Source organism: Methylophilus sp., from assembly GCF_035460085.1.
GTDB lineage: Bacteria > Pseudomonadota > Gammaproteobacteria > Burkholderiales > Methylophilaceae > Methylophilus.
Genome location: NZ_DATHWZ010000029.1, coordinates 1 through 51867 on the forward strand (window position 1 = coordinate 1; position 51867 = coordinate 51867).

Annotated in this window: 41 protein-coding genes and 4 tRNA genes; 9 read left to right on the forward strand and 36 right to left on the reverse strand. The window is 49.6% G+C overall.

Annotated elements, in window-relative coordinates:
- The 10 genes from VK958_RS05035 to VK958_RS05080 all read right to left on the reverse strand — a co-directional run.
- A partial coding sequence (locus VK958_RS05035) for an O-linked N-acetylglucosamine transferase family protein (protein ID WP_325239516.1) occupies positions 1-7343 on the reverse strand: 7343 nt, incomplete at its 3' end.
- Between the two features lie 319 nt (positions 7344-7662).
- The gene (locus VK958_RS05040; RefSeq protein WP_325239518.1) at positions 7663-7911 is read right to left on the reverse strand and encodes a helix-turn-helix domain-containing protein; all 249 of its coding nucleotides are present in this window, start codon (positions 7909-7911) and stop codon (positions 7663-7665) included.
- Between the two features lie 165 nt (positions 7912-8076).
- Positions 8077-9036, reverse strand: coding sequence for a YihY/virulence factor BrkB family protein (locus VK958_RS05045; RefSeq protein WP_325239520.1), 960 nt, complete (start codon positions 9034-9036; stop codon positions 8077-8079).
- Positions 9037-9357: 321 nt separating this feature from the next.
- Positions 9358-10005, reverse strand: a complete 648-nt coding sequence (locus VK958_RS05050) for a tetratricopeptide repeat protein (RefSeq protein WP_325239522.1) — start codon at positions 10003-10005, stop codon at positions 9358-9360.
- A gap of 17 nt (positions 10006-10022) precedes the next feature.
- Positions 10023-10814 carry an SDR family oxidoreductase gene (locus tag VK958_RS05055; RefSeq protein WP_325239524.1) on the reverse strand — a complete coding sequence of 264 codons (792 nt, stop codon included), beginning with the start codon at positions 10812-10814 and terminating at the stop codon, positions 10023-10025.
- Complete coding sequence (locus VK958_RS05060; protein WP_325239526.1) at positions 10811-11482, reverse strand: iron-containing redox enzyme family protein; 672 nt, start codon at positions 11480-11482, stop codon at positions 10811-10813. Before VK958_RS05060 ends, VK958_RS05055 begins: the two co-directional genes overlap by 4 nt.
- Positions 11479-12972, reverse strand: coding sequence for an AMP-binding protein (locus tag VK958_RS05065; RefSeq protein WP_325239527.1), 1494 nt, complete (start codon positions 12970-12972; stop codon positions 11479-11481). Before VK958_RS05065 ends, VK958_RS05060 begins: the two co-directional genes overlap by 4 nt.
- Position 12973: 1 nt before the next feature.
- A complete protein-coding gene (locus tag VK958_RS05070) occupies positions 12974-13618 on the reverse strand; it encodes a thermostable hemolysin (RefSeq protein ID WP_325239529.1) in 645 nt (214 codons plus the stop codon).
- Between the two features lie 482 nt (positions 13619-14100).
- Positions 14101-14364, reverse strand: coding sequence for a hypothetical protein (locus tag VK958_RS05075; RefSeq protein ID WP_325239531.1), 264 nt, complete (start codon positions 14362-14364; stop codon positions 14101-14103).
- 190 nt (positions 14365-14554) lie between these two features.
- Positions 14555-14941: a hypothetical protein gene (locus VK958_RS05080; RefSeq protein ID WP_325239533.1), complete on the reverse strand. Its 387-nt coding sequence runs from the start codon at positions 14939-14941 to the stop codon at positions 14555-14557.
- Between the two features lie 273 nt (positions 14942-15214).
- Between VK958_RS05080 and VK958_RS05085 the strand changes: the two genes are divergently transcribed.
- Positions 15215-15394: a hypothetical protein gene (locus tag VK958_RS05085; RefSeq protein ID WP_325239535.1), complete on the forward strand. Its 180-nt coding sequence runs from the start codon at positions 15215-15217 to the stop codon at positions 15392-15394.
- A gap of 37 nt (positions 15395-15431) precedes the next feature.
- Here the strand turns inward: VK958_RS05085 and hsdR are convergent, their stop codons facing one another.
- The 12 genes from hsdR to VK958_RS05145 form a co-directional block, all read right to left on the reverse strand.
- The gene (gene hsdR, locus VK958_RS05090) at positions 15432-17777 is read right to left on the reverse strand and encodes an EcoAI/FtnUII family type I restriction enzme subunit R (protein WP_325239537.1); all 2346 of its coding nucleotides are present in this window, start codon (positions 17775-17777) and stop codon (positions 15432-15434) included.
- Positions 17778-17822: 45 nt separating this feature from the next.
- Positions 17823-19166 (reverse strand): type II toxin-antitoxin system HipA family toxin YjjJ, encoded by a 1344-nt coding sequence (gene yjjJ, locus VK958_RS05095; protein ID WP_325239539.1) that lies wholly within the window; start codon positions 19164-19166, stop codon positions 17823-17825.
- 147 nt (positions 19167-19313) lie between these two features.
- Complete coding sequence (locus VK958_RS05100) at positions 19314-20462, reverse strand: restriction endonuclease subunit S (RefSeq protein WP_325239541.1); 1149 nt, start codon at positions 20460-20462, stop codon at positions 19314-19316.
- Complete coding sequence (locus VK958_RS05105) at positions 20459-21910, reverse strand: class I SAM-dependent DNA methyltransferase (RefSeq protein WP_325239543.1); 1452 nt, start codon at positions 21908-21910, stop codon at positions 20459-20461. The genes VK958_RS05100 and VK958_RS05105 overlap by 4 nt, the downstream gene beginning before the upstream one ends.
- A gap of 245 nt (positions 21911-22155) precedes the next feature.
- Positions 22156-22242 (reverse strand) — tRNA-Leu (locus VK958_RS05110).
- A gap of 79 nt (positions 22243-22321) precedes the next feature.
- Positions 22322-22397, reverse strand: a tRNA-Gly gene (locus VK958_RS05115).
- 5 nt (positions 22398-22402) lie between these two features.
- Positions 22403-22476, reverse strand: a tRNA-Cys gene (locus VK958_RS05120).
- A 61-nt stretch (positions 22477-22537) separates the two neighbouring features.
- Positions 22538-22613, reverse strand: a tRNA-Gly gene (locus VK958_RS05125).
- A 107-nt stretch (positions 22614-22720) separates the two neighbouring features.
- Complete coding sequence (pgsA, locus tag VK958_RS05130) at positions 22721-23302, reverse strand: CDP-diacylglycerol--glycerol-3-phosphate 3-phosphatidyltransferase (protein WP_325239546.1); 582 nt, start codon at positions 23300-23302, stop codon at positions 22721-22723.
- Positions 23303-23338: 36 nt separating this feature from the next.
- Positions 23339-25138, reverse strand: a complete 1800-nt coding sequence (gene uvrC / locus VK958_RS05135; RefSeq protein WP_325239548.1) for an excinuclease ABC subunit UvrC — start codon at positions 25136-25138, stop codon at positions 23339-23341.
- A 52-nt stretch (positions 25139-25190) separates the two neighbouring features.
- Positions 25191-25370 carry a tautomerase family protein gene (locus VK958_RS05140; RefSeq protein WP_055830975.1) on the reverse strand — a complete coding sequence of 60 codons (180 nt, stop codon included), beginning with the start codon at positions 25368-25370 and terminating at the stop codon, positions 25191-25193.
- Between the two features lie 29 nt (positions 25371-25399).
- On the reverse strand, positions 25400-26116 hold the full coding sequence (locus tag VK958_RS05145) for a cation diffusion facilitator family transporter (RefSeq protein ID WP_325239553.1): 717 nt from the start codon (positions 26114-26116) through the stop codon (positions 25400-25402).
- A 102-nt stretch (positions 26117-26218) separates the two neighbouring features.
- Between VK958_RS05145 and VK958_RS05150 the strand changes: the two genes are divergently transcribed.
- Entirely contained in the window at positions 26219-27058 is an 840-nt protein-coding gene (locus tag VK958_RS05150; RefSeq protein ID WP_325239555.1) for a 23S rRNA (adenine(2030)-N(6))-methyltransferase RlmJ, read from the forward strand.
- A 4-nt stretch (positions 27059-27062) separates the two neighbouring features.
- On the opposite strand, the gene VK958_RS05155 is transcribed toward VK958_RS05150, so the two are convergent.
- Complete coding sequence (locus VK958_RS05155) at positions 27063-28193, reverse strand: DUF2914 domain-containing protein (RefSeq protein ID WP_325239557.1); 1131 nt, start codon at positions 28191-28193, stop codon at positions 27063-27065.
- Positions 28194-28408: 215 nt separating this feature from the next.
- On the opposite strand from VK958_RS05155, the gene VK958_RS05160 reads away from it, so the two are divergent.
- Positions 28409-30610: an ATP-binding protein gene (locus VK958_RS05160; protein ID WP_325239559.1), complete on the forward strand. Its 2202-nt coding sequence runs from the start codon at positions 28409-28411 to the stop codon at positions 30608-30610.
- Positions 30611-30650: 40 nt separating this feature from the next.
- Here VK958_RS05160 and VK958_RS05165 read toward each other — a convergent pair whose 3' ends face one another.
- The 13 genes from VK958_RS05165 to VK958_RS05225 form a co-directional block, all read right to left on the reverse strand.
- The gene (locus tag VK958_RS05165) at positions 30651-31619 is read right to left on the reverse strand and encodes a crotonase/enoyl-CoA hydratase family protein (protein WP_325239561.1); all 969 of its coding nucleotides are present in this window, start codon (positions 31617-31619) and stop codon (positions 30651-30653) included.
- A gap of 196 nt (positions 31620-31815) precedes the next feature.
- A complete protein-coding gene (gene acnB, locus VK958_RS05170; protein WP_325239563.1) occupies positions 31816-34395 on the reverse strand; it encodes a bifunctional aconitate hydratase 2/2-methylisocitrate dehydratase in 2580 nt (859 codons plus the stop codon).
- A gap of 173 nt (positions 34396-34568) precedes the next feature.
- Positions 34569-34901 (reverse strand): hypothetical protein, encoded by a 333-nt coding sequence (locus VK958_RS05175; protein ID WP_325239565.1) that lies wholly within the window; start codon positions 34899-34901, stop codon positions 34569-34571.
- 93 nt (positions 34902-34994) lie between these two features.
- A complete protein-coding gene (locus VK958_RS05180) occupies positions 34995-36500 on the reverse strand; it encodes a fumarate hydratase (RefSeq protein ID WP_325239567.1) in 1506 nt (501 codons plus the stop codon).
- 27 nt (positions 36501-36527) lie between these two features.
- A complete protein-coding gene (locus tag VK958_RS05185) occupies positions 36528-38177 on the reverse strand; it encodes an acetate--CoA ligase (protein ID WP_325239569.1) in 1650 nt (549 codons plus the stop codon).
- A gap of 195 nt (positions 38178-38372) precedes the next feature.
- The gene (locus VK958_RS05190) at positions 38373-39503 is read right to left on the reverse strand and encodes an HpcH/HpaI aldolase/citrate lyase family protein (protein WP_325239571.1); all 1131 of its coding nucleotides are present in this window, start codon (positions 39501-39503) and stop codon (positions 38373-38375) included.
- Positions 39500-39802, reverse strand: coding sequence for an FAD assembly factor SdhE (locus VK958_RS05195; protein ID WP_325239573.1), 303 nt, complete (start codon positions 39800-39802; stop codon positions 39500-39502). The genes VK958_RS05190 and VK958_RS05195 overlap by 4 nt, the downstream gene beginning before the upstream one ends.
- A 9-nt stretch (positions 39803-39811) precedes the next feature.
- The gene (locus tag VK958_RS05200; RefSeq protein ID WP_325239575.1) at positions 39812-40558 is read right to left on the reverse strand and encodes a succinate dehydrogenase iron-sulfur subunit; all 747 of its coding nucleotides are present in this window, start codon (positions 40556-40558) and stop codon (positions 39812-39814) included.
- Position 40559: 1 nt separating this feature from the next.
- On the reverse strand, positions 40560-42350 hold the full coding sequence (sdhA, locus tag VK958_RS05205; protein ID WP_325239577.1) for a succinate dehydrogenase flavoprotein subunit: 1791 nt from the start codon (positions 42348-42350) through the stop codon (positions 40560-40562).
- Between the two features lie 10 nt (positions 42351-42360).
- Positions 42361-42714 carry a succinate dehydrogenase, hydrophobic membrane anchor protein gene (sdhD, locus tag VK958_RS05210; protein ID WP_325239579.1) on the reverse strand — a complete coding sequence of 118 codons (354 nt, stop codon included), beginning with the start codon at positions 42712-42714 and terminating at the stop codon, positions 42361-42363.
- Between the two features lie 26 nt (positions 42715-42740).
- A complete protein-coding gene (sdhC, locus tag VK958_RS05215) occupies positions 42741-43130 on the reverse strand; it encodes a succinate dehydrogenase, cytochrome b556 subunit (protein WP_325239581.1) in 390 nt (129 codons plus the stop codon).
- Positions 43131-43151: 21 nt separating this feature from the next.
- The gene (locus VK958_RS05220; RefSeq protein WP_325239594.1) at positions 43152-44351 is read right to left on the reverse strand and encodes a malic enzyme-like NAD(P)-binding protein; all 1200 of its coding nucleotides are present in this window, start codon (positions 44349-44351) and stop codon (positions 43152-43154) included.
- A 243-nt stretch (positions 44352-44594) separates the two neighbouring features.
- Complete coding sequence (locus VK958_RS05225; RefSeq protein WP_325239583.1) at positions 44595-45329, reverse strand: GntR family transcriptional regulator; 735 nt, start codon at positions 45327-45329, stop codon at positions 44595-44597.
- Between the two features lie 191 nt (positions 45330-45520).
- On the opposite strand from VK958_RS05225, the gene VK958_RS05230 reads away from it, so the two are divergent.
- The 6 genes from VK958_RS05230 to VK958_RS05255 form a co-directional block, all read left to right on the forward strand.
- The gene (locus tag VK958_RS05230; RefSeq protein WP_325239585.1) at positions 45521-46402 is read left to right on the forward strand and encodes an HpcH/HpaI aldolase/citrate lyase family protein; all 882 of its coding nucleotides are present in this window, start codon (positions 45521-45523) and stop codon (positions 46400-46402) included.
- A gap of 39 nt (positions 46403-46441) precedes the next feature.
- Entirely contained in the window at positions 46442-47500 is a 1059-nt protein-coding gene (locus VK958_RS05235; protein ID WP_325239586.1) for a MaoC family dehydratase, read from the forward strand.
- A 2-nt stretch (positions 47501-47502) separates the two neighbouring features.
- Entirely contained in the window at positions 47503-48501 is a 999-nt protein-coding gene (locus tag VK958_RS05240) for an HpcH/HpaI aldolase/citrate lyase family protein (protein WP_325239588.1), read from the forward strand.
- 26 nt (positions 48502-48527) lie between these two features.
- Positions 48528-49406, forward strand: coding sequence for a methylisocitrate lyase (gene prpB / locus VK958_RS05245; RefSeq protein ID WP_325239589.1), 879 nt, complete (start codon positions 48528-48530; stop codon positions 49404-49406).
- 19 nt (positions 49407-49425) lie between these two features.
- Entirely contained in the window at positions 49426-50592 is a 1167-nt protein-coding gene (gene prpC, locus VK958_RS05250) for a bifunctional 2-methylcitrate synthase/citrate synthase (RefSeq protein ID WP_325239591.1), read from the forward strand.
- Between the two features lie 148 nt (positions 50593-50740).
- Positions 50741-51867, forward strand: a 1127-nt coding sequence (locus VK958_RS05255) for a bifunctional 2-methylcitrate dehydratase/aconitate hydratase (RefSeq protein WP_325239593.1), incomplete at its 3' end; no start/stop codon positions are given.

The following is a 51867-nucleotide window of genomic DNA, read 5'->3' on the forward strand; positions in this document are numbered from 1 at the left end:
ATCTCCAGAATAGCCAGTGACAAGCCCCCAATGTTGGAAGGTGTGCTTGCATGCGGCTTCGCGCAGCCACGGATACGATGCAATGTCAGGAACAGGCCACGCAATGCCACGAATGACACAGGCAATGGAATGGCAAAGTCCCATTCCAGGTCAAAGAAATGCCCTTCTCCTTTTGCATCGACTACAAAATTAGTGGGGGTTGCGTCAAAGTATTTTGATGGCAGCAGATCTGTCGCACCGGCAAGCTCCGGCAGAGTATGTCCACCCTGTGTTGCATTGGCAGCAAGGGCATTTACCCAGACCTCTGCCCAGGCAGAAAGATGTTCCACACGCCATCCGGGACGGTTTACCAGTTGGGTCAGTTTATCCATCCATAAAGTACCGCCATGGTAGGCAGACTGTTCCCAGTCTGCTGCCAGCAGTTTGGCAGTCTCGCCGGTGTTACGTGTGCGGGTAGCCAAGCCCTGGCCAGCCTGAACGAATTGGGTTTCCTTGCTGAAAACTGCCTGGCGCTGGCAACCATAATGCGCAGCCAGTACGTCAGGATGCTGTTTGTCGGCTTGCTGTGCTGGATAAGCAACGAACATGAACGAGTTAGCCATATCCTCTACCAGGTTATTTCTGGCAATCACTTGCCAGGCGTTTTCCAGTGAGAAAGTCGGGTGACGCGGCGATTGCCTGTCATGCACCACAGAACCCGCTGCAAGTGCACCTACATCCCAGCCTGCAGCTTTATGCGCAGGGTTAAAACCTTCAGGATAAATCACAGTGACCGGTGTTTTATAATCCGGCAGTGGTACATACAGCTCGGTTGTTTCAAAACCGGCACTACGGATCAATGCATCCAGTTCTACGCGACCGAAAGTGATCGGGCTGGTGGTGCTGTAGGAATCATTGATACCGTACATGGCTTGGCCCATATGGTCTTCAGGCGCGCCGTTAAAATATTTCAGGCCGAGCTGGTTTTCAATCGCCACAATCAGCATGCCGTCTTCTTTCAGGAAAGATTTGGCTTTTTGCAATAGAACCAGCAACGGGTTTGGTTCCTTGACATATACCTGGGCATATTCAAGAACGCCGATTAACGTAACGACATCGAACTTCTCATCGGTCTCATAGGACTGGATCAAATCACAAAATACGCTGACATTCTGTAATTCTGCGCAACGCTGGCCAATGATGCGGGCACGGTTAGGGCTGCCTTCTACGACGACGACTTCGCCGCCCAGTTCGCCGAGGAAACGCGTGATCGCACCGCAACCGGCACCCAGTTCCAGCACCTTACCATTGGCAATTTTTTCGGCAAACGGACGTAACAGGTTGGCACGTTGTGAAGTCAGGTGATAGTAGCTTGCCCAATCAGTGGACTTAGAAGCTAACTCATCAGAAAACACGCTTTTGTCACGCGCCTGGCGGATGATGTCATACAGACGCTGTTCGGCATTACCCGCATCCTGGTAGCCAAATGCTTCGGCCTGGGCACGTTGATAGAAGTTATCCTGTGCGCGGTAAATATAACCACCAACACTGGCTGGTTTCTGGCTACCAGCGGCTACTGCCACTGGCGCCGCCTGCGCATAAAATTCCTGGCAAATCTGGTCCAGCTGTTGTATCGCCGCTTCACTCAGTCCATGCTGTCTTGCAAAGGCAATCACTTCCGTGACTTCTTTCTGATCGGTCGTTTGCATCAAGGCATGCACATAAGCAGTCCAGTAATCCTGCGTTTGCGGTGCCAGGATCACCGCCTGTTCGAGCAAAGGCAATGCCGTTTTGGCGGATGCCTGCAATGCGATCAAGCCCAGACCGTAATAAGCCACATCGTGTTTAGGCACAATTCCTAGGATTTCCTGGTATAGCGCAGTCGCCTGCTCCAGCTCACCTTTTTCCTGGTGTTGTATCGCCAGTTGCAGCACCTCCTCAACCGACTGTTCCAGCGTTGACTGGCCAGGGTTTTGTGAGGTGATCGCTTCCGCAGCGGCTGGTTGCATTGCTAAAGTTTCCATGGTGGTTCCTTTTACGGTCATTTGAGTATTTCCGTTAGTTTGATTTGCAGGCGACGCCAATGGCACGCCCTCTCCTGCATGTGAGTTCATGTTGAAAGCATGGGCTGGCTGGTGCTGGCACCAGGTTTGCCACATGACGCGTAATGCATCAGCCAAAGAGGCTGACAATGTGTCAGGCTGTGATAGCAATGATTGTTGCAAACGGACACGCAGGCCATTACGTAATTCTGCCAGCGCTGCAAGATCAGCACATAAAGTAACCCCCTGCTCCACCCAGCCTTGCTCGTCTGCCGCTATCCATCCGGACAAACCGGCATGCTGCATTAAGGCCATGGCACCGCGACTGGACAAACGGTCACCCGCGATGCACAGCGTAGGCACGCCCATCCATAGTGCATGCGCCGTGGTGGTCACACCATTTGACGGAAAGGTATCCAGGCACATATCGACGTGCTTATATTGCTGTAAATACTCAGCCATTTCAGTACGTGCAACAAATATCAACCTGTCGGATGTGATGCCAGCCGCATTAAACCAGGCAGACAAATGTACATGGTTCTGGGCGTCAGCCATGCCACCCACGACCATACGGCTATCGGGCGCGGCTTGCATCAGTTGTGCCCACAATTGCACTGTTGCCAGCGTAATCTTGTTCGGTCGGTTAAAGCAGCCAAACGTGATATAGCCATTGCCAAGTGCCGGCAAAGGCTGCACATCAGGTAGATTTGCAGCGGGTGTAAAAGGTGCATTCACTGGCAATTGCACCAGTTTTTCCGTGAACTGGTGATCCAGTGCACCGGCAGGCAACAAGGCCGCATCTGCAAGGTAATAATCCATGCAAGACAAACCGGTCGTGTTCAGGTAACCCAGCCAGCTCAGTTGTACCGGTGCCGGCTTCATGGCGAACGTCGGCAGACGGTTGCCAGCCGTGTGGCCGGATAAGTCAATCAGGATATCGATGCCATCTTCACGGATAGCGGCCGCCAAAGCTTCATCGGTATATGCAGATATCTCTTTCCAGCCAATGAAATGCTTGCGTATTTCTGCAGTCACGTTGTCACCGACCGGATGGTTGTAATAACCATACAAGGCTAATCGTGGGTGCTTTGCCAGGCCAGGCAGCAGCGGCTGCAAAAAGTGCGCAACCGAATGCGCCCTGAAGTCTGCGGAAACCATGCCTACCCTAAGCGGACGTTCAGGGTTACGATCATTATCATGGGCTTGCCAGCGCGACTGCAAAGGCGTTTCATACAGACGGGCATAGCTCAGATGCGCCTGCCACAAGGCTTCGCTATCAACCTCTTGCGCATGGGTCATGCAAAACAGCAGGTTGCTGAAACAACCGGCATCGCCTGGTTGCAAAGTCAGCGCCTGTTTGAAATGCTTGATGGCAGTGTCTACTTCACCCAGGTCTTTGAGTACGATGCCCAGGTTGTTATAGGCAGCAGCATAATCAGGTTTTAGAGAAATTGCCTGTTCGAATGCCTGCGCGGCGGCGCTTAAATCACCCTGCGCTTTCAGCACCAGACCATAATAACAATGCTCTTCCGGGTCGTTGGGGTTTAACGCCAGCGCGCGTGCAGCAGATTCACGCGCGTCCTCTTTCAGCATCATGCGCACATCGCTCAGCATCTTCCAGCCGTTTAACCATTCCGGGTTTTGCTGCAATACTACACTCAACCGTTGTTGCATCTCTGTGTATTTGGCCTGCTCAAACCAGGCCAGCAAAGCCGTTTCTTCAGCCTGCAATGACTGTTCGTCTGGCTGGAGGGAATTCAGCTCGCCTAATCCCCATGATGCCAGCAAAGCTTGAATCGCTGGCGTATGTTGCCCATGTTGTAATGCCTGCGCCAGAACTGGCAGGAATTGCGGATGTTGTGAAGTATGCAAGGCATTCAGGTAATTCTTCAGCAACTGCCACTGCTCAGGTGCCAGTGCGTAAGCTTGCGCAAACAATACAATCGCTTGTGCATGCTGTTGTTCCTGCCAGGCAATCAAGCCGAGGTTATGCAAAGACAAGGCATGCTGCGGATAGATCTGCAATATCTCCTGGTATAGTGCATAAGCCGACTCAGTCTGACCCTGCTGTTGCAGCGCGGCTGCAGAATCAAATACATCAGTGATTGAGGCAAGCAAGTCTGCGGATGGTAGCTGTTGGCCAGACTCCCATTTTTGCGCATATTGCTGGTATTTTTCACGCCAGCGCCGGGTGCCAAACGCCCCACCGCTTTGATGGGTCATCGCCACCGGCCAAACACCTAGTTGCAAACCAGCATTGGTAGCCGTGCGGCAGAAATCCAGGTCATAGAAATGGAAGTCAAACTGCGGGTCAAATGTGACATTGGATTGCAGCAGTCGCTGTTTATAAGCGGCCAGGAACACACCATCCATTAATTGCGTAGCGCCTGCAGGCTTGCCATAGGCTGAAGCCGGGCCGAAAGCATGCTTGCCATGACTGACTGCGCCTCGCAGGTAGGCAGTGTCATCCCAGGTGAACTGGGTATCGACAAAGCACCAGCCAGGCTGATATGGCTGGATGCGAGCGTTGCCGGCCACACCGATGACGTCATACTGCTGCAAACCTGCAGAGATTGTCTGCACGAACGTATTTTCATCTATCCAGACATCATCATGGATAAACACCAGCAAAGCATCCTCAGGTGCAGACGCAATCGCCTCATTGAATATCTCTGACAAACCACGCGTGTTGTCACAAACGATTTTTGCAACCAGGCGTGCATCCTGGCACATATGGCGTTTCAGGGAACGCCCCAGTGCAGCATCACGCCAGAATGTTTCTTCATCCATACGGGTGGCGCTGACTATCCATACTGGTTGCACACCGCTGAATGCAGCCTGGATGGGCTGTTGAGCCAGCAACTGCTTTGAAGCCAGGCCTGGTTTCGCCTGCTGCCAGAGCCTGAATAATAGGTTTTCAAAATCCTGTGCGAATTGTGACGCATCCATCAGTGGTGACTGCGTTACTTGCGTGCGCAAGCCCTGCCGTAGTGCTGCCAGACGTTGCAGGTCAGAAGCAAAATCTAACGCTTTTTGTACATATTGTTCAGCCGTTTCTGCAACCCAGTCAGTCAGGCCGGCACAGGTCAGCATACTAGCGCCCTGCCGACCAATCAGGGTATCACCTGACAAAGTCAAAGTCGGTACGCCCATCCACAAGGCTTCGCAAGTAGTAGTGCCGCCACTGAACGGAAAGGTATCCAGGATCATATCCACGTCATGATGGCTGTTCAGGTAAGCCTCGCGGGTGACCATACCCAGCAGCTCGCAGCGTTCGGCAACAATGCCTGCCTGCAGCAGTTTGTGTACGGTCTCTGCTCTGGCAGCCTCATCATTAAAGGCCTTGCATTGCCAGCGTAAGGTTGCAGTTGGCAACTGCTGGAACACCTGCCCCCAGAGTGCCAGCACTGCATCGGTCACCTTGGTGTAGTTCTGGTAGCAGCCAAACGTGATGTGGCCAGCCTTTTCGGCTGGCAACGCGTTGACTGCAATATCATACGGTGGTGCCGTAAAGCACATCCTGGTATGTGGCATGCTAGCCACTTGTTCGGTGAACTGTTGGGCAACCTGAGCATTGATACTGATGGGGTCGGCAATCACGTAATCCATCACCGGCAAACCGGTTGTGCCCCAATAGCCGAGCCAGGTGGCTTGCACCGGTGCGGGTTTCCAGGCAAATACCGGTAACCGTGTACCACCGGTCAGGCCGGATAAATCCAGCAGGATATGAATGCCGTCATCGTGAATCAACTTTGCTGCTTGCTGATCAGTCAAGCCAGCCAGCGAGCGCCACTGGTTGCAATAGCTTTTGAGCTCGTGGGTTAAGACATCTTCGCGGCCATCGGTCGAATACCCAACCACTTCCAGATTGCCGGGATGAAAATGCTTTAACCAGTTTTCGATAAAATAACCGACCGGATGACGCCTGAGGTCGGCCGAGACCAGTCCTATGCGCAAGCGCTGGTCATCTTCATGTACCAGCCATTCCTGAAACGGCGCAATATCCCGCATCATCAGTTGCCCCAGTTTTTCAACATAGGCAGCATATTTCTGTTCGTTGAGGAGATTAACGTAACTATCTGAAAACAGCAGATTTCTCAAGGCCATCACGTGGTCAGGGTCCTGCGCCAGCACTTTTTCCAATAGGTCGATCGCCAGCTCAGCTTTACCTAAATCCAGGTAAATACTGCTGAGGTTGATATAGGCAGACAGATGGTCAGGCTTGATGGCGATAGATTTTTCCAGGCTGGCAATAGCCTCGGCATAGCGCCCTAGCATACGCAAACTGATGCTGTAATTACTCAGGATCACTTCTGAATCCGGTAATAGCGCCAGTGCTTTCTCAAAGTTAAGGCAAGCCTTATCAAATGCGGACCGTGCATTCTCAATCAGTCCCAGGTTGCCATAAATATAAGGGTTGTCTGGATCCTGCTCCAATGCCTTCTGGCAGTAGCGCTCGGCTTCTGCATACAGGTTCTGGTCCAGCAGTTCGGCAGCCACATTGTTCAGTTGCTCCGGGCTGAAGTCCTGCAAATGCATCACCTGGTCAACGTACTGCTGATATTCGCGGGTACGCTGTGTCACACGATATAACTTGGCCAGGTTTTTCAGGATGGATAACTCCTGGGCATTCACTGCATAACCGGCGAGCAACCATTGCTCCGCTTCGTCAAAATTCGCCTGTTTCAGGTACAAGGCGCCCAGATGGCTATAAGCTTCTACATAACCAGGCTGGTGGGCAATAGCGGTTTCAAAGGCCTGGATCGCTTCACTTTCGTTACCCAACAATTCAAGCGCCACTGCCATATTGAAAAATATGATCGGGTTTTGCGGCTCGATGGATGCGGCTTCGCGGTAATACTGGATCGCTTCCAGCGGCTTATCCGCTTCATGTAGCAAAGTGCCCAATTCAAAATTGACGCGCGCATCCTGCTGGTGAAGATTCAGGCCGCGACGTAATAATTTCTCCGCTTCTTTGAGTTGCCCTGTTTGCTTCAGCACACTCGCCCAGTTGGCATAAGCGCGGCTGAAGGCGGGATTTAATTTGAGTGTGTGCCGGTAATGCTTGACCGCTAATGCATGCTCCTGCAGTTGTGCATGTGCATTGGCGAGGTTGTAAAACACTTCGGCATCTTTTTTCAGCAACTTGCCTGCCTGCGAAAAGGCTTGCACGGCCATCGTCAGATCATTCTGCTGTTGATAAAGGCTACCCAGTAACTTCCAGGCCAGGCCTTCCTCGGGAAAGTCTGTAGTGATTTTCTGTGCCAATGACAGGCATTCCGACCATTCGCCCTGTTTCCAGGCTTCAACGAGCTGTTGCATCCAATAGCTACAATCCCTTTTCAGGGAGTGTGCGGATGGCAAAACACCGGAAGACGGACGCATAAAAGAAATTCCAAAAAATTTCTCTTATTATCGAAAGTTTCAGCGAAGATAGATTGCTGAAAAAAAGCGGGAAAAACCAGTCAACTTATCTATTTCAAAGCACTGCCCGAGATTGAAACGGGTTTGTAGGCCGCATCAATGCTGTAAACACTGGAAAAATCATTGTGAACCGGTTTTGATTGAGAAACGGGGATTGATTAAAGTTTAACCAATGGCCACCGTAAACAATGACCTTTGTGTGATTGCGGGGATGAGATCAGGCTACATGCTCCTGGAGTACAGGAATGTCAGACTCCCACCGGATAAGCGCATATAAGTCGCATTGCAAATAAGCGCAGAGTTTATTCAGGTGATCGGTGCTTGCATTGTAAGTCTGGTCTTTCAGCATGCGGTGCAATGTCATGCGGCTGATCCCGCTCGCATCTGCAATCTCAGTGATCGTGATTGTCCTGCCCCATGCCAATTGTTTTTTTAGAATAACTGATTTCAATTCTACGTAAATCACACAACTTCCCACATTTGATGAATGTTTATTCGGTCCAAAGAACTTGAGTCTTCGAGCGCATCATTATACAATTTTATATAATATTAGAATTGATAATGTAAAAATTAAATCGTCATCAAAGACGGACCGATGTAACGGTGGAGCGATGTGAGGAAGAAACCAGACTTATTTGAGACGCGGCTTACGTTTTTTTGTACGCACGGTTTGTGCAATCTTGCTGTCAGGCTCTAAGGTTTTCGCGCCGTTCTCAGCTAATGCACTTGCGAGATCCTCTGGAGTATCCTTGCCTTTGCGTGAGCCAAAAATATGCGAATAAGCCCAGGTAAATTCAGCGCCGATCAGGAATATCTGTGCCGAGTAATAAATCCAGATCAACAAGGCCAGGATGGAACCAGCAGCACCATAACCGCTTGAGATCGCACTCCTGCCTATGTAAATGCCGATCAGCCACTTACCTATAGTGAATAAAACGGCCGTAAGTGTTGCCCCTATCCACACTTCACTCCAGCGGATGCGTGCGCGCGGCATGATTTTATAAATCATGGCAAACATACCGGTGGTTAGTAAAAAGCTGAATATAAAATTAAAAATGCCAGCGACCAATACCCAGCTTGAAAATACCGGTGACCACCACTTGCTCATGGCAGATAAGCCTGCGCTGAATACCAGGGATACCATCAGCAAAAACCCAATACCCATGATCATGCCAAATGATAATAATCGCGCACGAATCAGTTTCCACAGGCCGTTATTCACTCTTGCCGGCGCTTTCCAGATACGGTCAAGAGAATCTTGCAACTCACCAAACACACTGGTAGCACCGACCAGTAACAGAATGATACCGATCGTGGTTGCAGTGATTCCCTCAGCCGGCTGACTGGTGCTTTGCAGCAACGTTTGTACGGCTGCTGCACCCTGCTCACCCATCAGGTTATTCAACTGCCCGATAATTTCACCACGGGCAGCCTCTTGCCCAAAAATAAGCCCGGAGATAGAAATCACGATCAGCAATAATGGGGCAATCGAAAACATGGTGTAGTAGGCCAAAGCCGCTCCCATACTTTGCGCATAATCATCACTCCATGAAGTGAACGCACTCTTGATCAGTACCCAGGTTTCTTTCATTGTCATCTCAGTCTATTCACTTTTCTTATTAATTTTTTGATAAGTGCGGCAAAAATCAGCCTGATAGTATGCATGATTGTGCGTGCACAAAACACTATCCTCAAATGCAAACGGCGCCATACGGGCACCGTTTGATGCCGTTTTAAAGAGACAAGCTCATTAAATTCAGCACATTAAGGATAACTATTTCAATATATCGCATGCATAAGACAATGCCGCATTCTGCTGTCAGAAATAACTGACGTGTCAACTTTGAGCGATGTTTTTCTTACCTGACAATGAATTTCACTATGACTATGATCGTTGGATGTGGGCTTGAATCTATTGCTTATCCTTAGCCACTTTCAGACCGGTTTCTACTTCAGCCCTGCGTCCAGCATCAGCGTCTTCTCTACCAGCCCTTGGTGCGGCGGCCAAGGCTTTCTCATAATAGGGGATGGCTTGCTTGTACTGATCTTGCTCACTTAAAAAGTCAGCGTAGAAAAAATTGGGGTCTATGCCGTTAGGGTTGGCTTGCAATGCTTTTTCAAGATATACCTTGGCTTTTTTCTTGTCGCCAAAGCCAATCGGCCAGCCAGGTACTTTGTAATACAGTGAACCCAGGCTGGTGTAAGCAGAGCCTTGCAAGGCATTAGGGTTGGACTTTTCTGCAGCAAGTAATAAATCACGTGCTTTCTCGGCTAATTTCAGCGCGCCCAGGCCACCTTTGGCTTTTGCATAGCCCGCATTCGCAATGCCTTCCCAAATCAGTGTCTCTGGTGCTTTTGCATGCTTTTCAGATAATTGATGCGCCTGTTCTGTGAGATTCTTAAATGCGATTTCCTGTGCATCTTTTGAGGTTGCATAATTCGCCTTCGCCCACTCATGTTGCAAGCTGGCGATATCACTATCCAGCTTTTCATCGGCCAGCAACACACTGGAACATAAACTCAACAATAAGATTGAGATGCCTAAACAATATTTTTTCATGCCTGGAGCTCCTGTCGTTATAAAAATTCGCGTGCGATTCGAGTGTCTTTTTTCAGGCCGGCGGTGACCAGCCTTGGGAAGAGACCATTCAACCAGGCAAAGAATGATTGCGGTTCGCCTATGAACACTTCCTGCTGCTCTTTCTCCAAGGCTTTCACAATGCGGCTGGCAACGACTTCAGCAGCATCCATCCGGCTGCCTGTTTTCGCCCACATGGCAACGGTATTGGCATCATTCATTGGCGTTTTGATGCCACGCGGTGCTATGTAGGAGACGCCAATCTTAGTGCCCATCAACTCTCTGCGCAGTGATTGCGAAAACCCGTGGATAGCAAATTTGCTGGCGCAGTAAGTCGCAAAATAAGGGAATCCCAAAGAACCAAATATCGAACCGACAAAGACCACCTGCCCTTCATCCCGGGCAATGAAATCGGGGATGATTTCACGCGTGAACTGGATAGGAATCGTCACATTAGTTTCTATCATCTGTGCGATACGTCCCTGGTGTTGATCTTCAAATTTAATGAAGTCCATCACGCCGGCGTTATTGATCAGGATATCGATGCCACCCATCTGTCGCCTGGCATGCTTACTGACAAAGGCAATCGCATCCATTTCACTCAAATCTGCCGTGATGGTGTGCGCGCTACTCCCCTGCTTTTCCAATACATGTTTAAGATGCGCTAATTTTGCATCATCCCTGCCCACCAGGCTTAATATCGCGCCTTTATCAGCTAATGCAGTTGCCAGCGATTGCCCCAAACCGCCTGTAGCGCCGGTAAGCAGAATGCGTTTTCCTTTTAGATTCATTTCAAGCCATTTCCAAGGTATTTTTCGCCTAACTCTCGAAAGATATCGGCATAAAGTTTATAAAATACTTTCGCCGCATGTATCAGCAGTGCCTGATCTTGCCCGGCAGGGATGTTGTTTACGAGCCCTTCGTAGAATCTTGTGTGCTCTACATCCAGTGCCCCATGCGAAGACAAATAACTAAAGCAACTGGCTGGCAGTTTCAGGCTGGTCGAAATAGCTTTGGCCGCATGGCTTGCCACCGCAGTACTGGTGCCTTCCAGAACCAGTACCATGCCAAAGAAACCAATGGGATTGACGCGCTGGATCATGTCATACGCGTAAGCCACCATTAATTCAGTGGCCAATCCAGGCTGGCCATGCCGAACTTGCTCTTTATCAAATCCGCAGGCCTGAATGTCATTGAGTATCCATTCCTGATGTCCCATTTCCTCTTCAATATATTCGCCTAGTGCAACGCGTAGCCATTCATATCGCTCCGGCAAGCGACCACCGGTAGACATCAGCAATGGAATCGTATGTTTCACGTGATGGTAAGCCTGGCCAAGAAATGCCACATAGGCATCCAGGCTGAGCTCTCCGGCAGCGCCATGCACGATAAAAGGCACACTCAGTAGCGCATTGCGTTCAGCCTGTGTGGCCTGTAAAAGTTGTTCATAAAATGTCATGCTGATTCCTTATACAGATGCTCGATAGCCTGTTGATAAGCCTGGTAAATGGCCTGGCGTCTCAATCTTCCGTTAGATGTTAGTTGCTGGTTGGTATTGCTAAAGGGGCTAACAGCCATCCATTTGGTGATACGCGCATAATCCGGCAACTGTTGATTAACCTCTGCAATTGACTGGGTAATCAACTGGTCAGTCACACCAGACTTGGCAACGATGAGTGCAATGTTCCAGGGTTTAGCTTCTCCAAACACGCAAACCTGGATGAGATAGGGAGAATTGAGGAGTGCAGCTTCAACCCATTCCGGAGATACATTGCGGCCAAACGAAGTGATGAACACATTCTTTTTACGCCCTTCTATACGCAGGAATCCTTGCGCATCCATCGCGCCGATATCCCCGGTGGCGAACCATTCGTGATCGCTGTCCGCAGCATTTCCTGTATATCCCAGGAAATGCTGGCCTTGGACTAAAATCTCACCATCCTCAGCCAGCTTGATATCTACATGCTGTAAGGCTTTGCCCACACTGCCAACCTGATTGGCCTGACTTGTATTCAAGGCGACCACTGAAGCGCATTCAGACAGACCATAGCCTTGGTATACCGGCAAGCCCAAACGCTTTGCGGTATCCAGCAATACACGGGACACTGCAGCACCACCGACTGCGAGGAAACGTAAAGCGGGCAAAGATGTCGCACCTGCTTCAATGAAATGCACAAGGGCATGGAGCAGTTCAGGGATGAAAATGGCGGTATTAGCCTGCGTGACAGACAGCGCATCATGCAATTGCCGGATATTTAACTGGCTGCCATCGAGGCCGGTTTTGTCGCCAGGTAGCAGGCACACTGTGGCGCCAGCAATCAATGCCGCATACACCCCTGCTACATTTTCTAATAGCGTTGAGAGCGGAAGTACACATAAGTGCTTTGCATCGCTGGCAATACCAGTAGCGTTAACGACAGATTCAGCGACGGTTAGCATGTGTTCTGCACTCAGGCAGACACCTTTGGGATTGCCAGTGGTGCCTGAGGTGTAAGTGATTTTGGCAGTACCTTTTGGAAGCACGATTTCAGGTACGCGTAAATCCAGCTGCATCAACCGTTTTCCAGCCACAATGAGGGTGGTTTTACGCGCTATTCTGCCATCAAAAATCGGGCAAAAGCGTTCAGGTTCATCAGTGATCAGCGTACCAGCCCCGGCATCCAGCACCGCATGCAAGATTTGCGCATCGGTAAAAAAGAAAGGAATAGGTAAAGACGGGATTTCATAACCTAGCGCGGCGATGTCCAGCAACACCCAGGCAGGATGGTTAGCAACCGCCACTGCGATTGGCTGGTGATCATTTTCAAATACCAGGTCTTGCCTTAATCGATCGACTTCCTGCTGCAAGACTGCATAAGTCAATGTCATTGCCTGACCTTGCAAGGCAACGGCATTTGGGTTCAGCAACACATGCCGGGCAAGTAATTGCTCGAACGCTGCGTAGTCCATGTTAATTACCCGCCATTCTGGACACAGCAATGATCTGAGGCGTTTGCTCATAATAGCTACCCCAGTGAACACGTTCATCCGCAGGTAAGCGTTCCGGATTGACCGCATGCAAGGGCCTGACATCAACCCCACCTTTAATCAGGCCATTTTGCAAAGTGTGATGCGCGGTTGCCACGCACCATTGTACGTTGGCAGCCAGACTGTGCTCAATCACATGCGAGATCAAAATACCTGAGTTGCGTGGGTTTGCCACTGCCAGATTACCGATCTCAGTGATCTCAGAGCGCAAGATGGTTTGACCAAAACGCTTTGAAATGATCGCCTCAATAGGCTCGTCCAGATATTGTTCCAGAAATAAGACAGAGTCGCTGGCTTCACGCATACCGAAAGCCGCCATTAAATGATGCTCTTCGTCGCGTAAAGCAATCAGTCTGGGCATGAAGTGCTTAATCCTTGCTCGATAAGCCCGATAAAACACTTCCGCAATAAAGGCCTCTACTTCAGCACGATCTGCATGTGTGGCATTGATCTCATGCGCCTTGATTTCTTGTAGCGTATACCGCTTAGGCTTTGCAAAAATACGTAAGTCATATGCGGCTTCTGCAAAAAAAGCCTGCATGGACACTGGGATTGCCTGGTTTAACATATCCACTTTCCTTATGAAGACATGTGTGATTTAGCAAATCATGTGCCATTAAAAAAACCTATAATAATCAGATATTTAAATTAAAAGCAAAGATAAAAAGTGCAAATAGTGCAGAGTATCGGGAGAGTAAATGAGAGAAAGCATGCAAAATTTGCAGGCATTGCATTGATCATCACCAATGGCTTTTAAATCCGGCCAATCAGAGGTTTGCAAAATAGGTTTAAAAATAGACGCCATAAAAGCCATCAACCGACAGCATTTTTAGACTCCTCGTCTCAGACTATTCAATGCATCGCTATTGGATGCGTGTTTGGATGACTAATTGAACAAAAGCGAGTGGGCGTCACCAGGCATAAGATCTCAACAGGGAGACGACTAAGCCAAGTTTAAAGATGTTTTTTCAGGAGATGCGGCAGCTTCTTTCATTTGAGTCTTTAATTCTTCCTGCATTTGCTGCACTAGTTTCTGTTTGTATTCACCGCTCATGGCATCAAACTCTTCTTGCGAGATGCCATGCTTCTCAACCAGAGATATTGCATTTTCTGCGCATCAGACATTTTCATAAAATCACTTAACTCCTGGTAAGGATCCTTGACCCCGACTTTTTGGGAGGAAGATTCACTTAGGAAAGTTTTGCTAGCAGGAGAGCTTTGCTCTACAGAGTCTTCAGTATCTTTCTTATTAAATTTAAGCGCTGTAGACGTTTGCCCGATTTTGTTGATAGCACCAATATCATTGAAACTCATGATAGCCCCCTTTAAGTTTTTTATTAGTTAACCCTATTCGATTGAGATTAATTCTTTGATTAAAAATAGAAAAACCATTTATATAGCTCATAAATACAAAGTGGGCATTGAATTAATCAATGCCCACTTTCGGTAGCTATGTAAGTATTTCAGCGCTCAGTATTAATGTAAGGGGAAGTTCTACAACCTACTAGAATGTGAGCGTTACCGTCTGTTCATTGCCGACGAAGACAGTGCAGTGTACATCCGTCCATCGATCCGTCACCGCATAGCCTATGCATGAAGCGCTTACTTTTTTGTCACGATAAGTATTGCCGCCAACTTCCCCTGAAAAATTGTATCTATCGACAGGCTTTCTCACGATCACTTCTTCGTTACCAATTTTAACCGTCAGAAATGCACCGTGATAGGCCCAGTCATTGCCATACTTTTCCAGCAAGCCGGTAATTTTGGTGGATTCGTCATCGCCTGCGAACTGGTAATTTTGCGCCGGTGCCACTTCGCTACTCTTCACTTGAGGCGTGGTTATGCATGCCGACAAATGAATGGCTATGAGCAGGATGAGAATGTATTTCATAAACACTCCTAATTGATATAGTACAAAAAAACCTGCGAAACCATGGCAAAGATTATTATTTATGTGAATAGATACAAGATAGACCTGGCAGTTCCTTTGCGGCTATATGGCGGACAAAGAATGAAGTCTCAACAAACATATTCAAGTATACGCTTGGACTGGGAATAAGGGCTGAGGAGGTGTTTTAATGCTAGACTTTATTTATCAGCAGAATAAATAAGTGTTGATTTCAAGCTGTGGTGCCCGTAGTCTGAATAGAGTGAAAATTCAAACATGTTAATTGCCGGTATCGTCATTTCGCTTATTGCCTACTACCTCGCTTTAAAGTGGGGCAGTCACTTGCTGGAAAACAACGATATCGTCTTACCAACCTTCACCCGCTGGTTAGTCCTCAATACTTTTGCGTTTATTGTTTCCAGCATTGTCGCGCTGCCCTTCCCTTCAATTTTGTAAATAACCATCTCAGGGTACTGTCAGCGATGACTGATTATTAAAGACTGGCCTCGCCAGCTGGCTGATAAAGGTATTTTTGAAAGCCGACAAAGAGTTGCCTGATTGCAGCTGCATTCCCTAATTCAGCAGTGGCATCGTGAATGGACTGATATCTCAGGCTGATTAAATCTTTTAGCTTTTCCTGATTAAGCTCTTCGACGCCTTGTTGTACATATTGCCCAAGTATAAATTCAATAAATGCGGATTGCTTATCCGCAAAGTGCTGATGTATGTTCTGTTTAGCCTGATCTGCACGCAGTGTGCGCGAAAGCGGTTGCAAAGCAAAAGCAACGTTGGCCAATACATCAAACAGGTCGCTGTTTTCTGCTTCAATAATCCGCTGCATTTCCATCAAGACCTCTTTGTGAAAGCCTCTATCTGCCAACCCGTCCAACAGTTTTTTGCGAGTTTCCGGATTGCTCCATAAGTCGCGTAGCACATCCTCATCTTTGAAAAACTCGGGCAATACGCCAAATAAGCTTTGCAGAAACTGTGCACTCGACATAGGCTTGCCATCTGCCCCCCAAAAACTGGTGGCCATCATGTGTTGAATCTGACGCGTTTTGCCATCAGAAAGCTTGATGAGGATTTTTTCCGGCTTGGGCTCACGCTCCTGATAAGGTTTGGGGGTTTGCTCTGCTGGCTTTGGTTTGATCATCTGACTGCCAGGCGTGATGTACTCCACCGGCTCAGGCTCGCCATCCCATTCCGGGTCGCTGAAGTGATGGTGCGCTTTGACAAAATCATAAATCGTAAAATAGTCTTTGCCGTCATATAGCCGAGTACCACGGCCAATAATCTGCTTGAACTCAATCATGCTGTTGACCTCGCGCATCAGCACAATATTACGCACGTTGCGCGCATCCACCCCGGTTGAAAGTTTTTGCGAGGTGGTCAAGATGGTGGGGATGGCATTTTCATTGTCTTGAAACGCTCTCAGATACTCATCGCCACGCGCACCATCAGCAGCCGTGACACGCACACAGTAATCAGGGTCTTTGCTGGTTTTTATTTGGTTAATATAGTCACGTACTTCCAGCGCATGTTCCTGATTGGCGCAAAACACCAGGGTTTTCTCACGTTGGTTAATCAAGTCCATAAACAACTTGACGCGATATCGCTCCCTCGCCGGTATTTTGATGATGCGGTTGAAGTCGCCCTCTTTATACAGTTTGCCTGGCTCCGCTTCACCTTGTACCACCACACCATCGCCAGGTGTATAAATATACTCATCCAGCGTGGTCGCAATCTGTTTCACCTTAAAGGGAGTTAAAAAACCATCATTAATCCCTTCTTTAAGTGAATACACATACACAGGCTCACCAAAATAAGCATAGGTGTCGGTATTGTCTTTACGCTTGGGAGTAGCCGTCAGGCCTAATTGCACAGCGGGAGAAAAGTATTCCAGAATCCCGCGCCAATTGCCTTCGTCATTCGCTCCGCCCCGGTGGCATTCATCGATGATAATAAAATCAAAAAAGTCTGGTGGGTACTCGCCAAAGTTAGGGGCCGGATTGCCTGCAGCATCCGTACCACTCATAAAGGTCTGAAAAATGGTAAAGAAGATATTGCCGTTTTTAGGCACCCTGCCCTTTTTGCTGATTTCATCCGGTGCAATCCGCACCAAAGCATCTTCAGGGAAAGCCGAAAAGGCGTTGTAGGCTTGGTCAGCTAAACCATTGCGGTCAGCCAGAAACAAAATGCGCGGCCTGCGTGATTTTTCACCATTGAGTTCGCGGCTTAAATTCCAGCGGCTATAAAACAACTTCCAGGCCAACTGAAACGCAATAAAGGTTTTGCCTGTGCCAGTCGCCAGCGTCAGCAATATGCGTTGCTCATTATTGGCAATCGCTTCAAGCACCGCCTCAACCGCATTATGTTGATAATAGCGGGCGCCCCAGGTGCCGCCTTTATCTTCAAAAGGAATCTCAGAAAACTTGTCACGCCAAGCGTTTGGCTCGGCAAAAGTGAGTTGCCACAACGCATCAGGGCTGGGATATTGTGCAACATCCGCTTCCTTGCCCGTTTGCATATCAATGCCATAAATACGTTGCCCATTCGTGGCATAAGCAAACCGGCTACCCAGTTTTTGGGCGTAAGTTTTGGCCTGTGCCACGCCCTCGGTATAAGGCTTATCCCATGCTTTGGCTTCAATCACCGCTAATTTATGGTTTTTATACACCAACACATAATCGGCAATCTCTTGTTTGCCACGTTTGCCACCACTCTGCAAACGGCCCAGCGTAATATGCTCACGCTTGATATAACTGCCATCCACCACACCCCAGCCAGCGGCCTTAAGGGCTGGGTCTATGTGTTCTGCACGGGTTTCAGCTTCGTTCATCGCTTTGCAATCTATCTCATCATCGTCCGCTTTGGCATTGCTATGCTAACCCAATCTGGCAATCGCCGCACTAGCCATATCGAGTCGGTTGTCTAGAGCTGCAATACACACTCCAAAACGTGGGCTGAATGCGTTTGAGGCGTGTACCCGATTCAGGAAATCGCGCGCCAGCAATTCTGCGCGTCGCCAAATATCGTTGGGCACCTCAGCCTGAATGGTAGGTGCGGCAATGCTATCCGGCAGGCCACCGCCGCTACGTGGCGCAAACCCCATCGTGGTCATGTCATACGCCGGCGCAATTGCATAGGGCCGTCCTTGGTCAGCAATAAAAGATAAATTGCCGTTGTGCATATCCGTATTGCCAATTAATGTACCAAACGCCCACAATACTGCGGCTTCTGCTACAGCCTGAGGCTCTATCTGGCCTGCATCCGCAAGGCGGCGGGTAATCAGCGGCCAGTTTCCAACGGCCAACCCCACAAACTCAGCGTCTAACGCAGTAAGCGAGTGCAGTGCACGTCTCCCCAAGCTGCCCACACGGTCAAATCGCTCCACCTCTAGAAATCGCTGCCCGTCGTGGTCAAACACATAGGTTTGCGCGGCGGGGATATCTGCAGCGCGCAGAGTTTCCAGTGCTAGATGCTCAGCCAACAGCAAATCGCGCCAACGTTCACTCACTGGGCTATCTTCTGCTTCGCTAAACTTCACCAGCAAATGACGCGGCCCTGCTGGTGTGTCTGCATACACCGCAAATTTAGGCTGCTCACCCCCAGCAGAAGAGCCTGCCATTTCACCACTCGCAGCATCCAGAGCAAGCTGACGATAAACCTCGGCTTTATCCTGTTGCGTAATAGGCACAGGCAGCGGCGCAGATAGAAAACGATCGCGCACCAAATCGCCCAGCAGCAAATTACCCACCACATCATGGCCGTGCGCCAGCAAAGCGCGCAAGGCATGTTCATCGCTCCAATCGCTCAACCTTGCTGGCAGCCCCAGCGCCGTAGCATGGCGTGCGGCGTATGCTCGGCCAAGAAACCCATGCGGACGCATATCAAACAACCACCATGGCAAGCTGTCACTGCGCAAGGTCACACCATCCGCCTGCCGCATTACAAACCCGTGTGGGCGTACAGCAATCAATGTACCCAAGTTGATGACTTGTCCCTCGGCATTTACCCTGTAAATGGGTATGTCTGTGACGCCGCGCCCTGTATCGCGCAAGGTATATTGAATAGATCTAGCTGCGCCTAAACGCACCACTTCATCGCCAAGGCGGTTGAGCGCGCGCGACAAGGTTGGCTGACTAATCCCTATCTTTTCAATCAGTTGCTGTGCTGATTGGGGGCCAGCTGCCAGTAACAAACGGATAGTATTAACATGCGCTGACATAGGGGTGAATAGAATGTTGAATAGATAAATGAATGGATATTGTGAGCTTGCGTAGCAATAAATGCAAGCACTAGAAACATGAGTGGATATTTTTAAGGAATGTCGATGGCAACGACATCATAAAAAGGTTGCAAGCTTGTAACCTTTTTATAGGTCCCCAGCAAACGCCTGTTGCAAGAGCGATTTTTTGAGTTCATCGAGGCAGGCGATTTTGCGTTGGTAGAGGGCTTCTAGGCGTTGGGTTTTTTTTTGGAATTCTCGAACGCTGTTAACAATTACCTGCTGTGTTGCCAAATTTGGTAGTGGAACCATCAGTTCTTTAACCTCTCCACATGTAAGATGCGGAACTGTGGAGCCAGATCTGATTTCCTGAAACTTCTGTTTCATTTCAGAAGAGTTAAAAAATAGCGAAAGGAAAGACCCAATAAATGTGTCTTTCACTGCTGAAATTACAATCATTGCATGACAGTTGTGCCCTTCATGCTCTTTAGTGACAACTGCTGAGTGCCCAATGTGTCCACTTTGAACTAAAAGCACATCATCTTCTTTCAATATTGACTTTTTGTTCTTACGATTGAACTCTTCGGTAATGAACGTTTTTCCATCGAAAAGCAATTGGTTATTCTTAACGTGACGTGCGAGAAGATATGGCACTCCTGAATCATTGTATATATTACGCGTCGGGCCAACATAGCCATTCGTAAGTCTAGTAACCACGTTGCCAAGCCGCTTTTTCTCCCATTCGTGATCGTGCTGAGTGAATATCGATTGCAGGTGGCTTTCAAACAAGGCGCGGGCGCTTTGCAGGTTTTGTTCTGCATTTGCGCGCGCTTTGGCAATGCCCTCAAACGCTTGGTCGAGTATGGCTACGATGCGTTGTTGTTCTGCGAACGGTGGGACTGGAATTGGAATTGAGTTTAATGCTTTTTGATTTAGCTTTGGCTGTGCGGCACCAGTCACATAGTCATCTAAAGGTATGCTTTCAAAATAGAGCTCAACATAACGTTGAGTTACAAAATTATCAAACTTAAGTATATGAGCATGATTATTTACCCAATACTTTCCTGTTGCTGGAAATGCAATGGGTGTTGAGCGTGCTAAAAGATTTGCCCCATCTTCGGATATAAGTAGGGTATCGCATTCAAAAATGTAGCTTCCAACATAGTCAACAATTCCTGAAGCTCCGTAATATGGATAATGCCCCTCAGTTCTATCAGTCTTTGTGATCGGTACGCGCTTACTGTCTAAATTCTCAGCAATCTGATTTAAGGTTTTCACTTCCCAACCAGCCTTCATAGCAACGCCTTAATCCCTGCTAATACTTCTGCACTTTCAACATCGAGTGTAGCGATTTCTTTCATAATGGCTTGCGGGCTACGGTGCGCGACTTCTTCATTGCCGTTGGGGTTTTTAACCGATAGGTCATACCCTTCGACTTCGCTCAGGGCGAACGTATTGACTGACCAGCTTTTGGGGGAGTCAGCAAAGTTTTTTTGCAGTGCTACAAATTCCGCCAAATCGGCATCATTCAGCGGGTTGGTTTTGCCCATATTGCGGCCTGGGTCTAGCTGATAAAACCAGGTGTTGCGGGTAGGCGCACCTTTTTCAAAAAACAGCACCACGGTTTTTACGCCTGCACCTTGAAACGTGCCGCTTGGGCAATCGAGCACGGTGTGCAGGTTGCAACTCTCCAGCAACAATTTACGCAGACTGACTGAGGCGTTATCCGTATTGCTTAAAAAGGTGTTTTTAATCACCACCGCGGCGCGGCCACCGGCTTTGAGGCTTTTAATAAAGTGCTGTAAAAATAAAAAGGCAGTTTCACCGGTTTTAATGGGGAAAGGTTGCTGAATTTGCTTGTCTTCACTGCCGCCAAACGGTGGGTTGGCGAGAATAATGTCGTAACGATCTTTTTCTTGAATGTCGTTAATGTTCTCGGACAGTGTGTTGGTGTGGATGAGGTTGGGCGCTTCGATGCCGTGCAGAATCATGTTCATGAGCGCAATCACATAGGCGAGGCTTTTTTTCTCTTTGCCGTAAAATGTGCTGGTTTGCAGTGTGTTCAAGTCATCGGCTTTGGTGGCTTGGGGGCGCAAATAATCAAATGCTTCACATAGAAAGCCCGCACTGCCCACCGCGCCGTCATAAATGCGCTCGCCTATTTTGGGTTGTATCACTTGTATCATGGCGCGAATAAGCGGGCGCGGGGTGTAATACTCGCCACCGTTGCGCCCTGCGTTGCCCATGTTTTTAATTTTGGCTTCGTACAGGTGTGAGAGCTCGTGCTTTTCTACTTGGGTGTTAAAGCGCAGCTCATCTACTAACTCTATGATTTCGCGTAGCTTATAGCCGCTTTTGATTTTGTTGGTGATTTCATCAAAAATCTCACCGATTTTGTATTCGATAGTGTTGCGGTCAGCGGCGCGTTGCTTAAAGCTTTTGAGATAGGGGAATAGCTTGGTATTCACAAACTGGGTGAGGTCATCACCAGTCATGGCGTTATTGTGGTCAAACTTACCATCGGTAGTTTTGGGCGCTGCCCATGTTGGCCAGCGGTAAGCTTCATCCATAATAAATTGGTAGGGCTTGCCATCTAAATCAGCCTCAAGCGCTTTAGTTTGCTCTAAAGCATCAAGATATTTTAAAAACAAAATCCAGGAGGTTTGCTCAGTGTAATCAAGCTCTGTCGCCACACCATCTATGCGCAGAATGTTGTCGATATTTTTAAAGGTTTGTTCAAACATGGTGATGTTTTCTTGTTAAAAATCTGATTAAAAATAATCGATTGCAACTGACATCACTTTAACGGCTGGCGCGCTCGAAAACCAGCACTTCAAGCAGACACAAAAAACTGCTACTTTTATTTAAATGATAGATGCAGTGCGGAGAGTTGCCACTGATGAATCAAAACGACTAAAAAGTGGTGTTCTCACTTTTTGCAGATTGAATTTGTGATCAAGAGATCAAAGTGGAATGTCTATGAGAAGTGTGGTGCCCGGAGCCGGAATCGAACCGGCACAGCCGTTAAGCCGAGGGATTTTAAGTCCCTTGTGTCTACCAGTTTCACCATCCGGGCGGTAGGTCTGTCAAGCTGCGTATTTTAACACTTTGAAGGGTTTTGCATACCCTCTCAGGTGATGTGCTTGAGAGAAATTTGGAGCGGGAAACGAGTCTCGAACTCGCGACCTCAACCTTGGCAAGGTTGCGCTCTACCAACTGAGCTATTCCCGCATATCTGGAGGCGCGAGCCGGAGTCGAACCGGCCTAAACGGCTTTGCAGGCCGCGGCATAACCGCTTTGCTATCGCGCCAGAACCAACAACATAAAAACCACTTATGTTAAAAAGGGAAAGCAGTGCTTTCCCCTGAATTTGGAGCGGGAAACGAGTCTCGAACTCGCGACCTCAACCTTGGCAAGGTTGCGCTCTACCAACTGAGCTATTCCCGCGTATTTCCTTGCGCCATGCGTCGTAAGGAAGCTGGCATTTTAATGATTTTTTCCCCTGTGTCAAGGAAGATTTATGAAAAAACCAGACTTTTAGCAGGAATGCTTTTTCAGATGGTTTCGCGGATGGCAGGCCATGCTGCGCGCAGGTAATAACCCATGGAAATCAGAGTCAATAATGCCGCGATCACAATCAGCCATTCTCCTAACCACTGGATATTCACCCCGAATAGAGGGTCGTACCAAAGCAGCAGGATAATGGCGATCATTTGAGCAGCCGTTTTCACTTTTCCGACCATGGCAACGGCGACATTGGCACTTTGACCTATGCTGGCCATCCATTCGCGCAAGGCGCTGATGGCAATTTCGCGGCCTATGATAATAAGCGCGACGACGGCCCCTACCCGATTCAACTCTACCAACACGATCAGCGCTGCGGCGACCATCAATTTATCGGCCACCGGGTCCAGGAATGCGCCGAACTTTGACATTTGATGGTATTTACGTGCCCAATAGCCATCCAGCCAGTCGGTAAACGCAGCCAGCATGAATACGGAGGAAGCCGCGAGGTTGACCCAATGCGCCGGTAAGCCTTGTGCAGAAACGGCATTGGCTGGCAGGTAGAACATGCCGACGAACACCGGAATCATGGCGATGCGCAGCAAGGTTAGCAGGTTGGGGATTGTCCACATAGATATCTGTTTCTTATTGATGTCGCTTGAAAGTGCTCAATGCAGGCGCTCGTAAATGCTTTGCGCCAATGCCTGGCTAATGCCTTCGACTTGGGCAATTTCATCTATGCTAGCACTTTTTATCCCATCCAGGCCACCAAAACGCATCAGCAAGGCTTTGCGCCGCTTGGCCCCTACGCCTTCGATGTCTTCCAGGCTGGAGGTTATACGTGCTTTAGCACGCTTGGCGCGATGCCCGGTGATAGCAAATCTATGCGCTTCGTCGCGGATTTGCTGGAGCAAATGCAGGCCAAGGTTATCGGTTGGCAGATTCAGCATTTCACCGGTATCCGAGAAGATCATAGTCTCCAGGCCAGCCTTGCGTTCTTCACCTTTGGCAATGCCAACCAGTAAAATATCGTCCAGGCCAACTTCCTGCATGACTTCGATAGCGACGCCTAGCTGCCCCTTACCGCCATCAATAAACACCAGGTCGGGCCGCTTGCCCTCGCCTGCCGCTACTTTGCGGTAACGCCTGGTTAATACATCACGCATCGCAGCGTAATCATCGCCGGGCGTGATGCCGGTGATGTTGTAACGCCGGTATTCGCTATTTTGCATATCGCCACGGTCAAATACTACACAACTGCCTACTGTGGCTTCGCCCATGGTGTGGCTGATATCGAAACACTCGATACGCTCTGTCCCTTCTGAGAGGTGCAGTGCTTCACGTAATGCGACCAGGCGGGCTTGCTGATTGGCTGAAGTTGCTAATCGTTGCTGCAGGGCAAGCTCAGCATTTGTTTGCGCCATTTTCAGCCATACTTTTTTATCACCTATGGCATTGGTTAACACTCTGATTTTGCGGCCAGATTGTTCGCTGAGTACTTCTTCAAATTCATCCCTCTCCACTTCGGCCCCGCACACCAGTAATGGCGGCGTGTTTTGCGAGATGTAATACTGGGTAAGAAACGCTTCTACGGTTTCAACCAGTTCAGCGTCTTGGCTGTTTTTGGGGAAAAAGCTTTTATCGCCGAGATGCCGTCCGCCACGGATCATCACCAGGTTGATACAATGCTGTCCTTGTGTCTCGGCACAGGCAATCACATCGGCGTCACTGACACTGAAGTCACTGACAAACTGCTTGGCCTGGACTTGGCGTAAGGCTTGCATACGGTCACGCAGGATCGCAGCATGCTCATACTCAAATTCTTCGGCGGCCTTGTTCATCTCGCTACCTAGCGCATCGATCACTTCATTGGTTTTGCCTAGCAAAAACATGGCCGCGTGCCGCACATCACTCGCGTAACTCTCTTCAGAAATAAGGTCCACACAAGGCGCGGTGCAACGTGCAATCTGGTATTGCAAACATGGCCTGGAGCGATTGGCAAATACGGTATTTTCGCAGGTGCGCAATTTAAATACCTTTTGCAACAACTGGATACTTTCACGCACTGCCAGAGCACTCGGGAAAGGCCCGAAATACTGGTGCCCTTTGCGCTGGGCGCCCCGATGAAACGCCAGCCTGGGAAACGCGTCGCCGGTGAGGCTGATGTAGGGATACGACTTATCATCGCGGAACAATACGTTGTAACGCGGCATCAAGCCTTTAATCAGGTTGTTTTCCAGCAGCAAGGCTTCCGCTTCAGAGCGGGTCACTGTGGTTTCAATAGCCGCAATCTGCGAGACCATCATTTTGGTCCGCGGGCTGTTGATATTTTTATTGAAGTAACTGGAAACCCGTTTTTTCAGGTCTTTGGCTTTGCCTACATAAATAGGCGTGTTTTCCGCATTGAGCATGCGATAGACACCCGGTAAATTCGGTAAATTCTTGAGTATGGGTTTGGGATCAAACATGCGTGTATTTTACACGCATGTGTCTGGGTTCAAGACGTTAACTTCGAAGGTGTCAACCTAGCAACTCGCCACCAATTGCCCAATCCTCGTATTCGACTTCCTCAAATACTATATAGGTATAGCTGGCAGGTTTTTGTGCATGCCTAGTCAGGGTTTCTGTGATTTCCTTGGCGATTTGCTTTTTCTGTTCTTTGGTCACTGAACCAGCCAGTTTGACATTCACGTAGGGCATGATTGTTCTCCTTCAGATTAATGTGCGAATTAATGATGGTGATGGATAGCACCGCGACGTATATCTCTAATTAAATTAAGCGTCACGGCAAACAGTAACACTGAAATCACAATAGACAATATCGGGTCTATCGTCACCCAGCCAGTGAAATAAATCACTACGCCCGCCACAATGGCGGTGACAGAACCTAACAGGTCACCCATAACGTGTAAAAAAGCGGCCCGATGATTAAGGCTGGCATCACCACCATGGTGTTGATGCTGGTGATGCATATGCTTCGCAACAAAGATATTCACCAGCAAACCCAAAACGGCAATGATACTGACGTAGCCCCCAGCCACCGGCACAGGATTTCTAAGCCTTTCAATCGCTTCGATAATGATCCAGACCGCGACCACCAGCATAGAGGCCGCATTCACCATGGAAACGCGTAACTCCAAGCGGCTGGATTCCGGACTTTTACGCGTCTGGTGCGCAGCCCACATGGCTAATCCGAGTGCCAGCACATCGAATAACATATGCCAGGCATCACTGAGTAATGCCAGCGATTGCGTCCAGAGTCCACCTGCAAACTCGACTATTGCAAAAACAGTGATCGCCAGAAAAGGGATCAAAAACGGGTTGGTGTGCTCGTGCTCACCATGCGCATGGTCATCGTGATGATGATCATCTTTTGCCTGGTGTTTTTGCTGACCTGAACCACAGCAGTCATTCGTTGCAGCGTGTTTTGTATGAGATTTGTCCATGTCTGCATGCTAAAACAATTTGGCGTGATTCCACAATAGGCCGCAACAAAAATGGACTTATAATATTGGATTGTTCAATAGCGGCTCATCAAGAGCTATGCCATGTTAAGTTACCGCCACGCCTTTCATGCCGGCAATCATGCCGATGTCCTCAAACATTGGGTTTACAGCCTGGTGCTGGAATACTTCAATCAAAAAGACAAACCTTACTGGGTCGTAGATACTCATGCCGGGGCGGGTATTTATCGCCTGGATACGGCAGTGGCTAATAAAACCGCTGAGTATCTTGGCGGTATTGCCAGATTGTACAAAACCAGCCCGCCAGATGCTTTTGGCAGTTACTTACAAGCAGTCGCAGACACGCACAACATCGCAGGCAAGGATTCTTATCCTGGTTCACCTTGTATCGCCGATCACTTTATAAGAGCAGAAGATAAGTTACGTTTGTTCGAACTGCATCCTGCAGATGCTGCCTTGCTTGAACAGCAATTTGCTCATCGCAAAAGACAGGTTTCTACTCAGGCCAAGGATGGATTTGAAGGAATCAAAGCCTGCTTACCACCGCCTAGCAAGCGCGGCCTGGTGCTTATCGACCCGCCGTATGAAGTCAAAGATGACTATGCGCGCGTGGTCAGCTGTATCAAAGAGGCGCTAAAGCGTTTTTCTACCGGTACTTACCTGATCTGGTATCCACGCCTGCAACGGCCTGAACCGCAGCAAATGCTGGATAAACTGCGTGAACTGAATACGGATTATTTACACATCTGCCTCGATGTGCAGCAGCCCAGCGCAGATGGTTTTGGCATGCATGGTAGCGGCATGTGGGTGATTAACCAGCCCTGGACACTACGTCAATCTGTAGAGCCGCAATTAGCATGGTTAGCGCAAACATTAGCGCAAGATGACCATGCGCGCGCCTGGTGTGAAGGCCAGCAGAAATAAGCGCTTAGTAGCGAATACGCACGCGGCTCTGCGAATCTGACTGCGTGCCGATACTCACATCAAAATTACTCACGGCAATCGTCTGCCGGGTAGCCGTTTGTATCTTGACCCGCCACTCACCAGCCGTGACATTGCTTTTATAGGTATAACCGCGGTAACCATTATCCCGCCCTCCAACCAGCGAAAATCCAGCAGTTGATACGCTAACCCAACGCCCCGCCACCTTTTTCTGCCAGTCATGTACTAATTTGGTATGCAAACCCTGTGGTGCAAATACCGACGAAAAACAGACCAGCCTCTGGCCTGGTGCCAGGCGTAAATGATCAGTATCCACCCGCCAGAAATTCCACCACGGCGATTTCTCCACGGTCATCCAGTAACCTTCAGGTGACTTCTCCAGGTCATAAGCGACCACGACTGCCTGCTTCACCAGCGGAACTGGTGGAATCATATCTGCACGATAAGCGACCATCAATAAAGCAGCAATCACCCATACCGGCCAGATGCGTCCGGCATGGCGCGGCGCACGGCTGTACAGCACATAGGTGAGGGTTGCGCCTAATAGCGTACTTAGATAAAACCAGGCAGCGTGCACGCTGCCAAACAGGAACGGAAAAGCAAAGTTACACCACAGGATGGAACACAGGCCAAACATGCTCCAGCATAAACTCAGTCGCCGGTATTCGCTTTCCATAAATTCGTTTGCAACCAGCAGTGCGCCCAACACCAAGGTCAGTACCCACGCCAGGCCATAGCTGGAGCTTTTGAAGTAGAGGATAAACAGTGCACTCAGTACGCTGCCAAACAGAAACTGCAATATCCAGTAAGGCCAGTCTTGAACCGGCCAGCTGGATACTTTATTTTGTACCCACTGCCAGCCTAATAAACGTTCACGCATGCGCTTGGCACTGGCAGTAGGTTCAGCCAATTGATACATCAGGATGGCAGCCATCAGCAGATACAGTGCAAAAATCGCCATATCGAGAATGGCGACTTTTTTGCCTATGGTGATGGCATCCCAAATAAATCCGCCAATAAAAAATGTGATCGGCAGCACAGCCCTGGTGCGCACAAGACAGCGGGCGATGAAAGAGAGTTTCTCTGGAACAGGCGCTGAAATGAGTGGGTCAGTCATAATGGAGGGTAAAGCTTAAAAAGCATTGACGTTTTTATCATATATGGCAGCAACTGTCACTGCTGGGCAGTTACAAAGGTAAACTTTCTTTGATTATCAAATCCGGCCTGTTAAACTTTAAGTTATCTTAAGAGTTGTCCGTTATATACCTAAGAAGGTGTCCTCCATGTAAGGGCATCTGTATCGATATGCAACAATTCTGGCCGTAATCAGGTATGCGCGATCTAATTAGAAAAATTAAATATAAGTTAACCGAAATCAAATCCGTCAGTAACGAAACTGAGCAGGCCTTGATTCGCGTGACTTTCGTTAGTTTCATCACGCTCTACCTGTTATTCAATGGCAGTAGCTATCAGCCGGTTGGCGTTTGCCTGGTTTATCTATGTTGTGGTTTCCTGATGCTATTGAATATTCTGCGCAATCCGCAGAAAAATGAAAGACGGCAATGGATTGCCATGGTGATGGATATCACTGCCACTTCTCTGGAGCAGATGATTTCCGGCGCAATGGCTGGTGTATTTATCGGCATTTATTTATGGTTGATCATTGGTTATGGCCTGCGCTATGGCACCAAGTTCTTCAAAGGCTGTTATGTATTGAGCCTGATCGGTTTTAGCATCACCCTATACCTGAACCCTTACTGGAACCAGCACCAGCACCTGGCTTACGGTTTCCTGCTGACTCTGTTACTGATTCCACCGCACACCTTGCGTTTACAGGTCAGCCTCGAAAAAGCCACCAAACAAGCTGGCGAGGCCAACGAGGCAAAAACCAATTTCCTATCGAATATCAGCCATGAAATGCGTACACCGCTCAATGGCATCATTGGCGCCAGTGAGTTATTGGCACAATCCAAACTGGATACCAAGCAATCCGAACTATTAAAAATGGTCGGGGCTTCCGCCAGCAGCCTGAAAAAGCTGATCAATGACGTGCTTGATATCAGCAAGATCGAAAAAGGCAAAATTGACCTGGAAGAGATTGCTTTCTACCTGCCTGACCTGATCCATCGCTTACAACTGATGTTTCAGATAGAAGTCGAACGTAAGCAGTTATGGCTACGCTTTAATCTTGACCCGGCTGTCGAGCGTCATTACGTGGGTAGCATGCATCATATCGAGCAGGTGTTAATGAACCTGGTTGCCAATGCAATCAAGTTCACACAGCACGGTGGTGTCGATGTAGTGGTCAGTGTGACAGAGCGCTACGCCAATATGAGCATGCTCAAATTCCATATCCGCGATACCGGTATAGGCATCAAACCCGATGCGCTCCCGCATATTTTTGACAGCTTCACGCAAGCCGATAGCAGTATTACCCGCCGTTATGGTGGCACTGGCCTCGGAACATCGATTGCCAAGCAACTGGTCGAATTGATGGCAGGTAAAATTCAAGTCACCAGTGATGAAACCAGCGGCACCACTTTTGAAGTAACGCTACCGCTGGCATATGCTGAACCTGATGTACAAATAGCTTCCAACGAGATTAATCTTGAGGTCAATTCGAATGTGGTGCCATTAAGCAGCCACACACGCTTCCGCAAGAAAATCCGCGTGCTGATTGCAGATGACAATGTGGTAAACCGCATGATTCTTAACGAAACCCTGCAACGCATGCACTGTGTAGTGAAAGCCGCCGACAATGGTGATGACGCATTGGATGCGCTGGAACACCAGGAGTTTGACCTGATGATACTGGATTACAACATGCCGGAAATGAATGGCCTGGAAGTATTCAATATCTATCACGCATTGCCTGGCAGCAAACCGCTACGCACAGTGATCCTGACCGCAGATGCGACCAAGGCTACCCAGGACCGGTGTTTGAATGCTGGCGTTTATCAGGTGCTGACCAAGCCGGTGATTTCCAAACAGATTCAGGCACTGATTGAAGCAGTTGCGCAAACATTGGACACAGGCAATACCAGCAAGCCTTCCACCAAACCCTCTACACGCATATCACGCACAGTCGCTGCACAGCAACCAGAGAAAACCAGCAATGCAACTATCGAGCAAGTAGCTGAAAAAGTAGCAAGCATGACGCCGCCTGCCGAGCCTCTGCTGGATATTTACCGTATGGAACATCTGTTGAAACTGGGTGGTAGTGAAGCCTTTCTGTACCGGTTGATTACCGAGTTTATCGATACTACCGATGACCTGATCCGTGTGCTTCGAACAGAATCCCTGGATCTTAAATTTGAACAAGTGCACAAACTGGCGCATACGCTGGCCGGGGAATCCGCCAATATGGGCCTGATTCCACTCAGCAAATCTAGCCGCCGCCTGTTAGGCTTGAGCATGGAGGATGCCCAGACCATTTCCGGCCTTTATCAAGCCGTGGTTGATGTGTATGAAGAAACGCGTGTGCAACTACTGCAATTCCGCAGCAAGCTTTCTTCCAAACGCTCAAACAAATAATCGGGCACCCTTTGCACTCAGCATGTTCGCGGATGTTGCATCATTGATTCACGACCTGTTGTTGCGCCGTTTCTAACGCCTGCTCTGCGCCTGCTGCTTGACTCACATTTTCATCCTGGGCAGGGAACAAGCGAGATTGGGCACGGCAAAACCGGTCCATCACTTTCAAATCGCGCTCAGTCAGCCGCAATGCATTTTCTACCCATACATTAACAATATCTTCCAGTTCACCATAGGTTAACGGGTTGATTCTGGCCTTGGCTTTCTGTGCAGATAAAAAGCCTTCAGCCTGCCTGCTGTTTTTCTGGATAAATGCCTGCACAGCCTGCTCGCCTTCCCCTTCATCCACCACCAGATCGATCAGTCCCATTTCCAGGCATTGCTCTGCGGTAAAGCGTTCGCACCCCAAGATCATTTTATCGGCCACGGCCATCCCGGCTTTGCGGGCAATAAAACTATAAGCTCCCATACCAGGAATCATGTTAAAAAATAATTCCGGGAAGCAGAATACAGATTGACGCTCGGCAATCAGCACATCGCTGGTCAATGCTGCCTCTATGCCAGCGCCTAGTACTTCGCCCTGCAACAACGATATTTTAGTGACATGATCAAGATTAAAACGGAAAGCGCGTTGTGCAACGACATCAATACTCAGCTTGGCATACGCCTGTAACTGGGTACGATCCTGGTTACGGATGGCCATGGCCATTTTTTGCAGGTCCCCACCCATATTGAAATAACCGGGTGTTGCCGAGGCTAAAACTGAGTAGCGGATGGGTAACACTTCTTCATTGTCGGTTTGTACATAGCCCCCGCTGCGCTGGATATCTTCATGATGCGTATGTAGATCCTGCAGCAAGTCGTGATTGATGCAAGGGATGCGCTGTGGTTGATGCAGATAACTCCACAAGGTCTGTTGCGCTGCATCAAAACGGCAAAATACCTGGCCGTAATCATGCGCCAGTAAACGATGTTGATAATTAACCAATCCTTGGTCAAACGGTTTCATGTGCTTCTCCTTGACAGTGAAAAAATGGTGAATGAACTCAACATAAGGTGACGCGTGCGCATCAGATAACTTACGCCGGTGAATACATCATAATCAAAAGTGAAGTCAGCAATTCATGTTTTACAGTTGCAAGGATGCGTTCGAATAAAACACAAAAGGGAGCCTAAGCTCCCTTTTGCAGGTAGACCGGAAACCGTTAGGCAGTTTCTTGTATCGGTATGATTTTTTTCACATTTTGCAGAGAGTCTGCATATTGTGTCATCTGGTCAAAATTGAGGTATTTATAAATCTCGGCGGTATTGCTGAGCTTGGAACCCAGAGTGTCCAGGTACTCCTGTACCGTCGGCATCCTGCCCAGTTTCGCACACACGGCTGCCAGCTCGGCAGAGCCAAGGTAGACACGCGCATCTTTACCCATGCGGTTATCAAAGTTACGGGTAGAGGTTGAGAATACCGTCGCTTTATCCGCCACACGCGCCTGATTACCCATACATAACGAGCAGCCAGGGATTTCGGTACGCGCACCTGCGACACCGAATGTGGAATACACGCCTTCGGCACGCAATTGCGCTTCATCCATACGCGTAGGTGGTGCAATCCACAAACGTGTCGGAATGCCACCAGCGCCTTCCAGCACTTTACCTGCTGCGCGATAATGACCAATGTTAGTCATGCAACTACCGATAAATACTTCATCAATCTTGTCACCCACTACAGCAGACAAAGGCTTAATGTCGTCTGGGTCGTTCGGGCAAGCCACCAATGGCTCTTTAATATCAGCCAGGTCAATTTCAATGATATGGGCATATTCAGCATCGCTATCCGGTTGCAGCAGTTCCGGCTTAGCCAGCCAGGCCTTCATGCTGGCAATACGGCGTTCCAGCGTACGGGCATCTTCATAACCGTTTTCGATCATGTTCTGCATCAATACGATATTTGAGCTCAGGAACTCAATTACTGGTGCTTTATTTAACAAAACGGTACACCCGTTAGCAGAACGTTCCGCTGAAGCATCGGCCAGTTCAAAAGCCTGCTCGACTTTCAGGTCCGGCAAACCTTCGATTTCCAGAACGCGGCCATTAAACACGTTTTTCTTACCTTGCTTGCCAACGGTCAAAGTGCCCTCTTTAATCGCGGCGTAGGGAATCGCATTCACTAGGTCACGCAAAGTGATACCTGGCTGCATTTCACCTTTAAAGCGCACCAGCACTGATTCAGGCATATCCAGTGGCATCGCGCCAGTGGCTGCGGCAAATGCCACCAGGCCGGAACCGGCCGGGAAGCTGATACCAATAGGAAAACGGGTATGCGAGTCACCCCCGGTGCCAACGGTATCCGGCAGGATCAAGCGGTTCAGCCAGGAGTGGATCACACCATCCCCGGCACGCAAGCTCACCCCACCGCGGCTGGACATAAACTCAGGTAACTCGTGTTGCAACTTGATATCGACCGGTTTCGGATAGGCAGCAGTATGGCAGAAGCTTTGCATCACAAGGTCGGCGCTAAAGCCCAGGCAAGCCAGCTCCTTCAACTCGTCGCGTGTCATGCCACCTGTTGTATCTTGTGAACCGACGGTGGTTGCCTTGGGTTCACAGTAAGTGCCAGGGCGCACGCCAACACCTTCAGGCAAGCCACAGGCACGGCCGACCATTTTCTGTGCCAGCGTATAACCCTTGCCGGTATCAATGCCTGGAATAGACTTAATGAATACCTCAGTGTCTGGCAAGTTCAATGCCTTACGGGCATTTGAGGTTAAGCCACGGCCAATAATCAGTGGAATACGGCCACCGGCACGTACTTCGTCTGGCAAGGTGATCGGGTTCATTTCAAAAGTAGACAATAACTCGCCCGCCTCTGACAACACTTTGCCTTCAAATGTCTTGATGACTATCACATCGCCGGTATTCAATTTGGACACATCACATTGAATCGGTAATGCACCGGAGTCTTCCGCGGTATTAAAGAAAATAGGCGCAATCTTGCTGCCGATCACCACGCCACCGGTACGTTTATTCGGGATATACGGAATGTCATCGCCCATCCACCATTGCACTGAGTTGATGGCGGACTTACGTGAAGAGCCAGTCCCGACGACATCGCCAACATAGGCTAATGGCAAGCCTTTTTGTTTCAGGTTTTCGATAACGCTCAAGCCATCTGGCACGCGGTTAATCAGCATGGCATTGGCATGTAACGGGATATCCGGACGACTCCAGGCATCTTGTGCCGGACTTAAGTCATCGGTATTGGTTTCACCATCCAGCTTGAATACGACCAGCTTGATTTCTTCAGCTAACGCAGGCTTGCCGGTAAACCACTCGGCGTTTGCCCAGGAGGTCATCAATGTCCTGGCGTGCGGATTACCTGCTTTCATTTTTTCATCAACATCGTGAAAGGCATCAAACATCAAGATGGTGGTAGAAAGCGCTTTCACTGCATGTGCCGCCATCGGCGTATCCAGCAACGCTACTAGCGCCTGCACGTTATAACCACCCAGCATCGTCCCGAGTAATTCGACTGCATGCTCAGGGCTCACCAGTGGCGAACTTGCTTTGCCATTGGCGATATCCGCCAAAAAAGCCGCTTTGACATAAGCTGCCTGGTCAACACCCGCAGGAATTCTGTTTTGCAGTAGATGTATGAGTAACCCTTCCTGACCGGCTGGTGGATTTTTCAACAACTCGATCAGGCTAGCTACTTGCTCGGCATTGAGCGGTAAAGGAGGTAAGTTTTGCGCGGTGCGCTCTTTCACGTGAATATCGTATGCTTGTAACATGTGTAGGCTCTATCAATAAACAATGTCGGTGATGATGCAATCAGGCCAGATTTGGCTGTGTGCGAGGTGTCTTTCAACTCGATTATAATGCAGTCCATTCAGCAGAATGTTAACTGGTTGTAACATTCGCCATTATCCTCAAAATGACCGTTTCCGGCAGCATGAATACAACACTAACGGTTGCTGTCGCTATACAACTCTTTTGCAAAAGGGGTGCTGCAACTTTTTCCAGCCGCAGACGACTCCCATTTATCCAGCAATTCTTTTTGGTAACCTTTGCCATGCTGCTTTTCCAGATAGGCACGAACTTCAAAGACATCGGCAAACCCGTTATGGTCGTGATCCATCAAAGCAACCTGGTCTTCCAGTGACGGCCCGTTATAATGACCATCCTTGTCTGTAAAATAATCCAGCGATGATTCGGCATACCCTGGCAAACTGAATGCAAGCATCAGCCCAATCCCTGCTGTTAAACGCTGTAAAACCCCATTGTTCGTTTTTATCATACTGGCCTCATTTTTACCCTTAGTAGTATGACGTATCTTTCACCTATTGGTGCACATTCACAGTGATATGACTCACACAGGCTGCGCAACCCATTACACGGCGTGCAAGGCAATTTTTTTCTTCCAGTGCGCCGGGCCGATAGTGTGCACAGATTCACCACTCGCACTCACGGCGACTGTGACCGGCATATCCACTACATCAAACTCATAGATGGCTTCCATCCCCAGATCTTCAAAGGCCAGCACGCGAGATTTCTTAATCGCCTTGCTAACCAGGTAAGCTGCACCACCGACCGCCATTAAATACACGGATTGATGTCTGGCAATCTCGACCAGTGCCTCTTCGCCACGCTCCGCCTTGCCTATCGAGCCCAACAGGCCGGTGCTAAGCATCATATCGGTATAACTATCCATGCGTGTCGCAGTTGTAGGTCCAGCCGGGCCAACGGCTTCGTCGCGGACAGCATCGACCGGGCCTACGTAATAAATAAAACGGTTACTGAAATCAACCGGCAATGACTCGCCTCTATCCAGCATGGTTTTGATGCGTTTATGCGCAGCATCACGCCCGGTCATAATTTTGCCAGTCAGGAGCAAGGTGTCACCGGTTTTCCAGTTGTGCGTTTCGGCACGTGTGACTGTTTCCAGGTTCACACGTTTGGCCTGCGGACTTGGCGCCCAATGTACATCCGGATAAATATCCGGGCTGGGGGGCGTCAGTTCCGCCACACCAGAGCCATCCAGCGTAAAGTGCACATGACGTGTCGCTGCACAATTCGGAATGATCGCCACCGGCAAACTGGCTGCATGCGTTGGATGATCCAGGATTTTCACATCCAGCACAGTCGTCAACCCGCCCAGGCCCTGTGCACCTATGCCTAACTGATTGACCTTTTCATACAACTCCAGGCGTAGTTCTTCAATTTTGTTCTGCGCGCCACGGGCTTGTAGTTCCTGAATATCAATCGATTGCATCAGGGATTCTTTGGCCAGTAACATGGCTTTTTCCGCGCTTCCGCCTATGCCTACGCCCAACATGCCTGGCGGGCACCAGCCGGCACCCATTTTCGGCACCACTTCCATCACCCAATCGACAATACTATCGTTGGGGTTGAGCATGGCCAGTTGGGATTTATTTTCAGACCCACCACCTTTGGCGGCAATCTGCACATCCACTTTATCGCCAGCCACCATTTCGACATGCGTAATCGCAGGTGTATTGTCTTTGGTATTTTTGCGAGCACCCGCGGGATCATTGACGATAGAGGCACGCAAGGTGTTGTCCGGATGCAGGTAAGCGCGCCGCACGCCTTCGTTCACCATCTCTTCCAGCGTCATGTCGCCTTCAAACCGAGCCTGCATGCCCACTTTCACAAATGCGACGACAATCCCGGTATCCTGGCACAAGGGTCGTTTGCCCTCGGCGCACATACGCGAATTGGTGAGGATCTGCGCAATGGCATCTTTGGCTGCGGGCGCCTCTTCTTTTTCGTAAGCTGCGGCCAAGGCCCGGATATAGTCTTCCGGGTGATAGTAAGAGATATATTGCAAGGCATCAGCAATACTCTCGATAAAATCTTGCGTTTTGATCAGGGCCATGGGGTCTTTGGTGATATCTAAATTTGCTTACCGGGCATTACTTTTACTGTAGGCGATGGCCGGTCCAACATCCTTACGCAGGATTTTACCATTTTTAGTACGCGGGAAATCTTTGGCCAGGTAGACCGTTTTCGGCGTTTTATAAGCGGCCAGGTGCTGTTTGCCAAACGCGATCAACTCATCCGCCTGTAATTCCACATCCGGTTTCGGAATCACGTAGATCACCACCAGCAATTTATCTTTTTCAATTTCCTCACCAATGGCCGCGCAATCCGCCACGGCAGGATGGCCTTTATAGACGCGTTCGATTTCATAAGGCGATACGCGGTAACCGAAGCTCTTGATAATGTCATCCTTGCGGCCCAGGAACCAGATATAACCATCAGCATCATATTTGGCATAATCACCGGTGAAGAAATATCCATCATGCTTATACTTCGCGGTTTCTTCCGGCAAGTTCCAATAGCTCAGGAACAGCCCTGGATCAGTCTCCGGCACGCAAATCATGCCTTCTTCGCCTTCAGCGACCGGTTCGCGCGTGTCTGGATTGAGCAATTCCAGGTCATGTCCGGGCTGCGGAAAGCCAGCCGACCCGGCACGGATAGGCCGGTAAATGCTTTGCGACAGGTAATAAGAAAACTCACTCATCCCTACCGCTTCATAAATATCCACGCCAAAGCGTTCACGCCATTGCGTCAGCACTTCATCGGACAAATGCTCACCAGCACTCATAAAATGGCGCACGCTTGGCACGTCGGCCTGGGTGGCAGTGGTTTTTTGTAACAACTGGCGATAAATCGTAGGCACGCCAATAAAGATGGTGGCTTTATGTTTGGCAATCAAGTCCAGCCATTTTTGCGCATCATTTTTCCCCTCATGCACAATCACAGTCTTGCCCAGGTATAGTGGGTCCATCAGGCCGGTGCCCAGCACATAGGTCCAGTTAAATTTACCGGAATGCATGATGCGATCTTGCAACTGCTCGCTGTAGTTAAACCAGTATTCCGCTGCTGGCTGACGCCCGAGTAAAGCGCGATGCGCATGGAGTACGCCTTTAGGATAGCCGGTGGTGCCTGAGGTATATACCAGGTAAGCGGGATCTTCAGCACGCGTCGGACAAGCAGCTTGTACATGGTTTACTGCCGCCAAGGCTGATGTGAGTGGCAAGATATTGAACGCCGCAGAGGCAGTCGTATCGCCAGTCTGCTGCGTGAGTAAAATATGTTTCAGGTTCGGCGTTTGTGCAATATTTGCCTGCATCTCGGCAGACATGTTTTCCCAGGCAGCCGCGTCGGTCACCAATACAACAGCGCCAGAATCCTTTGCCAAATAAGCCACTTCTTCAGCTGTCAGCAAGGTCGAAGTGGGTACCGAAATCGCCCCGGTTTTCATCGCGCCTAAAAATGCAATCGGGTAATCCAGGCTATTAGGTAAACGAATCAGGATGCGGTCCCCCGCCATCACACCCAGATCACGTAACACTTGCGCAAACCTGTCAGTCAGGTCAGCCAGCCCTGCAAAAGTAATCGTGCTGGTACCGAAAGTATCATCCTCCACGATCATGGCAATCTCGTCTGCTTTTGCAGTACCAAGATGACGATCGCTGCAAGCGACGCCGATATTGAACAATTCGGGAATATCCCATTGCCATTGTGGATAAGGCGCAAACTGTGTCATTTCAAAACCTTTCTTTCCTCAAGTCAGCAATCGGTAAACTGCTGATTTCACCATTTGCTCTTTTGAAACAAACGCATCAAAAATTTCAGATTTGCTTTTAAGACTAGGCGCCCGGAACACAGAAACCGCAATGTACTGTAGTACATGAGGATTTCGAGTACCGCGTAACAACGTATTAAAAGCAAAGATAAATTTTTATAAAAGAATGCCGTAGGGCCAGTTCTGGCGTACCACCTGCGCCGGCATCAACTGCAACACATGCAAAGCAAACTCCATGTCGCTGGTCTTCAATGCACTCAAGGCATGCGCCCGCAACAGGGTTTGCAATGCCTTACCAAACATGGGTGGATCCAGCATCTCGCCCTCAAACTTGATCGCCCCGCCCAACAAAGCATCCGCTTCAATCGCGGCTTTCAATATCGCGACTTTCTGGTTGATTTCAGTCGGGGACGGGGTATAAGCGGTTTTGCACAAATGAATATGGCCAGGGTGGATCACTTGTTTGCCAGTTAAACCCATGGCAGCTTCCTGGCAGGCATGCTTGTACACCACCCGAGATTCGTTATCGCCATGCAGATCCAGCCAGCGGCGGACATCGTGCGGCTCGACAAACTTGTCCGGCATGATATTGCTGCCGATGAGCGTCTCCACGCCGCCAATCACGCCTTTACCGGCAATCCTGGCTTCAAAAATCAGTTGATTGATGAAGTAAAACAACTCTTCGATCCAGTGTTCCGGCGTGATGTGTATTCCCAGCGCTTTGGAGAAGTCATGAATGCCAAATACCACATGCTTCACCGTGTCGTATTGCATCAAATCCGGCGCAATTTTGAGCGATTTCGGGTGTTCGATAATCGGCTGTATCGTGATATGCGGATTAATACTGATTAAAAAACTGGATAAATCCCGCACCTCCGCTGCGCCGTAAGACTCCCCGGCTTTCGCCAGCATGACCACATCAATATACTCACCCATGTCGCGCACCAGTTTCATATCTTCTTCGTACTCATCCGTACGGAAAGAGTTGGCACGGATGGCAATCGTTACGCGTTCATTGACCTTGCGCAGTTTTGGTAACTCCTGTCGTAGCAGGGTCCGGCTCATTTCTTTCTGCCGACAACCATCTTCCAGGTCAAAAATCAGGGTGTGCGCATTAGTAAAATGGGCATGCTTGACCATACGGTTGGCGGCCTGCTCCATATCTTCGTAAATGCCCAGGCTGGGCGCATATTTCACTGGCGGATAATAAAGTTGTATGCCTGGCCAGTAATCGCCTAGCGCGCTGGCATCCAGTGCAATCGGCTCTTCTCCCATATGCAGCATCATGCCGTTTCCTGTTCTGCCGAGGGTCGGCTAGCTCTTAATTTTCGCAACACTTCTTTGTACTGTGCCGCCAATGATTTTGTCCTTGAATCTTTAGTTTGAATATCCTGTATCAACTCCCAGAATACGTTATCCGGCAGCTCCAGCAAGGTATCCAGTTGCGCCATTTCTGCCATGGTCAGGCCATTAAAATGTGCGATGACAAATTGTTGTAACACGATATCCAGTTCCAGCATCCCGCGGCGGCAGCGCCAGGCCAGTCGCCGCTGTTCTGCTTCACGTAAAATTTCTGCATTCAACATGACGACTCCTTAAAGTACTTTGATCCCGAAAATTTTCTTGCCAGGCACATTCTGTTTGTGTGTTTTTGCATTCTCTATTTTCAAATCCTTGATGGCTGCAATCGCCGCATTCGGATTGAGTTTTTTCGGGCATACATCGGTACAGTTCATGATGTTATGGCAGCGGTATAAGCGATAAGGATCTTCCAGGTTTTCCAGCCGTGCTTCCTGCGCTTGATCGCGACTGTCCGCGATAAAGCGGTAGGCTTGCATCAAGCCGGCAGGGCCGACAAACTTGTCCGGGTTCCACCAGAAACTCGGGCATGAAGTGGTACAGGCACCGCACAAAATACATTCATACAAACCGTCGAGCTTGGCACGATCTTCCGGGCTTTGCAGGCGTTCGGTTTCCGGCGCGGGGTCATTGTTCTGCAGGTAAGGCATCACCGAATGATAGTGATCGAAGAACTGGGTCATATCGACCACCAGGTCACGGATCACCGGCAAGCCGGGCATGGGGCGCAACACCACAGGCTCTTCGAGCGTATCCAGCTTGGTGATACAGGCGAGGCCATTTTTACCATTGATATTCATGGCGTCACTGCCACAGACGCCCTCGCGGCAGGATTTGCGCATGCTCAAGGTGTCATCGACCACTTTCAGGCGCATCAGCGCGTCCAGCAGCATCTGGTCACTGTCTTCAAGCGCAATATCGTAGTCCTGCATATAGGGCTTTTTGTCTACATCCGGATTAAACCGGTAGATGGAGAAGCGCATATCAATACACCCTTTTCTTCAACGCAAATGTTTCAACGCTCAGTGGTTGCAAGCGCACCGGCTTGTAAACCAGCTTTTGTTCGCTGGCAAAAAATAGTGAATGCGTCAGCCATTTAGCATCATCGCGTTCCGGGTAATCTTCACGCGCATGCGCACCACGGCTCTCCTGGCGGGCATGCGCGGCGTGCATGGTGGCTACCGCCACTTGCATCAGGTTATCCAGTTCCAGCGCTTCCACCCTGGCAGTGTTGAATACTTTACTTTTGTCGTTGATACGCAAATCCTGCGCACGCCTGGTCACTTGATCAATGGCACTGACGCCCTCTTCCAGTAAATCCGGAAAGCGGAATACCCCGCAATGCTTTTGCATGGTCTGGCGCATGGCGTCACCGGTAGCCGCGACATTCTCACCGGCAATACTGCTTTCAAGCCGGTTCACGCGTACCAAAGTTGCATCAGCTACATTGGCAGGCAAAGGTTTGTGCGCTTTGGCACTGCTAATATCCACAGCCATTTTGTCACCCGCTGCTTTACCAAATACCACCAGATCCAGCAGCGAGTTAGACCCCAGGCGGTTGGCACCATGCACCGATACGCAGGCGCATTCGCCGACTGCGTACAAACCATGAATGACTTTTTCAGATTGTCCATCGTGTATCACTACCTGACCATCCAGATTGGTAGGAATACCGCCCATCATGTAATGCGCAGTCGGCACCACAGGAATCGGGGCATTGGTTGGATCGACCCCGGCAAAGGTTTTGGCAATTTCGCGGATCCCCGGCAGGCGCTTGTTGATAATGTCGTCACCCAGATGGTCTAATTTCAGGTAGACCGCATCTTTGTGTTTGCCTATACCGCGGCCCTCTTTGATCTCGGTCGCCATCGCTCTTGACACCACATCACGGCTCGCTAGGTCTTTGGCGCTAGGCGCATAGCGCTCCATAAAGCGCTCACCCTCGCTGTTAACCAGATAACCGCCTTCGCCACGTACGCCTTCGGTGATCAATACTCCCGCATTCAATACGCCGGTTGGATGAAACTGCCAGAATTCCATATCCTGCAATGGCAAACCGGCACGAGCGGCCATGCCCAACCCGTCACCGGTATTGATAAACGCATTGGTACTGGCCTGGAAAATACGGCCACCACCGCCAGTGGCTAACATGGTTGCCTTGGCGTGAATGACATGAATATCACCGGTTTCGATTTCCAGCGCAATCACACCCAACACATCGCCGTCACTATCGCGGATCAGATCCAGGGCAAACCACTCAATCAGGAACTGGGTATTGGCTTTCACATTACGCTGATACAACGTGTGCAACATGGCGTGTCCGGTACGATCCGCCACCGCGCAAGTCCGTGAAATCGGCTGTTCGCCAAAATTACGCGTCATGCCGCCAAACGGGCGCTGGAAAATACGTCCATTCTCCAGCCGGTCAAACGGCATGCCAAAATGCTCCAGCTCAATAATCGCCTTGGCGGCATTGCGGCACATAAACTCAATCGCATCCTGGTCGCCCAGGTAGTCCGACCCTTTAATGGTGTCATACATGTGCCATAGCCAGTTGTCGTCCGAGACATTGCCCAACGCTGCAGCAATGCCGCCTTGTGCAGCGACGGTATGTGAGCGGGTAGGAAACACTTTAGACAGCACAGCCACATCGGCACCTGATTCTGCCAGTTGCAGCGCGGCACGCAGGCCAGCGCCACCACCACCTACGATGACGGCGTCTACCTTGTGATGTTGAATATTGGTTGCAGCTGTCATATTGTTTAAACTGGCCATGCCACTCACCTTAATAACTCATTCCAAACAGAATCCACACAACCGCCAGCGTATTTCCCAAAACGGCGAGATTAACCAGCCATTGCAACGCGAACTGGCAGCCCAGATGCGGTACATAGTCTCGTAACACATCACGTACCCCCAGCCAGGCATGCATCAGCATGCACGCAAAAAACCACAGGCAAATCAGGCGCCACCACAATGGTGAAAACACAGAGAGCCAACCGGCATAATCCTGTGGTGCCAGCCACCATACACGCAGCCAGAACAGTATTAACACCACCGCCATCGACAGCGCACACAAGCGTTGTGTCAGCCACAGCCGCATGCCTGGATACCTGGCGGTCAGTAATTCAAAAAGCATGACTGAAACTCATTTTTCAAACTTATCTACCAAATAGCGTACAGTACTAATAACATTGTCACCGCCACCAGGCTGAGCACAACCCGGCTGGAAAAACGCGCTTTTTGCAGGGTTGTCATCCAGTGTACATCCATGGCCAGATGCCGGATCCCGGCGTAGAAATGATGAAAAAATGCCCAGGCCAGCCCGGTCAATAACAGCTTTACCGGCCATTGCTGTAACTGTGCCGTGACGACTGAGTAACCTTGCGCATTACGTAACGACAAATACAGTGCCCATAGCAATAATGGCTGAACCAGAAAAAGCACTACGCCACTGGCGCGGTGCATAATCGACACAACGGCATTGACCGGCAACCGGATCGTGAACAGATTCAGGTTTTTGGGCCGTTGCTTTTTTTGCCTCTTTACAATCATGTGTTGCTTCCAGCCTGGCCTTTAACCTTGTTTTGCCGCACGGGAAACCGCACCGGACACATAAGCCATCAGGCGTGGATCAAACGGTTTCGGGATAATGTACTCCTTACCAAAACTGAGGGATTCCAGTTGGTAAGCGTCTAATACTTCCTGCGGCACGGGTTCACGCGCCAATGCACTCAGCGCCTTGGCGGCAGCCACTTTCATTTCCTCGGTAATCTGTTTCGCCTGTGCATCCAGTGCACCACGGAACAGGTAAGGGAAACACAAGGCATTGTTGACCTGGTTGGGAAAGTCGCTGCGACCGGTCGCCATAATCACATCATCGCGGACGGCAAACACCTGGCCAGGCAGAATTTCAGGGTCAGGGTTAGCCAATGCAAAAATGACAGGATTGGCAGCCATGCAGGACACCAGCTCCTGCGGCAAGCCATTCTTGGCAGACACGCCGATAAACACATCTGCACCAGACATGGCATCCGCCAGGGTGTTAATGTGCCCAGGCGCAATCGCTAACTCGCGGTTATTGTCATGTAAATCGTCACGCGTGGTGTCGAGCACACCTTTACGGTCAATCATGATGATATTCGTCGCGCCCATTAACTTGAGCAATTTGGCACAGGAGCAACCCGCTGCACCGGCACCTAAGAATACGATTCTGGCACTGGGCAATGTTTTACCTTGCAGTTCAAGGGCATTCAGCAATGCAGCCGCCACGATCACGGCGGTGCCGTGCTGGTCATCATGAAATACCGGAATATCCAGGCGTTTTTTCAATTCATTTTCGATATAAAAACAGTGCGGTGCAGCGATGTCTTCCAGGTTGATGCCGCCAAACGTGGGGGAAATATTCACCACCGTTTGTATAAACTCATCCGGCGTCGCCGCATTCACCTCAATATCAAACACATCAATATCGGCAAAGCGTTTGAACAACACCGCCTTGCCTTCCATGACCGGCTTGCCTGCGAGCGCACCGACATTGCCAAGACCCAGCACGGCAGTGCCATCGGTAATCACGGCGATCAAGTTACCTTTATTAGTGTATTTATAGGCATTGGCTGGATCCGCTTCAATTTCACGTACCGGCTCAGCGACGCCTGGCGTATAAGCCAGCGACAAATCCTGCTGCGTCGCACAGGGTTTGGACGATTCAACGCTCAGCTTGCCCGGCTTGGGAAACTGGTGGTAATCCAGTGCGCGTTTTTTTAAATCGTCCATCATTTAACCTCTTTCTTTTGTACCATCAATGACGGCAACAAGACTTATAAACATGCATTTTGGCTAAACTGACCAGCGAAGACATTACAACCAGTACGGTAGCGATGCCGAGCAACGAAAAATGCATTTTCAACAGCTTTCTATTTCGAATGATTTAAAAACTTCAGTAGCAAGGCGAACGAGCGCAGACAGTGCGAGTAGCACGGCAAGCGAAACTCAGCGTAGCTAATGAAAAATTATTCATCATTCAAGCTCGCTCATGTAGTGGTGATCGTCAGTCAAACACAAGCCAAAACGCCACTCCATGGGTTTATCGCCATAAGTGAATGACACGCGCTCAATACTTAATAGTGGATAACCTTCCTTAAGGCCCAGGGATTTAGCGACTTCAGCATCCGCCGCCACTGCCTTGATACGTTCTTCAGCACGTATCATGCGGATACCAAACTGAGACTCATACATGCTGTACATAGAGCCATTACTTTCTTCCACCTTGGCGCGGTTCAGGCCTTTAAATGGTGCTGCAGGTACCACAATATGGTCATAAATTAGAGGGCGGCCTGAAAAAGTTAACAGACGCTTCACTTCAATGGTAGTCGCACCGGCCTTGATTTCCAGCACTTTACCGATATGGGCATTGGCTTTACTTTTGATACAGGAAAGGAATTCGTTTTGCAGCAACTCCTTCTGGCCATTTTCTGCCGTCAGCCGCAGGAAACGTAATTTCACGTCATCCTGGTTATGCGTGGCGACAAAGGTGCCTTTGCCCTGCCGGCGAATCAGGATATTTTCAGTCGCCAGGCTATCAATCGCTTTACGCACAGTACCCTGGCTTACTTTATAGCGTTGCGCCAAGTCAATCTCACTGGGGATCATGTCACCCGGCCGCCACTCGCCGCCTATCAGGCTTTGCGTAATCAATACTTTGATCTGATCATATAAAGGTCTATAACTCGCCGATGCAAACTGCTTATCCATATAGGTAAACGCTCCAGATAAACGCCATGTTCAATATGCGAGAAACGCTCCCGCTATGCTTAATTAATTTATACCATAGACAAAACTCATATGTCCACTATTTTATATCTTATATAAGACATAAGATATTCATTGACAGACAAAATTTTATCATCAATAATTCAATGAAACCTCCCTAGCAAGGAAAAACAATGCCCAACCCACTCAGACCCAGGCGCTCAATGCTTTACGTGCCAGGTTGTAATACACATTACCTGGAACGCGCACGCACGCTGGCAGCGGATTCCGTCATTCTTGACCTGGGTGATCCCATATTGATAGATGCGAAATTGCAATCACGCGATAATGTAGTACAGGCTGTCAAACAAGGCGGTTATGGCAAGCGCGAAGTGGTTGTTCGCGTCAATGACCTTGATTCGCAATGGGGTCATGATGATATTCAGGCGGTGGCTGACGTGGGCGCAGATGCCATTCTGTTTCCCAACATTGAATCACGTGAAGATGTATTGCGTGCCCAGCAATTGCTGGATGATGCCGGTGGCAGCCATGTGCCCATGATGGTCATGATTGAAAGCCCGCTGGCAGTACTCAACGCCAAGGAGATTGCCGCGGCTTCGGAGCGTGTGATCTGCATGGTGATGGCGACCTCTGACTTGATCTCACAGCTGCATGCCCGTGTCACGCACGAGCGTTCAGCCATCCTCACCTCATTATCTCTGGTGATCCTGGCGGCGCGTGCCTACGGTAAAGGTGTGATTGACGGTATCACCAGTGATTTCAAGAATATGCATTCTTTTGAATATGCCTGTCGCATCGGCAGGGATATCGGTATGGATGGCAAGTCACTGGTTCACCCGGCACAGATTGCTTACTGTAATGATGCGTACACACCGCAACGTAATGAAGTCGAGCATGCGCGCCTGATTATCAAAGCGCTCAAAGAAGCCAATGAGGCAGGACGAGGCACGGTGGTGGTGAACGACAAACTGGTTGAACATCACCACATTAAGGCTGCTCAGCGGCTTATTCATTTGGCTGAAGCCATTAGCGAACTGGAAGAAGAGTTTATTTAATGACTACGCATATATTGATAGATACAAAAGGAGGACACCATGCAAAGTAAAATCCATGCAGGCCGTTTCTTCGAGGACTTCAAACTGCACGAAGTCATCCAGCATGCTACCCCACGCACGATAACGGCGGGTGATACTGCACTCTATGTCGCCTTGACTGGTGCGCGTAATCCGCTGCATTGCAGTGAGCCACTGGCGCAGGCCTTGGGTTACCCAAGTACGCCAATAGATGACCTGCTGGCATTTCATATCGCCTTTGGCAAAACGGTGCCGGATGTTTCCGTGAATGCCGTCGCCAACCTGGGCTACGCCGATGTACGTTTCTTACAGCCGGTCTATGTCGGCGACACCCTCACCACTTCTAGCGAAGTCATCGGCCTTAAACAGAATTCCAGTGGCAAAAATGGCGTGGTGTGGGTGCGCTCAACCACCCTTAACCAGCATCAGCAACCCGTGCTTAGCTGGGTACGCTGGGTGATGATCCAGAAAAAAAATCACGAAGTCCCTGCTCCGCAAACCTTCATTCCAGAACTGCCTGAATTTGTCGCCGCTGAGTCACTGACCGTGCCAGCCAACTTCAAGTTACAAAATGCGCTGGGCGTTGCCACCGGCGGGAAGTACTGGTGGGATGACTATGAAGTGGGCGAATGCATGCGCCACCCGGCTGGCCTGACCATCAATGAAAGTGACCATACCCTGGCCACGCATCTATACCAGAATAATGCCCGTCTGCACTTCGACGCGCACCTGATGAAAAGCACGCCACAAGGCAAACGCCTGGTCTATGGCGGCGTGGTGATTTCAGCCTGCCGTGCGCTCAGTTATGAAGGCCTTGAAAATGCGATCTCTATCCTGGCGATTAATGGCGGCACCCATGCCAACCCGAGTTATGCGGGTGACACGATTTATTGCCTGACCAAGGTGTTGGACAAATGGTCCCTGCCCCATCCTGAACTGGGCGCATTACGCCTGCGTATGGTGGGTGTCAAAAACATGCCACCAACCACGCTTGAAAATATCAAGACCACGCAGGGCTATCACCCGCATGTGGTGCTCGATCTTGACTACACGGTACTCATTCCACGTAAAGGAAACTAATCATGGCTGTTCATCCAAATCAGGCATTGTTTGGCGGTGAAAAACCGTTTCCAGTGATACCCGCCTGTGAACATTTCGCAGGCAGTGAAAAACTGATGTTAAAAGCATTGTCACTGCAAGATCCTGCAAACCCTAATGGGGTGGGGCCGGTATTTGATATTACCTGTGATTGCGAAGATGGCGCTGCCAGTGGCCAGGAGCAAGCACATGCAGAAATGATAGTGCGTATCCTGAATTCCGACGCCAACCAATACAAAATGGCCGGTGCACGCATTCATGATTACACGCATCCGCACTGGAAAAAAGACATCGACATCCTGGTCGGCGGTGCCGGTGAGGTACTGAGCTACCTGACCATTCCCAAATGTACGGATATTGCGCAAGCCCGCGAGATGATCAGCTACATCCAGCTGGTCGCCAAGCAACATGGCATCACACGCGAAATCCCGGTACACCTCCTGATCGAGACGCATGGTGCCCTGCGCCAGGTGCACGAAATTGCGCAATTGCCGTGGTTACAGGTACTGGATTTCGGCTTGATGGATTTTGTCAGTGCACATCACGGGGCGATTCCCGCCAGCGCCATGCGCAGCCCGGGGCAATTTGATCATCAGTTACTGGCGCGTGCCAAAAGCGAAGTCGTTTCCGCCGCACTAGCCAATGGCGTGGTGCCGGCGCATAACGTCACACTGGATTTGAAAAATGCAGAAGTGACTTACAGCGATGCATTCCGGGCGCGTAACGAATTCGGGTTTATGCGCATGTGGAGTATTTACCCCACACAGATTCAGGCGATTGTCGATGCCATGAAACCCAATTTCGATGAAGTGAGCGATGCAGCGAATATCCTGCTGACTGCACAAGCGGCCGACTGGGGCCCGATTCAATATGCCGGGGAATTACATGACCGCGCCACCTATCGTTATTTCTGGGAAGTGCTGCAAAAAGCCAAGCAAACCGGCGTCAACATGCCCGCCGAAGCCGAAGTGGCTTTTTTCTAACATAGACTGAATTTAGGAAACAGATCATGACTCAATCTCTTACGCCGGGCGCGCGCTTTCGGGCTGCGCTGGCGGCAGAACATCCGTTACAAATCATAGGTGCCATCAATGCCTATCACGCCATGCTGGCGAGCCAAAGCGGCTTCAAAGCCATCTACTTATCTGGCGGTGGCGTGGCGGCAGGTTCACTTGGATTGCCGGATTTAGGTATCTCTTCACTGGAAGATGTATTGATCGATGTGCGTCGCATCACTGACGCGGTGGAGACGCCGTTATTAGTCGATATCGATACTGGTTTTGGCGGGGCATTCAATATTGCCCGTACCATTAAAAGTGTGGCCAAAGCGGGTGCTGCTGCCGTGCATATTGAAGACCAGGTCAGTGCCAAACGCTGCGGCCATAGACCAAACAAAGCGATTGTGAGCCTGGATGAGATGGTAGACCGCGTAAAAGCCGCAGTGGATGCCAAACCGTATGATGACTTTGTGGTCATGGCACGTACCGATGCACTGGCAGTCGAAGGATTACAGTCTGCTATCGACCGCGCCTGCGCCTGTGTTGAGGCGGGTGCCGACATGATTTTTCCGGAGGCGATGACCGACCTGGATATGTACAATAATTTCGTCAAAGCCGTGAATGTGCCGGTGCTGGCCAACATTACCGAATTTGGCGCGACCCCTTTGTTTACCGTGGATGAACTTGCAGCGGCTGGCGTAGGCATGGTGCTATACCCCCTCTCCGCCTTCCGCGCGATGAACCAGGCTGCACTGACGGTGTATCAGGGCGTGCGCAAAGATGGCACCCAGAAAAATGTACTGGGCCTGATGCAAACGCGGGCCGATTTGTATACCCATCTCGGTTATCACGCCTTTGAAGAAAAACTCGACGCCCTGTTTAAACAATAAGGGCCTTCAGGAGATCACGATGAATACACCTACTGATTTACATCCTACAACTGAAGCACCCAAACGCAAAAAAGGCGTTGCATTGGCGGGTGTGGCTGCCGGCACCACCGCAATTTGTACGGTTGGTCACACTGGCAATGACTTGCATTACCGGGGTTACGATATTGTCGAGCTGGCAAAACATGCGACCTTTGAAGAAGTCGCTTACCTGCTGATTTACGGCGAGCTGCCCACCCAGGCACAACTCAACCAATATCATCAACAGCTCAAAAAGCTGCGCAGCCTGCCCACTGCACTGAAAGCGGTACTGGAACAAATTCCTGCCAATGCCCATCCCATGGATGTGATGCGCACGGGTTGCTCCATGCTGGGAACATTGGAACCAGAAGCATCAGATAGAGATACACCGGGTGCACAAGCGCTTGGCGACCGGCTGATTGCTTGTTTTGGCTCCATCCTGGTGTATTGGTATCACTTTAGCCAACGTGGTGTACGCACTGAGGTAGAAACCGACGACGATTCGATTGCTGCGCACTTCCTGCATATCCTGCATGGCAAAAAACCTTCTGCGTTGCATATCAAAGCCATGAATACTTCACTGGTTCTGTATGCAGAACATGAATTCAATGCCTCCACATTCACCGCCCGCGTGATTTCCGGTACTTTGTCAGACCTGTATTCCTGTATCACAGGTGCCATTGGCGCTTTGCGCGGCCCCAAACATGGCGGTGCCAATGAAGCCGCGATGGAAATTATCGAACGCTACAATAGTCCGGATGAGGCTGAAACTGACATCATGGCGCGTATGGCACGCAAGGAAATCATTATTGGTTTTGGCCACCCGGTGTATACCATTGCCGACCCAAGAAACGAATCCATCAAAGAAGTCAGCCGCACCCTGGCTGAAGATGCAGGCAATATGACCTTGTTTGATATTTCTGCGCGCATTGAAGCAACCATGTGGCGTGAGAAAAAGATGTTCCCTAATCTGGATTGGTACAGCGCTTCCAGCTATCACATGATGGGTATCCCGACAGGTATGTTTACGCCTATCTTTGTGATCTCGCGAACCACCGGCTGGGTCGCACACGCTATTGAACAGCGCATTGATAATAAGATTATTCGTCCGAACGCAGAATATAACGGCCCGGATAACAGACCGTTTGTGCCTATTGAAAAACGCTAAGTCCATCCTCTTTTACTCGCATCTTTAGCTATCACTATTGCTTTAAAACACGAAGCATCAAGAGCAAGGTGCATCGAAATTTACACATTTAACGAATCATAAGCAACGCAGTGATTCGCTTTTAAAACATTTGATAAGGTATAAAAAAATGTCAGCCCACATTTCTAACGTGCGCCCCGATCCAGATCAGGTGATTGTAGATATCGCCAATTACGTCGCAGATTTTGATATCAATTCTTTCGAGGCTTACGATACAGCGCGTAACTGTTTAATGGATACATTGGGTTGTGGCTTTGAAGCACTGGATTACCCTGCCTGTACCAAATTGCTGGGGCCTGTGATTGCCGGTACAGTGGTGCCTAACGGCGCAAAAGTACCAGGCACCTCCTACCAGTTAGATCCTATTCTAGCCGCCTTTAATATTGGCGCGATGATACGCTGGCTGGATTTTAACGATACATGGCTGGCTGCTGAGTGGGGTCATCCTTCTGATAACCTGGGCGGCATACTAGCCTCTGCGGATTATATTTCACGTAAAAATGTGGCTGAAGGCAAAGCACCGCTGACTATGAAAGACGTGCTGTCTGCCATGATCAAAGCACATGAGATTCAGGGTGTACTGGCGCTGGAAAATAGCTTTAACCGGGTAGGCCTTGATCACGTGATTCTGGTCAAAATCGCCTCGACTGCGGTGGTCACCAAACTGCTGGGTGGTAACAAGCAGGATATTATCAACGCGGTTTCCAATGCTTTTGTCGATGGCCAGAGCCTGCGTACTTATCGCCACAGCCCGAATACCGGCTCCCGCAAATCCTGGGCGGCCGGTGATGCTACCTCCAGGGCAGTCAGGTTGGCCTGGATGACCTTGCAAGGTGAAATGGGTTACCCAAGTGCTTTAACAGCTAAAACCTGGGGCTTTTATGATGTCTTGTTCAAAGGCAATGCTTTTAAATTTCAGCGTCCTTACGGCAGCTATGTCATGGAGCAAGTATTGTTCAAGATTTCTTTCCCGGCGGAGTTTCATGCACAAACCGCAGTTGAAAGCGCATTTCAACTAAATCAGGAAGTCGGTTATCGTTTGCAGTCGCTGGATGATATTGCAAAGATTGAGAAGATTGTGATTACCACACATGAATCAGCCATCCGGATTATTGATAAAACCGGCCCGATGAATAATCCGGCCGACCGTGATCATTGCATTCAGTATATGACGGCAATAGGTTTGCTGAAAGGCAGCTTGACTGCATTGGATTATGAGGATGAAGCCGCAGCGGA

Bases quoted from the DNA above. Each gene is read 5' to 3' on its own strand.
- VK958_RS05165 (WP_325239561.1), bottom strand. From the start codon at position 31,619: ATGAAACCGTTTGACCAAGGATTGGTTAATTATCAACATCGTTTACTG.
- pgsA (WP_325239546.1), bottom strand. From the start codon at position 23,302: ATGTGGACAATCCCCAACCTGCTAACCTTGCTGCGCATCGCCATGATT.
- VK958_RS05105 (WP_325239543.1), bottom strand. From the start codon at position 21,910: ATGTTTGAACAAACCTTTAAAAATATCGACAACATTCTGCGCATAGAT.
- sdhC (WP_325239581.1), bottom strand. From the start codon at position 43,130: ATGATTGTAAAGAGGCAAAAAAAGCAACGGCCCAAAAACCTGAATCTG.
- VK958_RS05070 (WP_325239529.1), bottom strand. From the start codon at position 13,618: ATGTTAAACCAGGCAATCCCAGTGTCCATGCAGGCTTTTTTTGCAGAA.
- VK958_RS05140 (WP_055830975.1), bottom strand. From the start codon at position 25,370: ATGCCCTACGTGAATGTCAAACTGGCTGGTTCAGTGACCAAAGAACAG.
- VK958_RS05240 (WP_325239588.1), top strand. From the start codon at position 47,503: ATGGCTGTTCATCCAAATCAGGCATTGTTTGGCGGTGAAAAACCGTTT.
- VK958_RS05150 (WP_325239555.1), top strand. From the start codon at position 26,219: ATGTTAAGTTACCGCCACGCCTTTCATGCCGGCAATCATGCCGATGTC.
- prpC (WP_325239591.1), top strand. From the start codon at position 49,426: ATGAATACACCTACTGATTTACATCCTACAACTGAAGCACCCAAACGC.
- uvrC (WP_325239548.1), bottom strand. From the start codon at position 25,138: ATGTTTGATCCCAAACCCATACTCAAGAATTTACCGAATTTACCGGGT.
- yjjJ (WP_325239539.1), bottom strand. From the start codon at position 19,166: ATGTCAGCGCATGTTAATACTATCCGTTTGTTACTGGCAGCTGGCCCC.
- VK958_RS05175 (WP_325239565.1), bottom strand. From the start codon at position 34,901: ATGATAAAAACGAACAATGGGGTTTTACAGCGTTTAACAGCAGGGATT.
- VK958_RS05195 (WP_325239573.1), bottom strand. From the start codon at position 39,802: ATGTTGAATGCAGAAATTTTACGTGAAGCAGAACAGCGGCGACTGGCC.
- sdhA (WP_325239577.1), bottom strand. From the start codon at position 42,350: ATGGCCAGTTTAAACAATATGACAGCTGCAACCAATATTCAACATCAC.
- VK958_RS05055 (WP_325239524.1), bottom strand. From the start codon at position 10,814: ATGAATCTAAAAGGAAAACGCATTCTGCTTACCGGCGCTACAGGCGGT.
- hsdR (WP_325239537.1), bottom strand. From the start codon at position 17,777: ATGAACGAAGCTGAAACCCGTGCAGAACACATAGACCCAGCCCTTAAG.
- prpB (WP_325239589.1), top strand. From the start codon at position 48,528: ATGACTCAATCTCTTACGCCGGGCGCGCGCTTTCGGGCTGCGCTGGCG.
- VK958_RS05185 (WP_325239569.1), bottom strand. From the start codon at position 38,177: ATGACACAGTTTGCGCCTTATCCACAATGGCAATGGGATATTCCCGAA.
- VK958_RS05160 (WP_325239559.1), top strand. From the start codon at position 28,409: ATGCGCGATCTAATTAGAAAAATTAAATATAAGTTAACCGAAATCAAA.
- VK958_RS05065 (WP_325239527.1), bottom strand. From the start codon at position 12,972: ATGGACTACGCAGCGTTCGAGCAATTACTTGCCCGGCATGTGTTGCTG.
- VK958_RS05155 (WP_325239557.1), bottom strand. From the start codon at position 28,193: ATGACTGACCCACTCATTTCAGCGCCTGTTCCAGAGAAACTCTCTTTC.
- acnB (WP_325239563.1), bottom strand. From the start codon at position 34,395: ATGTTACAAGCATACGATATTCACGTGAAAGAGCGCACCGCGCAAAAC.
- VK958_RS05225 (WP_325239583.1), bottom strand. From the start codon at position 45,329: ATGGATAAGCAGTTTGCATCGGCGAGTTATAGACCTTTATATGATCAG.
- VK958_RS05085 (WP_325239535.1), top strand. From the start codon at position 15,215: ATGTTAATTGCCGGTATCGTCATTTCGCTTATTGCCTACTACCTCGCT.
- VK958_RS05230 (WP_325239585.1), top strand. From the start codon at position 45,521: ATGCCCAACCCACTCAGACCCAGGCGCTCAATGCTTTACGTGCCAGGT.
- VK958_RS05235 (WP_325239586.1), top strand. From the start codon at position 46,442: ATGCAAAGTAAAATCCATGCAGGCCGTTTCTTCGAGGACTTCAAACTG.
- VK958_RS05145 (WP_325239553.1), bottom strand. From the start codon at position 26,116: ATGGACAAATCTCATACAAAACACGCTGCAACGAATGACTGCTGTGGT.
- VK958_RS05060 (WP_325239526.1), bottom strand. From the start codon at position 11,482: ATGACATTTTATGAACAACTTTTACAGGCCACACAGGCTGAACGCAAT.
- sdhD (WP_325239579.1), bottom strand. From the start codon at position 42,714: ATGCTTTTTGAATTACTGACCGCCAGGTATCCAGGCATGCGGCTGTGG.
- VK958_RS05050 (WP_325239522.1), bottom strand. From the start codon at position 10,005: ATGAAAAAATATTGTTTAGGCATCTCAATCTTATTGTTGAGTTTATGT.
- VK958_RS05045 (WP_325239520.1), bottom strand. From the start codon at position 9,036: ATGAAAGAAACCTGGGTACTGATCAAGAGTGCGTTCACTTCATGGAGT.
- VK958_RS05220 (WP_325239594.1), bottom strand. From the start codon at position 44,351: ATGGACGATTTAAAAAAACGCGCACTGGATTACCACCAGTTTCCCAAG.
- VK958_RS05080 (WP_325239533.1), bottom strand. From the start codon at position 14,941: ATGAAATACATTCTCATCCTGCTCATAGCCATTCATTTGTCGGCATGC.
- VK958_RS05200 (WP_325239575.1), bottom strand. From the start codon at position 40,558: ATGCGCTTCTCCATCTACCGGTTTAATCCGGATGTAGACAAAAAGCCC.
- VK958_RS05100 (WP_325239541.1), bottom strand. From the start codon at position 20,462: ATGAAGGCTGGTTGGGAAGTGAAAACCTTAAATCAGATTGCTGAGAAT.
- VK958_RS05180 (WP_325239567.1), bottom strand. From the start codon at position 36,500: ATGGCCCTGATCAAAACGCAAGATTTTATCGAGAGTATTGCTGATGCC.
- VK958_RS05190 (WP_325239571.1), bottom strand. From the start codon at position 39,503: ATGATGCTGCATATGGGAGAAGAGCCGATTGCACTGGATGCCAGCGCG.
- VK958_RS05075 (WP_325239531.1), bottom strand. From the start codon at position 14,364: ATGAGTTTCAATGATATTGGTGCTATCAACAAAATCGGGCAAACGTCT.